This window comes from Desulfogranum mediterraneum DSM 13871 (assembly GCF_000429965.1).
Taxonomy (GTDB): Bacteria; Desulfobacterota; Desulfobulbia; order Desulfobulbales; family Desulfobulbaceae; genus Desulfogranum; species Desulfogranum mediterraneum.
Window position 1 is genome coordinate 114,164 of the sequence record NZ_KE387007.1, and the last position, 44,300, is coordinate 158,463.

General features: G+C 53.7%; 37 protein-coding genes and 1 pseudogene (1 of these 38 cut by a window edge). 34 read left to right on the forward strand and 4 right to left on the reverse strand.

Translation table 11 applies throughout. From position 1 onward, the window contains the following. Positions 1-120, reverse strand: the 5' end (the start) of a protein-coding gene (locus tag G494_RS0119925; RefSeq protein WP_028585924.1) for an amidohydrolase. The gene continues 1,209 nt to the left of window position 1, outside the view; 120 of the gene's 1,329 nt are visible here — the first part of the coding sequence; its start codon is at positions 118-120; its stop codon lies off the left edge, out of view. 321 nt (positions 121-441) lie between these two features. Between G494_RS0119925 and ychF the strand changes: the two genes are divergently transcribed. The 8 genes from ychF (at position 442) to G494_RS0119970 (ending at position 8,265) form a co-directional block, all read left to right on the forward strand. Next, positions 442-1,539 (forward strand): redox-regulated ATPase YchF, encoded by a 1,098-nt coding sequence (ychF, locus tag G494_RS0119935; protein ID WP_028585926.1) that lies wholly within the window; start codon positions 442-444, stop codon positions 1,537-1,539. 9 nt (positions 1,540-1,548) lie between these two features. Beyond that, positions 1,549-2,631 (forward strand): 3'-5' exoribonuclease YhaM family protein, encoded by a 1,083-nt coding sequence (locus G494_RS24675; protein WP_084457131.1) that lies wholly within the window; start codon positions 1,549-1,551, stop codon positions 2,629-2,631. Between the two features lie 78 nt (positions 2,632-2,709). Beyond that, positions 2,710-3,720: a DNA polymerase III subunit delta' gene (holB, locus tag G494_RS0119945; protein WP_028585927.1), complete on the forward strand. Its 1,011-nt coding sequence runs from the start codon at positions 2,710-2,712 to the stop codon at positions 3,718-3,720. 34 nt (positions 3,721-3,754) lie between these two features. Beyond that, positions 3,755-4,696 carry a PSP1 domain-containing protein gene (locus tag G494_RS0119950; RefSeq protein ID WP_028585928.1) on the forward strand — a complete coding sequence of 314 codons (942 nt, stop codon included), beginning with the start codon at positions 3,755-3,757 and terminating at the stop codon, positions 4,694-4,696. A gap of 57 nt (positions 4,697-4,753) precedes the next feature. Beyond that, on the forward strand, positions 4,754-6,712 hold the full coding sequence (gene metG, locus G494_RS0119955; protein ID WP_028585929.1) for a methionine--tRNA ligase: 1,959 nt from the start codon (positions 4,754-4,756) through the stop codon (positions 6,710-6,712). A 44-nt stretch (positions 6,713-6,756) separates the two neighbouring features. Then, the gene (locus G494_RS0119960) at positions 6,757-7,053 is read left to right on the forward strand and encodes a YggT family protein (protein WP_028585930.1); all 297 of its coding nucleotides are present in this window, start codon (positions 6,757-6,759) and stop codon (positions 7,051-7,053) included. A 12-nt stretch (positions 7,054-7,065) separates the two neighbouring features. Further along, the gene (locus tag G494_RS0119965; protein ID WP_035247713.1) at positions 7,066-7,380 is read left to right on the forward strand and encodes a DUF167 domain-containing protein; all 315 of its coding nucleotides are present in this window, start codon (positions 7,066-7,068) and stop codon (positions 7,378-7,380) included. 183 nt (positions 7,381-7,563) lie between these two features. Next, positions 7,564-8,265, forward strand: coding sequence for a triose-phosphate isomerase (locus tag G494_RS0119970; protein WP_153305969.1), 702 nt, complete (start codon positions 7,564-7,566; stop codon positions 8,263-8,265). Between the two features lie 265 nt (positions 8,266-8,530). Here the strand turns inward: G494_RS0119970 and hpt are convergent, their stop codons facing one another. Both hpt and G494_RS0119980 read right to left on the reverse strand, forming a co-directional pair. Continuing rightward, complete coding sequence (gene hpt / locus G494_RS0119975; RefSeq protein ID WP_028585933.1) at positions 8,531-9,049, reverse strand: hypoxanthine phosphoribosyltransferase; 519 nt, start codon at positions 9,047-9,049, stop codon at positions 8,531-8,533. A 60-nt stretch (positions 9,050-9,109) separates the two neighbouring features. After that, a complete protein-coding gene (locus tag G494_RS0119980; RefSeq protein WP_028585934.1) occupies positions 9,110-11,401 on the reverse strand; it encodes a tetratricopeptide repeat protein in 2,292 nt (763 codons plus the stop codon). A 287-nt stretch (positions 11,402-11,688) separates the two neighbouring features. Here G494_RS0119980 and G494_RS0119985 point away from each other — a divergent pair, with 287 nt between their 5' ends. From G494_RS0119985 to G494_RS0120095, 22 genes and pseudogenes are all read left to right on the forward strand, one after another. Then, positions 11,689-12,390 carry a polysaccharide biosynthesis/export family protein gene (locus G494_RS0119985; RefSeq protein WP_208597723.1) on the forward strand — a complete coding sequence of 234 codons (702 nt, stop codon included), beginning with the start codon at positions 11,689-11,691 and terminating at the stop codon, positions 12,388-12,390. 60 nt (positions 12,391-12,450) lie between these two features. Further along, positions 12,451-13,287 (forward strand): XrtA system polysaccharide deacetylase, encoded by an 837-nt coding sequence (locus G494_RS24680; RefSeq protein WP_035247718.1) that lies wholly within the window; start codon positions 12,451-12,453, stop codon positions 13,285-13,287. 48 nt (positions 13,288-13,335) lie between these two features. Then, complete coding sequence (locus G494_RS0119995; RefSeq protein ID WP_051305912.1) at positions 13,336-14,175, forward strand: exosortase/archaeosortase family protein; 840 nt, start codon at positions 13,336-13,338, stop codon at positions 14,173-14,175. Further along, positions 14,163-14,813, forward strand: coding sequence for an exosortase C-terminal domain/associated protein EpsI (locus G494_RS0120000; protein WP_028585937.1), 651 nt, complete (start codon positions 14,163-14,165; stop codon positions 14,811-14,813). The genes G494_RS0119995 and G494_RS0120000 overlap by 13 nt, the downstream gene beginning before the upstream one ends. A gap of 59 nt (positions 14,814-14,872) precedes the next feature. Beyond that, positions 14,873-15,925, forward strand: a complete 1,053-nt coding sequence (locus G494_RS0120005) for a FemAB family XrtA/PEP-CTERM system-associated protein (RefSeq protein WP_035247721.1) — start codon at positions 14,873-14,875, stop codon at positions 15,923-15,925. A gap of 126 nt (positions 15,926-16,051) precedes the next feature. After that, positions 16,052-16,669 (forward strand): annotated as a pseudogene (locus tag G494_RS28195) (DegT/DnrJ/EryC1/StrS family aminotransferase); the annotation flags it as partial. Between the two features lie 57 nt (positions 16,670-16,726). Then, entirely contained in the window at positions 16,727-17,284 is a 558-nt protein-coding gene (locus G494_RS28035) for a DegT/DnrJ/EryC1/StrS family aminotransferase (RefSeq protein ID WP_332307541.1), read from the forward strand. A 199-nt stretch (positions 17,285-17,483) separates the two neighbouring features. Continuing rightward, entirely contained in the window at positions 17,484-18,599 is a 1,116-nt protein-coding gene (locus tag G494_RS26495) for a carboxylate--amine ligase (protein ID WP_161630025.1), read from the forward strand. After that, the gene (locus tag G494_RS0120025; protein ID WP_028585941.1) at positions 18,596-19,834 is read left to right on the forward strand and encodes a glycosyltransferase family 4 protein; all 1,239 of its coding nucleotides are present in this window, start codon (positions 18,596-18,598) and stop codon (positions 19,832-19,834) included. The genes G494_RS26495 and G494_RS0120025 overlap by 4 nt, the downstream gene beginning before the upstream one ends. A 108-nt stretch (positions 19,835-19,942) precedes the next feature. Continuing rightward, entirely contained in the window at positions 19,943-21,085 is a 1,143-nt protein-coding gene (locus G494_RS0120030) for a glycosyltransferase (RefSeq protein ID WP_028585942.1), read from the forward strand. A gap of 170 nt (positions 21,086-21,255) precedes the next feature. Next, positions 21,256-22,545 (forward strand): NAD(P)H-dependent oxidoreductase, encoded by a 1,290-nt coding sequence (locus G494_RS0120035; RefSeq protein ID WP_028585943.1) that lies wholly within the window; start codon positions 21,256-21,258, stop codon positions 22,543-22,545. A 263-nt stretch (positions 22,546-22,808) separates the two neighbouring features. Beyond that, the gene (locus tag G494_RS0120040; protein ID WP_028585944.1) at positions 22,809-23,780 is read left to right on the forward strand and encodes a sulfotransferase family protein; all 972 of its coding nucleotides are present in this window, start codon (positions 22,809-22,811) and stop codon (positions 23,778-23,780) included. Between the two features lie 621 nt (positions 23,781-24,401). Beyond that, entirely contained in the window at positions 24,402-26,291 is a 1,890-nt protein-coding gene (gene asnB / locus G494_RS0120045; protein WP_028585945.1) for an asparagine synthase (glutamine-hydrolyzing), read from the forward strand. A gap of 15 nt (positions 26,292-26,306) precedes the next feature. Then, positions 26,307-27,437: a glycosyltransferase family 2 protein gene (locus G494_RS0120050; protein ID WP_035247724.1), complete on the forward strand. Its 1,131-nt coding sequence runs from the start codon at positions 26,307-26,309 to the stop codon at positions 27,435-27,437. Between the two features lie 505 nt (positions 27,438-27,942). Beyond that, positions 27,943-28,572 carry a YdcF family protein gene (locus G494_RS0120060; RefSeq protein ID WP_153305970.1) on the forward strand — a complete coding sequence of 210 codons (630 nt, stop codon included), beginning with the start codon at positions 27,943-27,945 and terminating at the stop codon, positions 28,570-28,572. An 81-nt stretch (positions 28,573-28,653) separates the two neighbouring features. Next, a complete protein-coding gene (locus G494_RS0120065) occupies positions 28,654-30,189 on the forward strand; it encodes an oligosaccharide flippase family protein (protein ID WP_153305971.1) in 1,536 nt (511 codons plus the stop codon). A 20-nt stretch (positions 30,190-30,209) separates the two neighbouring features. Then, complete coding sequence (gene rfbF / locus G494_RS0120070) at positions 30,210-30,986, forward strand: glucose-1-phosphate cytidylyltransferase (protein WP_028585949.1); 777 nt, start codon at positions 30,210-30,212, stop codon at positions 30,984-30,986. Next, positions 30,983-32,068 carry a CDP-glucose 4,6-dehydratase gene (rfbG, locus tag G494_RS0120075; RefSeq protein WP_208597724.1) on the forward strand — a complete coding sequence of 362 codons (1,086 nt, stop codon included), beginning with the start codon at positions 30,983-30,985 and terminating at the stop codon, positions 32,066-32,068. The genes rfbF and rfbG overlap by 4 nt, the downstream gene beginning before the upstream one ends. A gap of 120 nt (positions 32,069-32,188) precedes the next feature. Continuing rightward, positions 32,189-33,532 (forward strand): glycosyltransferase, encoded by a 1,344-nt coding sequence (locus tag G494_RS0120080; RefSeq protein ID WP_028585951.1) that lies wholly within the window; start codon positions 32,189-32,191, stop codon positions 33,530-33,532. Between the two features lie 114 nt (positions 33,533-33,646). After that, complete coding sequence (locus G494_RS0120085; RefSeq protein ID WP_028585952.1) at positions 33,647-34,597, forward strand: glycosyltransferase family 2 protein; 951 nt, start codon at positions 33,647-33,649, stop codon at positions 34,595-34,597. Between the two features lie 166 nt (positions 34,598-34,763). Continuing rightward, positions 34,764-35,477 (forward strand): acyltransferase, encoded by a 714-nt coding sequence (locus G494_RS28000; RefSeq protein WP_051305915.1) that lies wholly within the window; start codon positions 34,764-34,766, stop codon positions 35,475-35,477. Between the two features lie 187 nt (positions 35,478-35,664). Then, positions 35,665-36,672 carry a glycosyltransferase family 2 protein gene (locus tag G494_RS0120095; RefSeq protein ID WP_028585953.1) on the forward strand — a complete coding sequence of 336 codons (1,008 nt, stop codon included), beginning with the start codon at positions 35,665-35,667 and terminating at the stop codon, positions 36,670-36,672. A 67-nt stretch (positions 36,673-36,739) separates the two neighbouring features. Here the strand turns inward: G494_RS0120095 and rfbC are convergent, their stop codons facing one another. After that, a complete protein-coding gene (gene rfbC / locus G494_RS0120100; RefSeq protein ID WP_028585954.1) occupies positions 36,740-37,273 on the reverse strand; it encodes a dTDP-4-dehydrorhamnose 3,5-epimerase in 534 nt (177 codons plus the stop codon). Between the two features lie 231 nt (positions 37,274-37,504). Here rfbC and G494_RS0120105 point away from each other — a divergent pair, with 231 nt between their 5' ends. The 4 genes from G494_RS0120105 to G494_RS27200 form a co-directional block, all read left to right on the forward strand. After that, positions 37,505-38,755, forward strand: a complete 1,251-nt coding sequence (locus tag G494_RS0120105; RefSeq protein WP_153305972.1) for a glycosyltransferase — start codon at positions 37,505-37,507, stop codon at positions 38,753-38,755. A 97-nt stretch (positions 38,756-38,852) separates the two neighbouring features. After that, positions 38,853-40,358 (forward strand): asparagine synthase-related protein, encoded by a 1,506-nt coding sequence (locus G494_RS0120110; RefSeq protein ID WP_232362609.1) that lies wholly within the window; start codon positions 38,853-38,855, stop codon positions 40,356-40,358. Next, positions 40,352-41,563 carry an O-antigen ligase family protein gene (locus tag G494_RS0120115; RefSeq protein ID WP_028585957.1) on the forward strand — a complete coding sequence of 404 codons (1,212 nt, stop codon included), beginning with the start codon at positions 40,352-40,354 and terminating at the stop codon, positions 41,561-41,563. The genes G494_RS0120110 and G494_RS0120115 overlap by 7 nt, the downstream gene beginning before the upstream one ends. Positions 41,564-42,399: 836 nt before the next feature. Next, the coding region (locus G494_RS27200; protein WP_161630027.1) for a LamG-like jellyroll fold domain-containing protein at positions 42,400-44,300 on the forward strand (1,901 nt) is incomplete at its 3' end.

The window sequence follows — 44,300 nt, forward strand, 5'->3', positions numbered from 1 at the left end:
CATGGGGCCGGAGGCGAGGATCCGGCTGCCGGAGACGGCGATGAATCCCGGCGCGATCAGTTGCTCCCTGCCGGGCTCTGGCAGGAGGCTGCAGTTGGTGATCAGCAAATCAATAGGCATGGTCGGTTACAGGCTTGGCTGGTTCATGGTGACGGGCGGCTGCAGGCTGTGGCTGAGCATTGGTGGAATGCAGCTGTCCAGGAGGCGGAAGCGTGACAGCAGGCCTCTGTTTTGCCACCAGCGGACGGAGGCGGATTTGCCGATAACTGCTTGCAAAACGAGCAAGAGCTGTGTATCACAGGTGGCACGTATCATCGGATAACTAATCACTGACTATACCGAGCAGGAGGCCAGGGGGCAATGGTGGAATGCACCTGTCTGGAGTTTCCTGGCAGCCCGGAGCAGTCTCTCTTCTTATAGACCAATTTTGTTGAGGATTCCATGGGATTTCGTTGTGGAATAGTCGGCCTGCCCAATGTGGGCAAGTCGACCATTTTTAATGCACTGACCGCCGCAGCCATAGATGCGGAAAATTACCCCTTCTGTACCATTGAGCCCAATGTGGGTATCGTGCCGGTGCCGGACGTTCGCCTGGATACCCTGGCTGAGTTGGCCAAGACCCGCAGCAAGGTGGCCACCCAGATGGAGTTTGTGGATATCGCCGGCCTGGTCAAGGGGGCCAGTCAGGGCGAGGGGCTGGGGAATCAGTTTCTCGGCCATATCCGTCAGGTGGATGCCATCCTCCATGTGGTCCGCTGCTTTGAAGACAGCAATATCGTCCATGTGGATGGAGAGGTCAATCCCCTCCGGGACATGGAGGTCATCTCCACGGAGCTGGTCCTGGCCGACATGGAGACCGTGGAGAAGCGGCTGGTCAAGACCCGCAATCAGGCCAAGTCCGGTGATAAGGAGCTGATCGCCGAGGCCGCCTTTTTGGAGCAGTTGCTGGGAGTACTCAACGAGGGCAAGCCGGCACGAACCGTGGTCCCGGAGAACGACCGGGAGCGCAGGGTCCTCCAGGCGCTCTGCCTGCTGACCACAAAGCCGGTGCTCTATGTGGCCAATGTCAGTGATGAGGATCTGGAAGGCGGCAATGCCTATGTCGATCAACTGGTGGCGGCTGCCGAGGTCGAAGGCGCCTCCACGGTGACCATTGCCGGCGGCATTGAGCAGGAGTTGAGCCTGCTGGAACCCGAGGAGCAGGCCGAGTTTCTCCGTGATATGGGGATGGAGGAGCCGGGGCTCAACCGTCTGATCCATGCCGGTTACGCCCTCTTGAACCTGATCACCTACTTTACGGTCGGCGAAAAGGAGACCCGGGCCTGGACCATCACCCGGGGAACCAAGGCGCCCGGGGCCGCTGGGAAGATTCATACCGACTTTGAACGGGGCTTTATCCGGGCAGAGGTGATCGCCTATGACGAGTATGTCAGCTGCGGCTCCGAATCGGCGGCCCGGGATAAGGGGGTGCTCCGTTCCGAAGGCAAGGAATACACGGTCAATGATGGGGACTGCATCCTCTTCCGATTCAATGTTTGAGGCCTGAGTATGGAAGCGATTCCGCACAAGAAGGTGTTTATCAACCAGCTCCGGCAGGGGCAGCAACTGCAGGAGCTGTTTCTCCTCGCCCGCAAGACCCTGGCCGAGACCAAGGCTGGTAAGCCCTATCTGGCCCTTGGCCTGATGGATAGGAGCGGAGAGATCGAGGCGCGTTTATGGGACAATGCCGCCCACTACGATGCCCAGGCCCAGATCGGTGATTTTGTCCTGGTCCAGGCCACGGCAAAGTCCTACCGCGACCAGCTGCAGCTGGGGGTGGTTTCCCTGAAGCGGGTGGACGAGAGCGAGGTGGCCCTGGAGCAGTTCATGCCGGCCAGCCCCAGGCCCCTGGCCGAGATGGAACGTGAGCTCAGCGAGGTTCTGGCGGATATCTGTGATCCCGCCCTGGGACGACTGCTCCGTGAGATCTTCCAGGGGGAGACCCTGGCCAGTTTTGTCCGGGCTCCGGCGGCCAAGAAGATGCACCATGCCTATATCGGCGGTCTGCTGGAGCACACCCTCTCCATGGTGGCCATGGCCAAGAGAACAGCCGACCATTATCCCATGCTGGATCAGGATATGCTGGTGGCCGGCGCCCTGCTCCATGATATTGCCAAGATCGAGGAGTTCCAGTTTGCCCGCCTGCCCTTTGACTACACCGACCAGGGGCGGCTGGTGGGTCACCTGGTCCTGGGGACCGAGTTGGTGCGCAGGGCTGCGGCCCGGGTCAGTGAGCTGGACCCGGAACGTCTGGACCAGCTGCTCCATATGATCCTCAGTCATCACGGTCAGCTGGAGTACGGTTCACCGGTGCTGCCCATGACCCCGGAGGCCATGTTGCTCCACCATCTGGATGACATGGATGCCAAGATGAACTACCTGGAGCGGCTCCGGAATCAGCTGAGCGAGCCTGGCTGGCAGTGGACCGACTACCAGCGGCCCCTGGAGCGGTTCTTGTACCTGCGCGGGGTGGATGAGGAGGAGCTGCAGCGGCAGCATGATCAGCAGCGGCAGGGCCGACAGGCGCCGCGCCGGAAGCGAGCGAGCTGTAAGAAAAGTGAAGCAGAGAAGAAACAACAGTCCCTGTTCTGAACCTTTGACCAGGAGGCTGCACCCTACAGGCAGACCGCTGGCCCTGGGAGTCGCTGAAGGCGCTTCCGGACGGGGGGGATGATGGCATTTTCGGAAATCCAAGGTCAGCGCAAGGCCGTCACCCTGATGGAGCGGGCCCTGGCCGGTGGCCGCCTGAGTCACGCCTATCTCTTTTCCGGTCCCGATGGGGTGGGTAAGACCACCATGGCCAGGGCCGTGGCTGCCCTACTGCTCTGCACCGCCCCCGGCCCTGACCACGGTGGTTCGGGGACAGGCGTCCCCTGCGGCCGCTGTGGAGGCTGCCTCCAGCTGGCATCGGGGAATCACCCCGACCTGGTGGAGATCCGCCCCGATGGGGCGGCCATCAAGATCGGTCAGGTGCGCAAGCTCAAAGAGGCCCTGGCCTTTGCCCCCTTTGCCCAGGGCTACCGGGTGGTGCTCCTGGAAGAGGTGCACACCCTGCGGAGGGAGGCCGGCAACAGCCTGTTGAAGCTTCTGGAAGAACCACCCCACGATAACATCTTCATCCTGATCGGCTCCTCGTCCGAGGCCATGCTGCCGACCATCGTCTCCCGCTGTCAGGTCATCCCCTTCTTTCCCCTGCCCCAGGAGATCGCCGCCGGGATCATCGCGGCCAAACGAGCCGATCTCTCCCCCGGCGATGCCGCCATGCTGGCGGCCCTGGCTGAAGGCTGCCCGGGCCAGGCCCTGGCCATGGACAGCGATGGCCTGCTGGAGGTCTATACCAGCTTTCTCTCGCGCCTGATTCAGGCATCCCCCCGGGAGTCGGGTCAGGTGGAGGCGGCCCTGGCCTTTGCCGCCAGGATGACCACCCTGAAAGAGGGCTTGCCGCTGTTGCTGCAGTTGTTTCGGATCTTTTTCAAAGAGGTCATGGTCAGTCGCTTCCATAGCCGGGTGAGCGCCCTTCCCGGCGAGGAGCTCAAGCGGGCAAGAGAACTGTGGAACTTGGACCAGCTTTCTGCTAAGATAACGGCGATAGATAGCGCTGAACAGGCCCTGGCTCGAAACTGTAACCGGGGGCTGACCTGCGAGGTCCTGCTGCTCGATCTCTTTGACTGTGGATCCTGAGCAGGGATCCCTTTACCCTTTTGATGGCCCTTTTATGTCTGAGTTAGAACCGGAACAGGATGCCGACCATGTTGAGAGCCGGGAGGTGGCCGATGGCCTGACCTGGTATTACCGGCTGCGTTTTCGCCAGCAAGGCCAGGAGTTCACCGCCGAGGCCCATCTCCACGATCTCGGCTATGGCGATACCGTGATCGTCAAGACCGATCACGGTAATGAGCCGGCCATCATTGTCGGCAGGGCCGCCGGACAGGGGGACCCGGATCAGGAACGACCGGTCAGCTATCTGGTGCATCGGCCGGCCTCTGCCGATGAAGAGGAAAAATACCAGCAACTGCCCTTCCAGGAAAAGTCGGCCTACGCCTTCTGTCAGAGGCAGGTGGGGTTGCTCAAGCTGCCCATGCATCTGGTGCGGGTGGAACGTTTCTTTAATGGCTCCAAGATTATCTTTTATTTTACCGCCGAAAATCGGGTGGATTTTCGTGAGCTGGTCAAGGTGCTGGTTCAGGAGTTTCGTACCCGGGTAGAGATGCGTCAGATCGGGGTGCGCCACGAGACCCAGATGATCGGTGGCCTGGGCAGCTGTGGACGGGAGCTCTGCTGTTCCAGTTATTTGAAGAAATTTGAATCGGTCTCCATCAAGATGGCCAAGACCCAGGATCTCCCGCTGAATCCAGCTAAGATTTCAGGTGTCTGTAACCGGCTGCTCTGTTGTCTGACCTATGAGTACGAGACCTACCGCAAGGTCAAGAAAGGGATGCCCCGGGTCGGTCGCTCCCTGCGCTACGAGGGCGAGGTCTATAAGATCATTCGTCAGGTCCCCCTGACCGGGACCTTGCTGGCCCTGAACAGCGACGGCGAAGAGCGGGTCTTTGTCGAGGATGAGTGGCGGGCTGCGGAGATCCTCCAGAAGGCCCCGGCCCGAAAAGGCCAGGGCAGGAAGGGCGCTCCTGGCTCGCCCTCAAAAAAAGGCAAGTAAGCCCGGATATCCATCAGCTTCCATTTCCCCTAACTTTCTACCCCTGAACAAACGATCATGCCTACCTACGTCACCACGCCCATCTACTATGTCAATGCCATGCCCCATCTGGGCCATGCCTATACCACCATCGTTACCGACACCTACAGCCGATTCCGCAGACTCTGCGGGGATGAGGTCCGTTTTCAGACCGGCACCGATGAGCATGGGGAAAAGATCGTGGAGGCTGCGGTCAAGGAGGGGGTCTCGCCCCGGGCATATGTGGACAGGATCTCGGCCGCCTTTCAGGCCACCTGGCCGCAGCTCTCTGTGGCCCAGGACTATACCATCCGGACCACAGACCCGGACCATGTGCAGACGGTCCAGGATATCCTTCAGCAGGTCTATGACAACGGTGACATCTATTTCAGCGAATATTCCGGCCACTACTGTCAGGGCTGTGAGCGCTTCCTCACCGAAAAGGAGTTGGTCGACGGCAAGTGCCCCGATCATCAGGTGGCCCCCAAGGAGATCTCCGAGCAGAACTACTTCTTCCGGATGTCCAAGTATCAGGATTGGTTGATCGATCACATCAAGGCCAACCCGGAGTACATCACCCCGGAGCGTTACCGTAACGAGGTGCTCTCCTTTCTCAGCGAGCCTCTGGAAGACCTCTGTATCTCCCGGCCCACCTCCCGCTTGACCTGGGGGATTCCGCTGCCCTTTGATGAGAACTTTGTCACCTATGTCTGGTTTGATGCCCTGATCAACTACCTCACCGGCATCGGTTATCCCGATGGCTCGGATTTTGAGAAGTACTGGTCAGTGGCCGAGCACGTGATTGCCAAGGATATCCTCAAGCCCCATGCCATCTACTGGCCGACCATGATCAAGGCCATGGGGTTGAGCCCCTACAGGCGGCTTCACGTCCATGGCTACTGGAACGTGGATGAGACCAAGATGTCCAAGTCCATCGGCAATGTGGTGCGGCCCAAGGAGCTGGTGGATACCTATGGGGTGGATGCGGTCCGTTACTTTGTCCTTAGGGAGATGAGTTTTGGCCTGGATTCCTCCTTTTCCAGCGATGCCATCGTTGCCCGCCAGAATTCTGATCTGGCCAATGACCTGGGTAACCTCTTTTCCCGCTCCCTGACCATGGTGGTCAAGTACGCGGCGGGAAAGGTCCCGGCCGCTGATCCGACCAGCGAGGGGCCTGCCGAGGCGGAGTTGAAAAATGCCCTGGCAACCATGGTGAGCGGCTATGAAGAGCATATGAACCGCTTCGAGTTCCATCGGGCCCTGCAGGCGGTCTGGGAGGTGATCGGTCTGTTGAATCGCTATATCGTCACCAATGCCCCCTGGGAACTGGCCAAGGATCCTGCGCAGGAGGGGCGGCTGCAGACCGTGCTCTACTCCCTGAGCGAGGCCCTGCGGATCATCACCCTGGTGTTGGGGCCGGTCATGCCCGAGGCTGCGGCCAAGATGGTCACGGCCCTCGGTCTTGATGGACGGATGGAGAACGTTACCCTGGCTGAAGCCGGAGCCTGGGGCGGCATCCAGGTCGGGACGCAGGTGGCGGCACCCCAGCAGCTCTTTCCCCGGCTGGACAAGAAGGCGCTCGCGGCCGGTAGTACTCAGCAGGCGGCTCCTGTCAAGAAGAAGGCCCGGAAAGAGGAGAAAAAGAAGGAGATCAGTCAGGACGGCCTGGTCAGCTTCGAGCAGTTCGGCAAGTTTGATTTGCGGGTGGCGGAGATCCTCGCAGCCGAGAAGATTGCCAAGTCGGACCGCCTGCTCAAACTGACGGTGCTCCTCCCGGAAGAGCGGACCATCGTCGCCGGCATTGCCGAACATTACAGCCCGGAGGAGCTGGTCGGTAAACTGGTGATCGCGGTGGCCAACCTCAAGCCGGCCAAGCTGATGGGGGTTCCCTCCCAGGGCATGGTGCTGGCCGCCAAGACCACCGGAGAAGACGGCAGGGAACAGCTGATCCTCTCCACCGTGGCCGGCAGCATTGCCCCGGGCAGCAAGGTCGCCTAACGAGTTCAAGAAAGTATAGATTCCTTTTTTACAGGTATGCAGATATGTTTATGCTCAGTAATTTTCTCATGGCCGTGGCCAAACTGGTCAGCTTTGTCCTCAGCGCCTACATCTGGGTGGTGATCGGTAGGGCGGTGATCTCCTGGGTCAACGCCGATCCCTATAACCCCATTGTCCGTTTTCTGATCCAGGTCACCGAGCCGCTGCTGGAGAGGATTCGACGGGTTCTGCCTCCCATGGGGGGGCTGGATCTGAGCCCCATGATCCTGATCATGGGGATCATCTTCCTGCAGAGTTTTCTGGTACCGACCCTGCAGCAGATCGCCATGGCCCTGCAGTAGGGGCGGCAGATCGTGGCCGCTTACCCCTGCTGCTCTGCGCAGGCCGACGGCGCCGTGCTGCTCCGGCTCTATGTCCAGCCCAGGGCCAGTAAGAATGAGTTTGCAGGGCTCCATAATCAGGCCCTTAAGCTGCGCCTGACCAGTCCGCCGGTGGATGGCAAGGCCAACAAGGCGGTGCTGGCCTTTCTGGCCAAGGTCTTGGGGGTGAGCAAGTCGTCCCTGGTTATCAAGAGCGGTCAGCAGAGCCGGACCAAGACCGTGCTGATTGAGGGACGTTCCCTGGAGCAGGTAGAGGCTGCCCTGGCAGCATTACCGGGGCGGCACTGAGGATCGTCCGCGCCGGTTCCGTTTTTTTGCTTGCCACGGTTGGAGAAGGTTCAGAGCAGGGGGCTCTTTCTTTCACCCCAGCACCACAGTGCAGCATCAGAGCGCAGCACTAGAGCACAGTAGCAGAGAGGATGTGCAGAGCTGGTGCTGGCTATCCGCAAGAGCAACCATGAGGAGGGTACCATGGCAGACGAGCAGACAGATTTTCTAGTCCTGGCCAACTGGAAGGCCAACTTCGCACCCCAGAGGGCCTACCAGTGGTGTGATACCTTTGCCGGCAGCTATCGCCCGCTGCCGGGAGTGGAGGTGGTGATCGCGGTGCCGGCGCTCTGCATGCTGGAGGTGGCTGCGCGGCTCGGTTCCCTTCCCGGAGTGGCCCTGGCCGCCCAGGGGGTATCTTCCTATCCCCAGGGGAGTTATACCGGTGCCACCCCCGCAGCCTGGCTCAGGGGGCTTGCGCGCTACAGCCTGCTGGGCCATCGGGAACGGCGTCACTATTTCCATGAGACGGTCCAGGATGTTGCCCGTCAGGTTGCCGAATCCCTGGCAGAGGAAGTGCAGCCCATTGTCTGTGTGGATCAGGAGACGGCCCGGAGTCAGGCGGCGATCTTTGATACGGAAGATCTTTTGAAAATCCATTGGGCCTATACGCCCCAGGATGCGGAACAGCTCGAGCGGAGCCACAGCGCTCGGGCCATAGAGGAGACGGTGGCCTCCCTGGGACGGGCTGTCGGCAATCAGCCCATGCTCTATGGCGGTGGCGTGGGGCCGCAAAATGGGGCCCAGCTGGCGTCCTTAGCCGGTATCTCCGGCTTGTTGGTAGGGCGGGAGTGTTTGGATGCTCAGGCCTTTGTCCAGCTGCTCAACCAGTTGCCTCTGCCCTAATGCAGCTCAAGGTAATCTTGAAAGGTTGAAAGTTTATCCTCGGAGTATGCACTCTATTCACTCTATTCACACTATGGCTGCGGTACATCTTTCCCCATGCCTTGGGCTTGATCGAAAAAACTCATTCTGTAAAGGAGCTGCAAGCCGGCTTACCTCCTTTTTCAGCGGTTTTTAGCGCAGCGATAGAGTGGGTTCGGTTGCCGGCGAGCATTGCTGCCCGCTCGGCAACCGGTGGCGCTGTTCTCCCTTGGGCTCAGCCGCACCCTCAATCAGCCAGGGAATAGACCTGGGGCAGGTTGCGATGGATCTCGGCGCAGTCCAGCCCGTAGCCGACGAGATAGCCCTGATCGATGGAAAAACCGCTATAGTCCACCTGCACCTCCACCTCTCGCCGCTCGTGTTTGTTAATCAGGGCACAGATTTTCACCGATTCGGCCCCCATCTCTGCAAAATGACTGGTCAACCAGGCCAGGGTATGACCGGTATCAATGATATCTTCCACCAAGAGAACATGCTTGCCCTTGAGATCGATTTCAGAGGGTTTGGAGAGCCGGATGGTTCCCGAGGAGTGGGTGGCGTTGCCATAGCTGGCCACCCGGATGAAATCGATTTCCAGCTCCAGGTCAACGGCTCGGCAGAGGTCAGCGGTGAAGATAAAGGCGCCGTTAAGCACCCCCAGCATCACCAGCTTTTTGTCACCATAGTCGCTGGTGATCTCCTGACCAAGCTCGGTGACCCGTGCTTGAATCTGTTCTTTGCTCAGTACGGTTTTTTTTATTTCCATATTTGTTGGTGAAGAATCGTATTCCATCAGAGATTTGGCTGAAGCGTGCAAGGCACGCCCCTACAGTTTCCATTCATGCAGGAGTCGTTGGGCTTCGGCTCGTTCAGGGAAGGACTGTTTCTGGGTCAGGGCCTGTTCGAGCTGCTGGATAGCCTCCTCCTGCTTCCCTTCGCCCTGGAGGGCCAGGGCCAGGTGATAGCGGAGAATGGGGTTGCCCTTGTCCTGTTCAACGGCCTGGCTGAACTCGTTACGGGCCAGGCTGAAAGATTTACGTTTATAATGGACCCAACCCAGGGTGTCAATGATGTGGGCATTGTTGGGCTGCTCCTGCTTGGCGATCATGGCCAGGCGCAGTGCTTCTCCCAGGTCCGGTTCCGGGCTCTCTGCAATCAGCCAGGCAAGGTTGTTGGCAGCCGGGGCAAAGTTGGGGTTGATGGTGAGGATCTTCCGATACGACTCCCGGGCCAGTTCCAGCTGGCCGGTCTGTTCATAGATGGTTCCCAGGCCCATGTGGGCGCTAACGGCGTCAGGTTGACGGCTCAGGAGTTCTTTGTACTCGGCGATGGCCTGCTCGGTTTTCCCCTGCCTGATCAGAATCAGGGCGCTCATGGCATAGGACTGTGGGTTCTCAGGGGCCAGGGCCTGGGCCTTTCTATAGGCTGCCAAGGCCTCTTCTGGCTGGTTGGAGCTGAGCAAGAGGTTGGCGAACAGAATCTGGAGAGCACCGCTTTCCGGCGCCTTGTCCAGTTGTTTGCGGGTCATGGTGATCAGGGCTTGCCGGTCGCTGCCTGCCTGCTGGGCCAGCTTGAGGACAAAGCCGAAGGCCTTGGCATTGCCCGGCTGAACGGCAAGAACCCGTTCAAAGGCATCCCTGGCCTTGTCCGGCTGTTTCAGGCCGAGGTAGGCCAGGCCCAGGCTGCCGAGGATCTCGACATTGTCAGGAACCTTGGTGTCCAGCTCGCTGAACATCTTTTGGGCATTTTCAAAGTCTTTGGAAAAGAGCACGCTCTTGGCCAGAATCATGGCGGCCTGGAAATTTTTTTGATCAAGCTTCAGCGCGGTGGCAGCCTCTTTTTTCGCTTCTTCGAAGTTGCCCTCCTGCAGGAAGAGCAGTGCCAGCATGGAGCGGGCCTTGGCGTGGGTCTGATTGCGACTGATGGTTTCCAGGAGTGCGTTTTTGGCAAGGTCTGTCTGTTTCAGGTTGCTGTGGGCAATGGCCTTTACAAAAAAGGTTTCATCCCATCTGGGATAGTCGTTGCTCAGCTTATCCGCAATTTCCAGAGCCTCTGCCGGCTTGCCCTCTTTGAGCAGGAATTTCGCCTGGACCAGCTTTGCCCCGCCATTTTTGGGGTTGGTGGCAAGAATCTCAGCCATGAGCTTCCTGGCCTGTTCAAATTTTCCGCGACTGAAATAAAAATCAGCCAGTTTGGCCTTGATGTTTTCCGGGCTCTCCGAGGCCGCAATCGCCTCTGTGTACAGCTGTTCTGCCTGGCTGTCTTTTTTCTGTTTGGCGTAGAACTCGGCAACAGATGCCTTTAAGCCGATATCTTTTGGAGCGATTTCCATGGCCTTGAGGAGATCCTGTTCCGCACCTGCAAGGTCGTTGTTACGGAGGGCAAGGTTGGCCATCTGCAGATAGGGCTGGGGTGATTCAGGGAAGGCGGCCGCCATCCGGGTGAGTGTGCTCTTGGCCTTGTCCAGCTGCTTTTGGCTGAGATAGAAGGAGACCAGGGTGATGTAGTTTCCCTGTTTCTGGTCATTGAGGTCCAGGGCCTTGATAAAGGCTGCCTCAGCAGCAGGAGCTTTTTTGGCAACAGCCAGTACCCTGCCTTTAATGGTGTAGAGCCGATCTTCCGTCGGTGCCAGGGCAATAGCCTTGTCTATGTTGCTCAAGGCCTGCTCCGGGCTGTTGTCAAGGAGTTCAAGGTTGGCTGCAAGGGCCAGGCCATCAATGTTTTCCGGGTCCTGGCCAAGGATTTCCTCAATGAGTCTTCTGGAGTCCTCTTTTTGCTGGCTGAGCAGATAGAACTCTGCGGTTTTTACCTTGGCATCAAGGTTGTCGGGATCCAGGGTCGCAGCACGTTGCAGCTCTCCAAAGGCCTGGCGGGGGTCACCGCTCTTGAGGTAGAGCAGGCCGAGCTGGTAGCGCGCATCAGCGAACTTGGGATCGATCTGGATGGCATTTCGCAGCTCGATGATGGCTGCCTCGGGCTTGTCCTCATCCAGGTAGATCATTGCCTTTTTAAAGTGGACCTCCTTGTCCTTGGCCGGATCTGAACAGCCGGCAGTGAGGGCCAGAAAAGCAATGAGCACAGTGGCTACAAGCGAAAAGGCAAGGTTTTTTAAGCGCATGTTCTCCCCATCTCCTTAAGAGTAAAAGAAAAAGTATTGTGATGAATGGTAGCAGACTATGGGTCAAAACAAAAGTATGCTTTTTGACCTGGAGTTAAATGATTGCCTCCCCGTAGGGGGGCTTTTCAGAGAAAAAAGTTGCAATGTGTTTTAGGTTCACTATACATTTAACTTATTATAGGTCAAATATTTTTGGAGCAACTTTACTCGAGAATGGAGTGGTGATGAGCAGACAACCTGTAGCGGTACGCACTTGGCTAGTTGTGGTTTGGGCTATGATAAGCCTGTTGGCTCAACCATGCTTTGCGGCGGAATCCACCGGAGATGTGCCCGTAGACAGGGCGATGAAGGAGCAACTCCGCAAGGAGATCATGGGTGATGCCGTTCCGCTGAAGGTGGACGAGGAGTATGTCATCGGTTATCGAGATATCCTTTTTGTCTCCATCTATGGCGAAGGCTCCATGTCCGTTGGGGTGAGCGGAGGCAAGGCCGATTCCGCATCGCTTGGGGGAACAACTGCCACTGCAGGATCCGTAATCCGCGGTCGAGGTACCGGATCGGAGGTCCGCATGGACGGCAGGGTTTCGCTCAAGCATATTGGCGATGTCTATGTGGTTGGGATGACCCTGACCCAACTTGCCGATTATTTGAAAAAGCTCTACAGCTCCATCTATGAAAGCCCCAGTGTGACCACCACCCTGATCCAGAGCAACAGCAGGCAGTATACGATCATGGGCCAGATTCTCAAGCCCGGACTTTATCACCTGGATTACCCCCTGACCATTGTCAAGGCCGTTGCCCAGGCGGGTGGTTTCAGCGAGTGGGCAAATTCAGAGGTCACGCTTATCCGCCAGGGCAGTGCCTACCGAGGGAAGGGGGATGAGGCCAAAGGCCGCACCTTTGATTTTGACTATGATGACTTTCTCAAGGGTAAAGACTTGCAGAAAAATCTCCAGGTTCAGCCAGCAGATGTGATTATCGTGCATTGAGCATGGCTGCAAGATGAGGTTTTGGCCAAGCCTATATATTTATCCGGATTGAGCTGCGTGATGACCCTATCGATACCCAACTACCTCACCATTGATGTGGAAGACTATTTTCAGGTCGCTGCCTTTGAGCGGGTGATTCGGGAAGATGCCTGGCCTCAGTTTGAATCCAGGGTGGAGGCCAATACCCACAGGGTCCTGGAGTTGCTCGCCGATCACCAGGTGCGGGGAACCTTTTTTGTGGTGGGCTGGACAGCCGAGCGCTACCCTGCCCTGATTAGGCATATTGCCGACCAGGGCCATGAGATCGCCTGTCACAGCTATCGGCACCAGAAGGTCTACACCCTGACTCCGGAGGCGTTTCGTCAGGACACCCAGCGGGCGAAAACGGTCCTGGAAGATATAAGCGGTAAACCGGTTGTCGGCTATCGGGCTCCCACCTACTCCATCACGGCCCGCTCCCTATGGGCCCTGGATATCCTTGAGGAGCTGGGTTTTCAATGGGATTCGTCTATCTTCCCCATTATCCATGACAACTATGGCATACCCGATGCCCCGCGCTTTGAGTATCCCTTGCCTGGTCATAATCTCATGGAATACCCGATATCTACGGCCCTGTTTTTCGGGCGCAAGATTCCGGTTGCCGGTGGTGGCTATTTTCGGATTTTTCCCTATTGGTTCAGCCGGATGGCTTTAGGGCGCATCAATAGCCAGGAAAAGAAACCATTTATTTTTTATCTCCATCCCTGGGAGTTTGACCCCCAGCAGCCGCGGATAGCCAGGGCCGGCTGGAAGTCACGCTTTCGTCATTATCTTAATCTTGACAAGACAGAGGGCAGGTTTGAGCGCCTGTTGAGCACATTCCGGTTTCGGCCCATTTCGGCGCATTATTGCGCCTGAGGTTGCAATAGCATCCAGAATTCTTTAACGTCAGGGTAGAATGCCATCGTGATTACTGCAAACAGGGGTACCAATATTGTCGGCCTGAGTGCTGTCTTCTTCCTGGCCGCATTCGCTTATCATGATACGCTTTTCTGGATGTACGATCGCTACACAGGTGCGGATTCCTATTACTCCCACGGTTTCCTGGTGCCCCTTGTGGCCCTCTTCTTTGTCTATCAGCAAAAAGCTCGACTGCTTCAGATGGAGCAAAGAGGCTGTGTTGCCGGCCTCTATCTCCTCATCTTTGCCCTGCTGCTTCATCTCCTGGGCACGGTTCTCTATATCTTTGCGATCTCCGGTTTTTCTCTCTTTCTGTTGCTGACAGGTCTGTGCCTCTTTCTTTTTGGCCTGCAGGTCTCCAGGTTGCTCTGGTTTCCGCTCGTCTTTCTGATCTTCATGGTTCCTCTGCCCATGGCCATGATCAACCTGGTCTCTTTCCCGCTGAAGGTTTTTGCCGCTAAAGCAGGGGTGTGGGTGGTGGGTGCGCTGGGGGTCCCTGTGTATGGGGAAGGGTTTAATATTTTTATCCCGGCGGGACAGCTCCTGGTCGGCAATCCCTGTTCAGGTCTGCGCTCACTCATTGCCTTCTTAGCTCTTGGGGCGGTCTTTGCTCACCTGGCACCCTTGGGAGTCGGCAGGAAATGGCTGCTCTTTTTTCTGACCATCCCTGTTGCCCTGTTTTCCAATGTGGTCCGGGTGCCCCTGCTTATTCTTGCCTCCCACTACTGGGGTCTGGAGGCTGCCGGACCCGATACCCTGATTCATACCGGGTCCGGCATGTTGGTCTTTATAGTCGGTTTCCTCCTGTTGATGGGCGCTGCCAAGGTCTTGGAATGGAAAACCTGAAACTACGTTACCTGATAGTCGTTCTCCTTATGGCCCTGACCGTTGCCGTGGTGCAGGGGGTGCAGTATGTCCCCTCTCAGGATATGAGTGGAGGTCTCAGTGATCTGGAGGCCATTCCCATGAGCATCGATGACGAGTGGTATGGCCGGGACTTTCCCCTGGAAGAGCAGGTCTATGATATCCTGGAGACCCGCTCTATTATTCATCGCTCCTATAGTCGGCCTGACGGGGAACGTATCTTTCTCTCCATCGTTCACTACTCGGATACCAAGGTGGATTTTCATACGCCGGAGGCCTGCCTGGGGGGCAGAGGACTCAAAACGGAAAAAACCGAGAAAACCATCAGCTTTCCCGCAGGCGGTCGGCAGGTAGTCCTTGGGGTTGCCGAGATCATGACCCGGATGGAGGCCGGGGGAACCCTGACCTACTATTTTTATAAATCAGGGGATTTCATAGGGAGCAGCTACATCTTTATGCGCCTGAGCATTGCAGCCAACAAGCTGTTTCGCAATGATACCAGGGGGTCCCTGATCAGGGTCTCCACCTCTATTACCCCCGCAGGCGGTAAGGCAGAGGCAGAGTTGCTGTTGCGAGGTTTTTTGCGGGATTTTTATCCCTATGTCCTGGGGGTGCTGTAACGAGTCCCTCGGAGAGGATGGGGGCAGATGGTGTTCGCTGATCCTTGGAAAGGAGGACCATGCTTAAACTGAGAGCGGCTGAGAGCAATGATCGTTCAGCTTGGGATGCCTACGTGCTGACCCAGCCAGATGCTGCACCCTATCACCTTTGGGCCTGGCGGAGGACGGTTGAGCTGGCCTACGACCATGCGGCCCACTACCTCTTGGCCGAAGAGGGGGGACAACTCGTCGGTGTCTTGCCCCTGTTTCACCTGCGGGCCCTTTTCTTTCTCAATGAGCTGACAGCCCTTCCCTTCTGTGATGTGGGCAACTGTCTTGCCTCTTCACCCCAGGTTAAGGAGGCCCTTGTCCAGAGGGCGCTGGCTCTCGCCAGGCAGTTGAAATGCCGCAGCTTCTGTCTGCGCGGCAAGCTTGAGGAGTCGGTAAGGCGGAGTGCAGGCCTTCAGCTCGAAGCCTCGCAAAAGCTGAGAATGGTGCTCTCTTTGCCCGACTCTTCAGAGGTGCTGCTGGCTGGTTTTAAGTCCAAACTGAGGAGTCAGATACGTAAGGCGGAAAAGAATGGTCTCGAATTTTCCTGGGCCAGAGGTGGAGGCATCAAAGATTTTTATACCGTCTATGCCCGGAATATGCGCGATTTGGGCTCTCCCCCCCACTCCAGGCAATGGTTTGATTCGGTTGCGACCCAGTTTGGCGAAAGAGCCAGGATCGGCCTGGTCACCTTTGAGGGGAAGTGCATCGGTGCTGGCCTGATCATATGCACCGATCAGCAGGTGGCCATTCCCTGGGCTTCAACCTTGAGGGAGTATAACCGCTTGAGCCCAAACATGTTGCTCTATTGGAACCTGTTGAAATTCAGTGCTGATAAGGGCTACAGGGTCTTTGATTTTGGGCGTTCTACAGAAGGTGAAGGCACCTACAGGTTCAAGCGGCAATGGGGGGCAGAGGACGTACCCCTCTGTTGGTATTCTTTGCCAGGGGATTACAGCCCCGGGACAAGGGTGCAGCGTAATGGCCGTAAGGGACGAGATCTCCTTGCTGCGACCTGGAAGCGCTTCCCTGTGCCTGTGTCCAACTTTATGGGCTCCCTGATGAGGGGGTATATAAGTCTTTGATGTTAAAGGGGGAAACATGCTTGCCCTGATGGTTCTAGAGTCAACCGCTGTGGTTGCTGTCCATGGAGCTTCTGTGCCTCCGGGCCTAGGCTGGTCTTCTGACCCTTGCCGCTTGGCCGTAGGATGATGCGAATAGGACGAACCCTTCCCCCGGCCGCCTCCCCCATCCCCCTTGTTGCTCTCTTTCGTTCTCTTTCCGGGCTTTTTCATGGACAAGGCAGCAGGGGCGAGCAGTTTGCCCGGGAGATACGGCAGGAGTTCAGAATCCGGCACTGTTTTTTCCTTTCCTCAGGAAAGGCTGCTCTTGTCCTGATTCTCCAGGCCTTACATGAAATCCATCCGGAGAGGGACCTGGTCGTTCTCCCGGCCTTTACCTGTTACTCTGTGCCTGCAGCCGTCAAGCGGGCAGGGTTGCAGCTCTGCCTGTGCGACAGCGCCCCTGAATCTTTTGATTTTGACAGGGAAAAGCTTCGAATTCTCCTGGCTGATGAGGCGCTGAAGAGAAGGATTCTCTGCCTCCTGCCCAGCCATCTCTTTGGTTGCAGTGCCGATGTTGCCTATCTCCAAACCATCATCGGCCAGGATATCTTTCTTGTCGAAGACGCTGCCCAGGCCATGGGGGAGAGGTCTGGTCCGCAGAAACTCGGGACCTTGGCAGATATTGGTTTTTTTAGCCTGGGACGGGGAAAAGCTCTCTCGACCATAGAGGGGGGTGTCATTGTAACCAATCGGGATGACCTTGCAGGGCGCATCACCTCCCGAGTGTCTGACATGGCCAGCTGCAGCCAGGCGGGCTCTGTTATGCTGCTCTTCAAGGCGCTGGCGATAACGCTCTTGCAGAGGCCGGCGCTGTTTTGGCTGCCCAAGGCGCTACCCTTTCTTAAACTTGGAGAAACGATCTATGATTCGGAGTTTTCTCTGCGGCAGATATCTGCTGTTCAACTGCAACTGGCAAGGAAATGGCAGCAACGCTTGGAGACACATCGCAGAGCACGATTAAGAAATATCGCCTATTGGCAACAGAACCTACCAGAGGGGCTGGCTCAGCTGCGTCCTCCAACTGGAAACAGTTTGGTACGGCTGCCGATCATCGCCAGGTCCCGGAGGCAACGGGATGATATTGTAAGGCAAAGTGAACTGCAGGGACTGGGGATCATGCCGGTTTATCCTGCACCGATACACAGGATTGCCGATCTCGCCAATGATTTTTTAGGGCAGGAGTATCCACAGGCAGAGGATCTCTGCAATCGTCTCCTGACCGTTCCTGTTCATGAGCAGGTTACAGCCAGGGATAATGAACGCATTCTTAGCCTGTTGACCAACTTGTCAATGGGGAGAGGGCTTGGCGGCCAGCGCTGAGAGCTTAAGTCTGTGTGGTGTGTCTGGTCCTTGCTGTGAACATTGTAAAAAAGGGATAGACCATCCCAGCTCTGGGTGACCCTTGTTCGCTGCATCTTGAGTGGATCTGTGAGGGGAGATAATGACGGTCATCGTAACCTGTGCAAAAAATAGAATAGCCTACAATGTTGTCAGAAGTCTGGGGAGCAAGAGACTTGAAGTGCACAGCGCCGATTTTAAGGCCCAGGCAATGTCCTTTGCATCTCGCTACTCCAGCGGTCATTTTGTCTACCCATCACCTTTTGTAGACCAGAAAAAGTTTATTCGTTGTCTCGTAGAAAATATTCAACGGCTGGGGGCCAGGGTCTTGATACCGGTTCTTGAGGAAACCTTTCTCATCTCCAAATACAGCCACGACCTGTCTCAATATGTTGATATGGTCGTACCTTCGTATAAGCAGATACTTGTAGCGCATAACAAGGATCAGTGGGAAGCTGTTGCCAGGGCCCATGATATTCCGGTGCCGTTGACCGTTACGGCTGCCTCTCTGCAGGAACAGAGAGGCAAGGTCGATGACCTTCCTTTTCCGGTACTGATAAAGCCGAAGCAGGGTGGTGGTGGTTGGGGGGTGGAAAAGATTGACTCTGCCGATGGCCTGCATCGTCTGCTGGACGCGGACGGCTATCTGGGCCTTCCCCTGGAACGGTTTCTGGTTCAAGAGATGATCCAGGGTGAAAGTCACTGTGTTGCCATGCTGTTTAATCGGGGCGCTCTCCGGGCCAAGGTGGTCTATCAACAGCTGCGAAATTTTCCTGTTGGCTTTGGCCAGGCAACCATGCGGGTAAGCGTACGTAATGAACGAGCAGAGCACTCTTTCCACACTTTTCTGAAATCGCTTGAGTGGCATGGGGTCTGTCAGGCTGATTTTGTTGTTGAGAGCAGGACCGGCGTCCCTTACCTGATTGATGTTAATCCGCGTCTGTGGGGAGGCTTGGCCCAGGCTCTTGCCTCAGGGGTTGATTTTCCCTATCTGCTCTATAAAATTGCTGTTGATGGCGACGTGGAGCCGGTGGAGAGCTTTACAACCGGTGTCTACAGCAGGTGGCTTGGTGGTGAGCTCAGATCTTTTCCTGCGCTGTTGAAAAAAGAGGTGTGGAAACTGCAATTTATCCGTGAGTTTTTATCGCCTTCGGGCTGGGATGTCTATAAGGATGATTTTTCCGTCAAGGATCCTGCCCCGTTCTTTGTCTGGATGCTCCACTCGCTCTTCGAGGCCCTCAAGAGAAAGATGGGATCTTCCCCGGCAGAGGACTCTCTTCGGGGGATCTGGCAATGATGGGGGGGAGAGCGGGGGATCGTGCCGCGGTCTTCCCTTCGGGGTGCAGGGTCGCTCACATCCTGGCAGCGGTAGAATTTGGTGGTGCGGAAAAGGTCAGTTTAACCTTCTTTCGCAACGTGGATCGGCAGAAGGTGGAGGTCTATCCGATTCTGCTGGTGCGGCCCTGGGAGGAAGACGGGCTGCTGGTTAAGGAACTGCAGAGGGCGGGCTATGTTTTTGCCCGGGTCCCTGTGGCAAAGAGGCCGTCACGGGAGGGAAGGGATTTCTTTCGTCTGCTCCGATGCGCCAGGCGGATCTATGCGGAGCTGAAAGATGGTTGCTTTGATCTGGTGCATACCCACGGTTATTTTGCGGATATTATAGGGGGGATGGTGGCCAGGTGGCTCAAGATTCCCGTCGTCTCAACCTGCCATGGTTTTATCTCGCTGGATGCCAAGTTGAGCCTCTACAATACCCTGGACATCATGGCTTTGCGCCTTATGCACCAGGTGATAACGGTATCAGAGAGGATAAAGAGTGACCTCGTTGAAAGGGGACTGGCCGGAGACAGAGTCGAGGTGGTGCAAAATGCCGTGGAGTCGGCCTATGGCTCCTCGGAGCGTTCGCGGCGACGAGCCGATTTTCGCAGCAGCTATGGCCTTGGGGAGGATGAGCTTGTCCTGGGCTATGTCGGGCGCTTGAGTGCGGAAAAGGGAGTGCTCTATCTGCTTGAAGCGGTTGCTCAGCTAGGCTCGTCTGGTCACCAGGTTCGCCTGGTTGTGGTTGGCGATGGGCCGCAGAGAAAAGAGGTCGAGTCCTTTGTGCAGGCACGGGATTTGGCAGCCAGGGTGATCCTGGCAGGCTTTCAGGAGGATGTTTCAGCTCTGCTGCCGGGCCTGGACATCTTTGTTTTGCCGTCTTTGACGGAAGGAACCTCCATGGCCCTGTTGGAAGCGATGGCAGCTGGTCTGCCCGTCATTGCTACGGCTGTGGGGGGGACGCCCAGGGTTATAACATCCGGACAAAACGGCATCTTGATTGAGGCACAGTCTGCGGATGCGATTGTTGATGCCGTTTTTCAGTTGGCAGCTGACCCTCAGCTGGTTGAGAGAGTGGGGGAAGCGGCCATGGAGAGGGTCCTCTCCGAGTTTGGTGTTGACTCCTGGTTGCAAGCGATCGAGGACGTGTATGCCAAGGTGCTTGTTGGTGCGAGGGGTTCCGGGCAGGCGCCACTTGAAAGCGGTGGAGGGTGACGCTGTCCGGAGCTGAATGGCGCAGGGATGATACCTTCCGGAGCAAGCTTGAGTTTTGGTCGGGGAGCGGCGGGAAAGGGGGGAGGGTGGAAATAGGGAGGCCTGCAGATGAAGGGTGAGGGAGAAAAAATCAAGGTACTGTTCATCATCGTTCAGATGAAGATGGGTGGTTCTGAGCACCTGGTGCTGGACCTGATCCGTAATCTTGATCGAACGGTTTTCAGCCCATACCTTGCCTGGTTTTATGAACAGGAACCCTTGAAGGAGTTTGCAGATCTGGAGCTGCCCCTCTTTTTTGTCCCCAAGCTACACCGGTTTGATTTCGGCACGATGAGAACCCTGGCCAGGATTATACGGAAGCATGGCATTGATATTGTCAATGCCCATCATTTCCTGTCGCTGGTCTATGCGTTCTACGGTGCAAAAATGATCAACCGTGCCAAGCTGGTCTATACTGAGCATTCAGAGTGGGAGTTGCAGGCCATTCGCGGCAAATGGTTGGCTGTGGGCCGCTCTATTGCTCGATGTATCGATGCCGCGATCGGGATCAGCGATAAGGTCAAGCGTTGTCTGGAGGAGACGCTGAAGCTACCTGCAGAGAAGGTCTTTTCCGTAAAGAATGGCGTCGATTGTACCCTGTTTTTCAGGGCCGGTGACCAGGATAAGGTCAGGGCGAAACAGAGCCTTGGGCTGGATCGAGATGACCTGGTTGTTGCCATGGTGGCCAATCTGAAAAAGAATAAAAATCACCTCTTCCTGCTGGAGGCATTTCGTCGTTTATCGGCAGAGAACGGTACGGTTAAGCTGCTGCTGGTCGGTCAGGGCTTCAGTGGTGACCCGGAGAACTCGGAGCAGGATATTCATGGTTTTGTCAGGCAGTTCGGTCTCGATGCCCAGGTGCTGTTGATGGGCGGGAGGTCAGATGTCCCGGAGTTGCTCAGGGCCGCTGATATCTTTTGTTTAACCTCCTCTAGGGAGGGGTTGCCGATCAGCCTGATTGAGGCCATGGCCAGTGGCTTGCCGGTGGTCGGGACGGATGTTGAGGGGATTCAGGATGTGATCGTGCCCCATGAAAACGGATTTTTGGTCAGGCTTTTTGATGTCGAAGAGCTCCATCTTGCCCTGCGCCGGCTTGCAGAGGATGAATCCATGAGAAGGGAGATGGGGCGTAAATCCGAGGAGTTGGCACGGCGCTGTTACGCGATCGAGCACTGCATCGATCAGCATCAGCATCTTTTTCGTCGTCTCTAGGCTATGTTGTGCAGGGTGTTGCACCCGCTTTTCCGCCCGGTTTGCCGGCAGCTGGAATCCCGGGCGGGTCTGAAGGGGGGGTGAGGAGGCGTTCCGTTCCCCTGGTGAGGGGTGGGGTTGAGCCTGAAGCTAATCTTTTGGCAGGGCAGGAGTTGTTGCAGGAGGTGAGGATGATCATTGTTGATACAGCACTGAGGAAGAGGCAGGAGGAGGCTCGGCCTGTTCAGGTGGGCCTGGTGGGCGCTGGTTTTATGGGGCGAGGAATCGCCCTGCAGATCTTGCTGTCCATGCCGGGGATGCGTCTTGCATGTATCGCTAATCGAACGCTTTCTGAAGCAGAGCGGGCGTACCGGCAAGCCGGGGTGGATGGTCAGCTCCGCTCTGTGGGCAATGCGTCTCAGCTGGAGGATTGTGTTGCCGGTGAGCAATACGCTGTTACCGCTGATGCCTCTGTGCTGTATCAGGCTGAGAGTGTGGATGTTATCATCGAGTCAACAGGTCATGTTGAGTATAGTGCCGGGGTTGTTCTCAGGGCAATAGAGCATAAAAAACATGTTGTCTTGATGAACGCAGAGCTTGATGCGACGGTTGGTCCGCTGCTCAAGCAGTATGCCGATGCGGCAGGTGTGGTCTACACCAATGCGGATGGTGATCAACCCGGTGTTATTATGAATCTTTATCGCTATGTCCAGTCGATAGGGTGTCGGCCCGTTCTGGCAGGCAACATGAAAGGGCTTCAGGATGTCCGGCGTACTCCTGAGACCCAGAAAGGGTATGCTGAGCAGTACCATCAAAAGCCGCAGATGGTGACCTCTTTTGCCGATGGAACGAAAATATCGATGGAGATGGCGGTGGTTGCCAACGCCACAGGCTTTACGGTGGGGCAGCGGGGAATGTATGGGCCGGAGTGTTCCCATGTCACAGAGGCGGTGAATCTGTTTCCTGTGGAGCAGATGATGGAGACCGGACTGGTGGATTATGTGCTTGGTGCAGAACCCGGTGGCGGGGTCTTTGTGCTCGGGCATAATGCACATCCCGTTCAGCAGCAATATCTGAAGTATTATAAGATGGGTGATGGTCCACTGTATACTTTCTATATCCCCTATCACCTCTGTCACCTGGAGGCGCCCCTGACTGCAGCCAGGGCGGTTCTGTTTCATGATGCTGCAGTTGCTCCGTTGGCAGGGCCGGTGGTTGATGTGATAACTGCTGCAAAAAGGGACCTTAAGGCCGGAGAGGTCCTGGACGGGATTGGTGGATTCTGTTGCTATGGAATGGCAGAGCGGTATGAAGAAAGTCTGAACAGTGCCTTTCTGCCCATGGGGCTTGCAGAAGGGTGCAGGTTGCGGCGTGATCTTGTAAAAGATACCCTCATCAGCTATCATGATGTTGAGCTGCCTCCAGGGCGTCTTGTGGATACCTTGCGGCGGGAGCAGGATCTGCAATTCATCCATTCTTGAATGGTGGTTGCTCCCACAGTCGTGTTGTCTGAATAAAGGGCAGCCGGTATCGTCTCGGAATGCAGTTGCTCTCTCCCTGTCCAGGGCTCTGTCTTGTCCCGGGGCAGGGAGAACGGGCTTGCTCTCTGTTTTTTTCGGGTTGCCCCGGAGGTAAGACTGGGGGACTGTCTGCTCACCGGAGATAAAGTTCCCCTGGTTGTGGTTGGAGGTCTCGGGCTGCGATGTATTCGCGTCTTTTATATTCTGACAGAAAAAAGGATGCCATGGAGAAGAGCAAGCGATTGATATTTGTCGGCGGGGCGCCTCGATCAGGGACGACTCTGGTGCAGAACGTCCTGGACTCGCATCCTCTTATCCTTGGAGGGCCTGAGTTCTTGCATCTTCCCGATCTGGTGGAGTTGAGGCGGAAGCTGAAGAGCTCGGTGGCTTGTGGATATATCAATATTCTCTGCGCCGAGCAGGAAGTAGACGCCCACCTTGCCGGTTTTGTCGAGGATATTTTCTTACGCTTGGCAGATAAGAGCTCGTCTAGGCTCTATAGCGAAAAAACGCCTGCCAATATCCTGGTTTTCCAGGACTTGATGGAGCTTTTTCCGGAGGCTCATTTCATCCATGTGATTCGTGATCCCAGGGCCATCGTTTCTTCGATGCAGCAGGTGAAAAATCGTGCCCTGGCCAAGGGCATGGCTCCCCCTGACTTTACTGCCCAGTTGTCGGCAAGTATCTCGTATGTGCAGCGCTGCCTTGATGCTGGATTTGCCGCCCATCGAAAGAGCCGTTCCAGGGTGCTGAATATTGTCTATGAAGAGCTGTTGAAAAATAGTGTGGAGCAGACGGAAAAGATCTGTGCGTTCTTAGGTGTGGAATGGAGCGAGCTGATGCTTTCCCCGGGGGAGAGTACACATCTAGGGGAGCAGGCCATAACGGTTAAGTCTGGTGAGATCTGGTATGATAAAGACAGCTATAATAGAAATATTGATCCCAGCAGTATGGAAAAGTGGCAAACAGAGCTGACCCTCAGGCAGCAGCTCAGGACCATGCTTGCCTTTGAGGGGAACCGTGATTTGGCAGCCTGCGGCTATGACTTCTCTCTGGAGAGCTTGTCCCAGGTTGATACCCGCTGGATGCGATGGTACTGTCAAGGTCTCTGCCTGCTCGAAAAGATCTCTACTGCCTCCCTGGCCAAGCTGCGAAAAATACCTGGTCTCGGTATGATCAAGAGAACCTTCCTCTAGCGAGGCATCAACGCTGTCGTAATCCAGCCCTGGTAGCCCTTTCTCTTCCCCTGGGCCCGACCTGTACGGCCGTATGGCCTGTGCGTTTTTTTGGCGCTGCTCCCTCTTCAGGCTGGAGGCCACCTTGAAAAATTGCCTTCCTTCCAATCTCGGCGTTGTATCCAAGAAATTATCCTCGGAAGATTCAATGTATGGCTGCTGTACAATCTATCGCGCGCCTCTCCCGGCTGAGGCGGAAAGGAGGGTAAAAAAGGTGGTTAGGTTGATTAAATCATCGGGAGGAGATATCATTTGAGAAGACCAGTTGGCATGCATTCGGCCAGTCGCGGTTATCTGTACACTTTTTCTCTGGAAAAGAGATCCTGCCAATCTCGGTTCTGTATTATCTTGGTTTTCTTTTGTTGAAAGAAGGAAAGGCTGACCCGTAGAGGATGCCGCTGTTGTGTTTCGACTGATCCTGTTGTCTCTTCCTTGAGCCGCTGGAGCAGTTGGAGCAGCAGGAGGAACCTTCTGAGGGTCAGATACCTGTGACCATCTGGAAGAGCAGTGCAGTGGGCGTTTTGGTGAGTTGATCGGGTTCCCCTCTCCTCTCAGATAAACCTATCTTTCTGGTGCTGTTAAATGTGTGGTATCTTTGGTGTTGTTTCCGTAGATCCATTGCAGTTTGACATCGAACGCTGTACCCATACGATGTCCCACCGGGGCCCTGATGATTACGGCTTTCATCGAGACGGATATGGTGGTCTGGGCCATCGACGGTTGAGTATTATTGATCTTTCCGGAAGCAGGCAGCCGATATACAATGAAGATCAGACCAAGTGCATCGTCTTTAACGGCGAGATATACAACTTCCAGGAGTTGCGACAGGAGTTGCTTTCCCGGGGGCACCGTTTCTCCACGCTTGGGGATACAGAGACGATCTTGCATGCCTACGAAGAGTGGGGGGGGCAATGTGTCGATCGCCTGCGAGGTATGTTTGCCTTTGCCATCTGGGACCTGAGGGAGAAGAAACTTTTCATCGCCCGCGATCGCCTGGGAATCAAGCCTCTTTTTTACGCTCAACATCAAGGGCGACTCTACTTTGCCTCTGAAATGAAGGCTATCTTGGCCGATCCGTCTTTTCCGAGAACAATCAATGAGTTGGCCCTCAACGCCTATTTCTCCTATTCCTACATCCCGGCTCCCCTTACTATCTACAGCAAAATCAATAAGCTGGAACCAGGTCATACCCTCTGCTGGCAAAATGGGGAGCTTGCTCTCGAGAAATACTGGGACCTCCAGTTTTATTCCGAATCCAGAAAAAGCATAAGCTACTATGCCGAAAACATTGTCTCGCTGCTCCAGGAGTCTGTTGATCTCAGGATGATGAGCGAGGTTCCTCTGGGTGCCTTTTTGAGCGGAGGTATTGATTCGAGCACCATTGTTTCCTTGATGAGCAGGGGAGGGGCGGAAAATATCAATACCTTCTGTATCGGCTTTGGGGGGGAAGTCGGTGGCTATCTCGATGAACGCGGCTATGCCAGGCAGGTAGCAGACAGGTATAAGACCAATCATCTGGACTATGAAGTCGTCATGGATCCGGAGGGCCTGATAGAGAAGATCGTACGCTCCTTTGATGAGCCCTTTGCAGATGATTCAGCCTTGCCCTCCTACTTTGTCTGTAAGGTTGCCAGGAGTAATGTCACGGTTGCCCTTTCCGGGCTGGGTGGCGACGAAATCTTTGGCGGCTATGAACGGTATTTGGGGTTTAAGCTCCGTGGTCTCTACAACAGGGTCCCCTCGTTTGTCCGCAAACATATCATTGCAAATATGGTGGCTCGGCTCCCCGAGCGATCCGATGGCCACTATACCATCAACCACATGAAGCGTTTTGTCCGCTCCAATGAGTTGAGCGCCGACCGCTGTTACCTCAGCTACCTCTCCATTCTCTCCAGTGGGTTACGTCGAGATCTGTTTAGCGATCCTGGTCGATTCGAACAGTATCATGAACCCTGCGATGAGATCTTTCTTCGCCATTTTAATAGCGATAATGTGGAGGGGGACTGTGGTTCTCTGGATCGAGCCCTCTACTGTGACTTTAAGACCTACTTGCCTGAGGATATTTTGGCTGTCACGGACCGCCTGAGTATGCACCATGGCCTGGAGGTGCGGGTTCCCTTTATTGATCATAAGTTTCTCGAATTTTGCGCAACGATTCCAAACGATATCAGAATGAAGGGCCTGGAGAAAAAATATTTGCTGAAAAAGACGGTTCGCCCACTTCTGCCCAGGGATGTGATTGACCACCGTAAACAGGGTTTTGTTGGCCCCATGACCCAGTGGTTGAAGCATGATTTGAGGGAGTACACCTTGACCACCTTAACAAGGGCGAACCTGGAAAAGCATGGCCTGGTGAATGTTGAGACCGTTCATCGGGTGATTGATGAGCATTTTTCAGGAAAAGAGATTCATGACACCCTGATTTGGTCCTTGCTTGTCTTTCAGAAGTGGTTTGATCTTTATCAAAACTGAGAGGGGTGAACTCGTATGGGTTGGCTTGAACTGGTCTTCTTTGCACTGCTTTTCTTCTCGTTTTATTCCTATGTTTTTTTTCCTCTCTCTCTGGCGCTCTTGACCAGGGTGTTTTCCAGGGCATGGAAAAGGGCAGAGGGTGAGCCCCTGGTCACGGTGATCATCTCAGCCTACAACGAGGAGAAGGATATCAAGGGCAAGGTTGAGAACACGCTCGCCTTGGATTACCCGGAAGATAAGTTGTCCATTGTTGTCAGTTCAGATGGGTCAACTGATCGTACCGATGAGATCGTTCAGGGGATGAGCGATAGGCGCCTGCTGCTCCGCTCTTTTTCCGGAAGGATCGGGAAGACGGCATGTCTGAACAGGGTGATCGAGGAGTTTGAAGGAGAACTGGTCGTTTTTACAGATGCGAACTCCATGTTCTCTCCCGGTGTTCTCAGGCAGTTGGTCTCAAATTTTAATGACCCGGAGATCGGGGCGGTCAGCGGCTGGACCAAGTATTGTAATAGCGCCTCAGGTGAGGAGACGACCGGGCTCTATGCAAGGATTGAGCGGCAGGTGAAGGTGGCTGAAAGCAGTGTCGCCTCCTGCGTTGGGGCCGATGGCGCAATCTTTGCCATCCGGAAGGAGCTGTATCGGCCTTTGCGCTCGGATGATATTAATGATTTTGTCGTGCCTTTGAATGTGGTGAAACAGGGGTATCGTGTTGTTCTCGATGAAAAGGTCTTCTGCCTCGAGGAGGCTACAGAGGGGGTCGGGAATATTTATAAGCGGCAGGTCCGGATCACAACTCGAACAGCCTGGGCGCTCTGGCGGCATCTTGGCTTGCTCAATGTTTTCAGGTATGGATTTTTCTCCTATTTTTTAATTTCTCACAAGATCCTCAGGCTGCTGACGCCGTTTTTTCTGCTGGCGGTCTTTGTTGTCAATCTCATGCTGCTGTCCAGGTCTCCCCTTTATCTTGTGCCGCTCTCTGCTCAGCTGCTGTTGCTTGTCACCGCGATGGCAGCGTTTTCCGGGACCCTGGTTGGCACCGCTCCTTCCGTATGTAAATATTTTCTAATAACTTTTCTGGCTCAAGCGGTCGGCTGCCTGCGGATGGTCTTTGGTCAGAGGGACGTGGTCTGGACGCCTAAGAGGTAGCCTGTGGGGGAGGCGGCGGTGACTTGAGGGTACTTTGACGGTTAGATCTTTCGATCAAGATCAAGCAATGGGAAAAAACGGCGGGCTGCCGGTCGAGATGGTCAGTCCCCTGGTCATGGGCAATCCCGTAACCCGTTCTGCAGCAGATGTTCCACCGTGAGCTGAACGTTATTTGTAGCTGGCAGCTCTCCATCCTGGCCTGAAGATCGCCGTTATGATCTTTGATAATCTGGTACCGTTCTCTCGGCAAGGCTCGCCGGTTCTGTTTTTTCCTCCTTCCTGATAGCTCAACCCTGGGATCTTCGGCCGTGCGCCGGGAGTGGCTGCCGGTCAAGAGTCGGCTCTGTCTGGAGCAGGGCCGCTTGAGGCCGCTGCTTTGGAGTGCGCTGATCCGCTGACTGCAGTCTGGCAGCAGTTGACCAGATCTTTCGGGGCTCAGCTCAGGACGGTGTCGGTTGAAGGGGAGGTGCTGGTTGGGAAAGATTTTCTTGAGGTGGGGGATACGATGAATATGGTGTTCGAGCTGCTGGTGAGGGTGCTCTGTGATGCACGTCCAGCTGAGACCGCAGATGCCGCCTATCTGTACTGTCAAACCGAGGATAGTCAAGAGGAGGTCTTGCAGGCAGGCTCGTGGCTGGTGCAACGCGGGCTCGCTGCACGGGTGTTGATTCTTAAGACAGGAGCGAAAAGCGGTTATCCTGGTTTTGGACAATGGAGTGAGCGATTAGAGGAGCTGGGTGTGGCAGGGGGCCAGCTTGAAGGGGTGGATCCGGGTGGAGTCTCTGCTCTTAATACCCTGGTTGAGTCAGTGGCCCTGATGCGCTTTCTCAGGCAGCAGGGGTATGGTTCTCTCTATGTGGTTGCCCCTCCCTTTCACCAGTTACGTGCCTTTATGACAGCGGTTACCGTGGCCCTGGAAGACGCTGGTCAACTGAAAATTTTCAGCCATCCTGCTCTGTCCAGGCCGTGGGGCGAGCAGGTCGTGCATTCACAGGGTGTGCTGAGGGCGATGCGGCGGGAGTTGATACACGCTGAGCTGGAGCGAATTGATACCTATCAGGGCAAGGGTGATCTTGCTGGTTTTGGATCGGTTTTGGGCTACTTGGATCGTAGGGATGGTCAGGGGCTGCCGTAGGCGCTGTTTTTCCCTGTGGCTGCCGTGCCGGCTTTGTCTTCTGGTGTTCATTGATTAACTGTGGGGAGATTAGGTGTCGCTTTGCGAAATAGAATTCTTTTAAATTCAGTTACTAATGTGGGGAATCATTTTTTCCGCCTCTTTGTGGGGATTTTTTTGACGCCGTTTCTCATTAGTCGCCTCGGCAACGATGTCTATGGCCTTATGCCCCTGGTGAATTCAATCACTGCCTATATTGCTCTTATCTCAGTGGGGATTCAGAGCGCTGTGGGGAGGTATGTAACCATGTCCATCGCTCAGGAGGACTATCAGGAGGCTAACAGGTACCTCAATACCGGGTTTTTTATGATCGGTGGCCTGGTCCTGTTGGCCGTTGTTCCTTTTCTGCTCATTGTTTTTTATTTTCCCTCATTATTTAATGTCCCCCCGGGGCTGGAGGTGAAGTCTCAGTGGGTGATGTTCTGTGTTGGCTTGAATTTTATTATAAATATATTGTTCAGCCCCTTTACTGTTGCCTTTTGGGCAAAGCAGCGGTTCGATTTGGAAAATCTGATATCTGTAATCGGTCAAATGGTGCACGTCGTCTTTATCGTCATGCTCTTTTTAGTGTTGACTGAGGATATTCTGGTTGTAGCTGTGGCGGTGTTGTTTTCAGGTGTCTTGTCAACCTTTTTGAGGGTTGTGGTCTCCAAGAGGCTCTATCGTCAGTTGTCCATCTCTTATCGGTTTTTTGATAAAGAAAAGGTGGCACGACTGATGTCGTTTGGGGGCTGGATGTTCATTACCAGTGTCTCTGTGATCGTGTTGATTAATACGGACTATATCATAATCAATAACTTGATAGATTCCACTTCTGTTACTGACTACTCTCTTGCTAAAAGATGGGAGGATATGGTTCGTTCCGTTATAACCTCTGCCTTTGGGGTGCTTGTACCGGTTGCCACCCATTTGGGCGTGGCTGGAGATTACTCCCAACTGGTGAAGATATGCTTGAAGGGAACGAGGATTACCCTGGCCTTGACGCTGTTGCCCACCTTTTTGCTTGCCATCTTTTCCAGGGAGCTGCTTGTTACCTGGGTCGGCCCTGGCTACGAACATCTCGTGCCGCTCTTTTGCATTGCCCTGCTGCCCATGTTTTTTGAGATGGGCTCTCTCCCGGGCGGGGTGATCCTGCGGGGGCTGGGTCAGGTGAAGGTCCCTGCAATGGTATCCCTGGGAGTTGCCGTGACCAATATCTTTTTATCTATATATTTTATCCGGATAGGCTGGGGGATCGCCGGCGTTGCCTTTGCAACGGTCTTGGTGCTCTTTGTGAAAAATACCCTTTTCGTGACCTGGTACACCTCTCATATCCTCTCCTGTTCCGTTGTTACGATCTATGCTGAGTATTTCAGGCCGCTCTGTGCCGCTGTACCAATGGTGGGGCTGGCGCTTTTTTTGAAATATTCCTTTGACTGTACAGGTTGGCCTGGGCTGGTTCTGGCCAATATACCGTGTGTTTTATTGTTTTTGATAGTCGTCTATTATTATGTGTTGGATTCTGATGATCGGCAAGGGGTCTGCGGTATGATGGTTGCTTTGCGGGAAAGGGCCATTGTTCGTGCACTTAGCAAATAATTACGATGGGGACTCGTCACATGAAAGTTGTTATTTTTGCAGGTGGATTCGGTACTCGGATAAGTGAAGAAAGTCAGGTTAGGCCAAAGCCTCTTGTGGAAATAGGCACCTATCCTATCCTCTGGCATATCATGAAGATTTATTCGGCCTATGGCTTGAATGAGTTTGTTATCTGCTGCGGTTATAAGGGTGAGATGTTGAAAGAGTATTTTGCCAACTATTACCTGAATAAATCTGACCTTACTTTTGATATGAAAAATAATGAGATGAAAATTCATAATTCAAAAGCGGAAAATTGGAAGGTTACCTTGGTCGATACCGGGCTTAACACCATGACCGGCGGAAGGCTGAAGCGGGTGAGGGAGTATATCGGTGATGAAACCTTTTGCCTTACCTATGGAGATGGGGTGAGTAATGTTAACATCAGTGAACTGATTCGTTATCATCGGGAAAACAGGACCCTGGCTACCTTGACTGCCGTCCAGCCGCCGGGACGGTTCGGGACCATTGTTCTTCGTGAAGGGCAGAATGTCATAGAGCTTTTTAAGGAGAAGGAAAAGGGTGATGGGGCCTGGATCAATGGGGGCTTTTTTGTGCTGGAGCCTGCTGTGATCGATTACATCAAGGGGGATGATATCAGTTGGGAAAAAGAGCCATTGTCAGCCATTGCCTCTGAGCGGCAACTGACCGCCTACCGGCATGAAGGCTTCTGGCAGCCCATGGATACCCTGCGGGATAAGATGTACCTGGAGGAACTGTGGGAATCGAGTAATCCTCCTTGGAAGGTATGGAAATGAATAGGGCGTTTTGGAAGGGCAAGACGGTTCTGGTCACCGGTCATACCGGTATCAAGGGGAGTTGGCTCTCTCTCTGGCTTCACGCGCTGGGGGCAAAGGTCATCGGCTTTGCCCTCCAGTCCCCTTCGAGCCCAAGTCTGTTTGAGGTGGCCGCTGTTGGTGAAAAGATAGTCTCCATTCATGGCGATGTTTGCGATCTGGCTCATCTGGTGCGGGTCTGCGAACAGTATCGGCCAGAGCTGGTCATCCATATGGCAGCCCAGGCCCTGGTGCGTGAGTCGTACCGATCTCCGGTCGAGACCTACGAGACCAACGTGATGGGGACGGTAAAGGTGTTGGATGCCGCCCGCCAGGTGGACAGCGTACGGGTGGTCGTTTCGGTCACCTCTGATAAGTGCTACGAGAATCAGGAGTGGGACTGGGGGTATAGAGAGAATGAGCCCATGGGCGGGCATGATCCCTACTCGAGCAGCAAGGGGTGTGCAGAGTTGGTTGCAGCAGCCTACCGTCGATCGTTTTTTGCTGCAGGCGTTGACGCTGTTGAGCGACCGCCTGTGCATCTGGCCACCGTACGGGCTGGCAATGTGATCTGTGGGGGAGATTGGGCGGCAGACCGCCTGGTGCCCGATGTGATGCAGGCCTTTTTGGAAAAACGCAGGGTCGTTATCCGTTATCCCGGGGCAATCAGGCCATGGCAGCATGTCTTGGAGCCCCTGGCCGGTTATCTGTTGCTGGCAGAAGAGATGTGGAAGCATGGCAGCACCTTTGAGGGCGGATGGAATTTTGGTGCCGAGGATCGCGACGCCCGGCCGGTTTCCTGGATTGTTGAACGGTTGGCGAACCTGCTGGACGGGCAGCTGCAGTGGGAGGTGAGTGGTGCTGTTCAGCCCCATGAGGCCAGATATTTGAAACTCGACTGCTCCAAGGCAAAAAATCAGCTTGGCTGGTCTCCGCTGTTGAACCTTTCAACCGCCTTGGAGTGGGTTGTCCGCTGGTATCAGGCATACCAGGAAGGGCAGGATATGTTCCGGGTAACGAGGGAGCAGATTGAACGATATGAGGGGCTGCTCAGACAGGCCTGAAACGGCTGCCGTCAAGCTGCGGCGTTTCAGCCTCGGTAGGGTGTCGTCAGCGCTTGATGGAGGATGTTGAGGGTTCTTCGTCAGTCTGGCTGACCAAATTTAACCCTTTGGGATCGTGCGATGACAGAGCGTGAATCGAAAAAGATATTGCTGATTTCCTATCACTTCCCTCCCAGCGCGGCGGTCGGTGGGGTGCGAGTGGCGAGTTTTGCAAAATACCTTCGTGATCTTGGCTGGTGTCCCTATGTCTTGACTGTGAAGGACCGGTATCTCGCCCGGAAAGACCCGGCTCGTCTTGAGTCCCTGGAGGGGATCCCGATCGTTAAGGCTGGAAAGTTGGTTACCCCGAGGGACCTCTATATCAGCGCCAAGACGGTTCTCGGTCGTTGGAGGGGCGGCGAGTCGGAGGAGAGCGACTCCGCCGGAGGTGGTGATCAGGGATCGTCGTCCGGGCAAGTCGCTGTGCAGAGGCTAAAGCACATTCTGGCCTCCATGATCTATGTGCCTGATGAAGAGCGGAACTGGATTATCCCTGCGGCCTTGAAGGCGATTCGTCTCCTGCGGAGTGAAGAGATCGACTATGTCCTGAGCTCCTGTCCTCCCTATTCCGCCCACCTGGTCGGTCTGCTCGCCTCCTTGGCCCGGCCGAGGGTTAAGTGGATTGCTGATTTTCGTGATCCTTGGATGACGCCTACAGAAAAAAAAGGCTACCCTACAACCCCCCTTTCCAATTTTCTCGATTATTCCCTGGAGAAAACAGTGATTCAGCGGGCAGCCCTGGTGCTCGCAACGACCAAAAAATTAACTGAAAAGTATGCCGAGCACTATCGGCAGAGCGCAGCTGAGAAGTTTCGTTTTGTTCCCAATGGCTTTGACGGGGACCTCTCTGCGCGCACCAGGGAACCATACCCTGTGTTCACCATAAGCTATGCCGGAACCCTGTACTTTGGGCGGACACCAGAGCCGCTTTTTGCGGCGGTTTCCTCTCTGATTCATGATAAGGCGGTCTCTGAAGAAGACCTTTGCATCAAGCTGGCAGGGCACTGCAGGGAAATCGGCGATCGATTAACCGTTGATGTCGCAGAGAGCTATGGCCTGAGCAATGTCGTCGAGGTGATCGACCACCTGCCCCTGGCTGCGTCCAGGGAGATGGTGCAGCGAAGTCATCTGGCACTGTTGCTGGCGCCTGATCAACCGTACCAGGTGCCAGCCAAAACCTATGAGTATATAGGTCTGGGGGTACCGATTCTCGCCATAACCGGAGAGGGGGCAACCGCAGACCTGGTGAACGAACTGCCCGATGGCAAGGCTGTTTCTCCTGAAGATGTGGCGGCGCTGAAGGCGCATCTCCTTGACGCCATACAGGGCGTTGCCTGTCCTTTGCCTGGAGGTGAGCACTGGAGAGAGCAGTACGCGCGGAGAAATGCGGTACAGGGCTTGGAGCAATTTCTTCATCGCCTCTGACCGCAGGTGATGCTGCGGGACCGTTTGGGGTATGGCGGCATAGGTGGCTGAGCCCGGGAGCGGTAGAGCTATTGTACACGGTCTCCTGATAAACTTTAGAGCAAGCTGGATCCAATGAATATTAGCTTAGTTGTTCTCACCTGCAACAGAAAGGATAGTGTCATTCCATTGCTGAAAAGCCTTGAGGAACAGACGAGGTACCCTGAGGAGGTTATTGTCGTTGACAATAACTCAACAGATGGAACGTCTGATTGTATTAAACAGCAATTCAAGTTTGTTCGTCTGGTCAGATTGGAAGAAAATAGGGGGGCATCTGGCAGGAATGAAGGCATAAAGAGGGCTGGAGGTGATTTGGTTATCACCCTTGATGATGATGTTTTTTTTGCAGAAAGATGCGGGATAGAGAAAATAGAACAAATATTTGAGACGAACAGGGATGTTTCGGTTTTAAATTTTCAGATTCTTGACGGTGAACATCAAAAAATAATACCTTTCAACTGGTTTCACCCTTATGAGATGGAACGGTATGCTGATCAACATCTGCTGACCGATTATATTTCTGAGGGTGCCGTCTGCTTTAGAAGGGAGGTGTTTGCTGTCGTTGGTTTCTATCCAGAGGAATTTTTTATCAGTCACGAGGGCCCTGATCTGTCCTATCGCCTTTTAGATAATGATTTCAGTATCGAGTATTCGCCTGAAATAAAAGTGATACACAGATGCTCCACTGAGCACAGGGTCACATGGCGTAACACCTATTATGACACCAGGAATCAAATCTGGTTAGCCATACGTAATCTTCCCTTTTTTAGAGCCCTTGCTCATATTTTCTATCGTCTTTTTACTACGTTTTTGTTTGCCTTGATGAGACGGCAGTTGAGGTGGTATCTCAAGGCGGTGTATGATGGTTTTAGGGGGATAGGATCAGAACTCAAATATCGAAAGCCGATCTCAAAAAATACAGTAAGCAAAATAAGAAACATAAGGAAGCACAAGCCTGGTGTCGGTTATAAAATAATGAGTTTCGTAAAGCGGGTTAACCTGATTAACAAAACCTTTGAAGTGTAGGCGGCGATGGAATCCGGAGCCGGAGGTTGATAGGAGCTCTGGGGTGAGGCCATGGAGCTTTGAGCGAAGGTTGAGAGCGTGCTCCTGTGCCGTGGACAGCAGGGGCCCAAGGTGAAGGGGTGCGGTTTACCCTCTGGCGAGGGCAATATTGAACCATGGTGGTGAAATGATTCAAGGTTTCCTGTTAAATATTAGGTTGCGGAAAAGATGGTACCATAAGCTTATCTATAAGACGGTGTTTGCCTTTAGGGCGCTGCGTTTGCCTTTTCCCGGTCTGTTTGGTGCTGTTTTTTTTAATCTGCACAATGTCATGCTGATGTGCTGGCGGCGACTGAAACAGTTCTTTTTTTATGAGCCCATGTTGAGGTATCGCTGCAGCAGGGTAGGCAGGTCTGTTTTTTTTGAAGTGAATTTCCCGCTGATCATTGGTTATGGCTCCTTGTCGGTTGGTGACAAGGTAACGATTGGTGGAAATGTCACGGTAATCGTCTCCTACAAGATCAATCCTGACCCGGTTGTCTCTGTGGGGGATAACGTGTATTTGGGGTATGCAACAGTGCTCTCCTGTGCTGAGCGTATTGCAATAGGTGACAATGTTCTTATTGCCGAACGGTGCTCAATATTTGACAACAATAATCACCCGGTTGATCCGGTAGCCAGGAAAAATAATGAACCTATAGGGAGAGCTGACGTCGCTCCTGTAGTGGTGGAAGATGGTGCCTGGATAGGTGCAAGGTCTATTATCATGAAAGGGGTCACGGTGGGTAGGGATTCCGTGGTTGCCGCCGGTTCTGTGGTGACCCGGGACGTTCCCCCTGGGATGATTGTAGCTGGCAATCCAGCAGTCGTTGTTAAGCAGATAAAGAGTGCCTCGGGCTAGCTCTCTGGGCTGGAGCCTTGGCTGCGGCACTGTCCAGCGGAACCCGCTGGGCGCTTTGATGTCTGTTTCGGCTTTCCCGAGGCCATGGTCGTAGCCATGGGCATCGGACCTGGGTGGCCTCCTTGTCTTGGTTGACTGTTTTCCTGTGTATCTTGTGCTCGCTGGTACGTATCCTGGAGGAAGGCTTATGGGGTTGGATAAACACGAACCGCTTGTAAGTGTGGTGACGCCCGTCTATAACGGCGAAAAGTATCTGGAAGCGTGTGTCAAGAGTGTTCTCTCGCAGTCCTATGGTAATTTTGAGTATATCATCGTCAACAACTGCAGTACCGATAATACCCTGGAGGTGGCACAGAGGTGCGCTCTGCTTGACAGGAGGATTTCTGTTCACAGTAACGAACAGTTTTTTTCAGTTATCGAAAATTGGAATAATGCACTGGGCTACATCTCTCCTGAAAGCAGATACTGCAAGCAGGTGCATGCCGATGATCTCCTGTTTCCTGAGTGTCTTTCCAGGATGGTCGCTGTGGCAGAGAGAGATGCTGCGGTGGTCATGGTCGGTTCTTATCGTATTGCCGGTACCAGGACAGAGTGCGGAGGCTTGGCCTACCCTCAAGAAATATTTGATGGCAACGAGATCTGCAGGAGAGTTCTGCTTGAAGATAACTTTCGTGTCTTTGGATCGCCCTCGACCATCCTGATCAGGGCTGATGCTATTAGAGATGCTGATGGATTCTATAGGGTGAACTCGGTCTTGGCTGCCGATCACGAGTCAGGGTTCCAGTATTTAAAAGATAAAAAGTGGGGATATGTTCACCAGATCTTATCGCTTACCAGGGTTCATCCTGAACAGGTTTCCAGTTTTGTCAGGAAGTTTCGGGTGTGGGAGCTCGACTATCTCATGCTGCTCAAGAGATACGGGCCCGTTTACCTGTCCGGAGAGGAGTTGGCGAAAAGAATGAAAGAGGTGGAGTCCCATTATTACTTTAACTCAGCAAGGGCCATTTTTTTCAGCGATGAAAAAAAACGGTACCTCAACTATCATCAGGAGACCATGCAGCGCTTCGGCGCCCAATTCAGCTACAGTAAGCTCTTCTTGGTTGTGCTGAAGAGTCTGCTGAATAATCTTTTGAATCCGGTTGGCCTCTTAAAAAGGGTTGTCAGTAAGGTGAAGAGCCTCCTGGTCAAGGCTTGAATATGCTGCGGTCAAATTGTCACCATGCCTTGATCTCGGTCGGAAGCTCTCATTTTTCAAGCTAGCCTTAAGGTTTCCAGTCTGGCCAGGAGTTATCCTTTGCTGAAATAATCAAATCTTCACTGACGGGCCAGTCGATACGGAACAGGGGATCGTTCCAGCGGATGCCATGTTCAACTTCAGGGGTATAGAACTCCGATACCTGGTAAAAGATCTCTGCGCCGTCAACCAGGGTGAGATAGCCGTGTGCAAACCCTTGGGGGACGTAGAGCATGGCCCGGTTTTCCGCACTCAACTCGATGCCGAGCCATTGCCTGTAGGTGGGTGACTCCGGCCGTATATCAATAATCAGGTCGAGAATTGCCCCGGCTGTACAGCGGACTATTTTTACCTCTTGGTGCGGTTTTTTTTGGTAATGCATCCCGCGTAGGGTGCCCTGCTTTGCGTTGTATGCAATGTTGCACTGAGCCAGGTCAGCGCAAAGCCCATGTTGTTTGAACTCCTTCCTGCACCATGCCCTGGCAAAAAAACCGCGGCTATCCTCTAGCCTTTCCGGGCGGATAAGGTAGGCATCGTTGAGTTTCGTTTCTTCAAAAATCATTTTGTTCGCTCCTGTTCTTTGCTGGTGATAGCCTCTACATCTTCCGTCCGTTGCAGCAAAGGGTGAAAGCCGCAGCTCGGCTTGGTCTCTCCAGGGCAGGTTGTTTCTTTGCCGATAGCGGCCCGAAGAGCACCTTGTTTTAGGATAGTATCCGCTGGGGCTTTGATTTGTCCAGGCCAGGGGGATAAAATTTCCGCTCCCGACGAATTGGGATGGTAAAATAAAGGAAAAGTGGATTGCCGGCTGCTCCTGTTGCCCTGGAAAAACAGAAAACAGGCTGCAGTATTTTTTACCTCAACGCCTCCCTTTGCCATGAAAGAGTTATTTGTCGTAGAGCCGGTCTGTCATCGCATGGAGCATGTTCCGTTTAATGCAGCTCTTTTGCAGACGCTCACTTGCGCCTACCCGGGAAGAAAGATTTCCTTTTTCGGCGAATGTTCCCATGTCGATAACTTGGTGGAGTTTCTCCCTGTGGAGATCTCCAGGATTATCAGGTGGCATAAGGTGGTTATCCCCGGGCGCCGCCTCTGTCCATATGATCGATTTCGTCAGGAAAGGGTTCTCGTCTCGAGACTGGAGCAGGCTGGGCTGGGAGGGAAGTGTTCTCAACTCATTGTGTCCTGTGGAACATCCACGATTATTTGGGCCATTAAGCTTTCAGGGGGCTACTGGCGGAGGAGCTTTGCCTGTCAGGTTGTGTTGCATGGGCTGTTGAGTAGCCTTGCAGGGTGGCGTTCAAAAAATCCCCTGAGACGTCTTGTTGATCTCAGGGGGGCGTTGACTCGCTTTAACAGGAAAAATATCCAGTTTGTAGTCCTTGAGGAGCATATTGAGGACGCCTTGCTTGCTCTCTTGCCGCAATTAAGACCCTATGTGGAAGAGATTGATCATCCTGTCGTCTCTTTGACTGGAAACAGTGGTTCGGAGGCCTTGCCTGGGGGGAGGGTCTGTTTCGGTTTTTTGGGGCTGGCAACAAAAAGTAAAGGGTTCCATGCCTTTGTGGAGATAGCCTCTTCGATAAAAGAGGAGTTCGGCGACAAGGCGGAGTTTCGGGCAATAGGAAAAATTCCCCAGTATGAGCCCTGTTCCGTTGATCTGTCGTGTCTGGATATGCCGCCTGCTCTCGAGCAACTGCCTCGGAGAGAATATGAAAAAAGACTGGAGGGGGTTCATTATCTCGTTTTTCCCTACAGTGAGGAGCACTATCTGCTGACAGCAAGTGGGGCCTTGCTGGATGCGGTTGCCTTCAGCAAACCCATTGTAGCGTCCAGAATTAATCTCTTTACTCAGTTAAAACAAGCAGGTGGCTCTGTGATTTTTGCTGACGATAAAAAATCCTTTCTTGCCGTCATCCGTCAGCTCATATATCATTTTAACAGGGAGCAGTACCTGCAACAGTCACAGGGGATGGAGACCGTCTCCCGTCAAAGGGCTCCTGAAAATCTGGCACTTGATGTGCAACAAAGGTGGAAAACATCGTGAGAGGGGCGAAGGAAGAGGGGGGTAAATATGTTTTTTTCGGATGAGGGAGTTGCGACGGTCAGGGGTGAATAGCCAGCAGGGGGAGAGTCAAGTGATTATGCTCGGTAGAACCAACTCGGAAAAATGTGTTGTCCGGTTAGCTGATAACAGGATCAGGGTAGATGGGGACCACGAGGTTTTCTTGGGCTATAAGGTCGGCCATCCCGTAGAAGGGAATGGGATATTTACAGAATGGTCTGTGAAGGACGATATCTTTAGCCTGGAAAATGATCAGTTTGGGATGTTTCCTGTCTTTTATCGGAAAGGTCAAGATAGTCTCTCTGTGGCAACCTCGCTCTCGGACTTGATTGATCCGGATGATCTCAATGAGTTGGATGATCCCGCAATAGCTGTGTTTTTGAGAATGGGGTCGTTCCTTGGAGATAGCACGCCTTTTAAAAAGATCAAGTCCCTGCCACCCGGGGCAAAGCTACAGTTTTCCAAGGAAGGGTTTTCCTTGGAAAAGAGAAGGATCTCCACCCCTGAAAAGAGTGCCCTCTCCTTCTCCAGGGCCCAGGAGGTCTACTGCGATTTATTTCAGGCTGCAGTTGAAAAGTTTGATGTGGCGTCTCTGAAAGTAGGGCTTCCCTTGTCTGGCGGACGCGATTCCCGCCACATTTTATTTGCGATGATATCTGCGGGGATGGAACCACATTCTTGCATGACCTTGAGGCATCAGGCTCCAAAGAACGATGAAGACGTAGAGATCGCCAGGAAAATTTGTGACTTTGCGCAGATCAATCATGAAATAATACATCAGCCTCTTTCTTTCCTGCATTCCGAGATCGAAAAAAATCAACGCACCAACTTCTGTTCACTGGAACATTCATGGATCCTTCCCCTCTCACAGTACTTACAGGATAATGAATATGATGCCATCTTCGACGGCATTGCCGGGGGGATGCTTTCAGATGGTTCTTTTTTGACAAGGGTGAAGCTGGAACTCTACAGGAAGGGAAGATTCAGGGCCTTGGCTGAAGAGGTTCTGGGGGACGAGGGGTATCTGCCGAAAATGCTTGAGGGGCGGGCCTATCAGAGATTTGAGAGGGCGCTTGCTCTCGACTTGGTCGCCAGGGAACTTGAAGTGCATGCCGATGCACCCAATCCGGTGTCCCAGTTCTACTTTTGGAATAGAACGAGACGGCATATTTCTATGAGTACCTGGAGTGTCTTGTCGCAAAAGTGCCAGGTGTTCGCCCCCTACCTGGACCAGGATGTTTACACCTTTCTCTCCTCCTTGCCGGGCGAATTCTTTTTTGACAAAAGGTTTCATGGAGAAGCGATACAGAACTATTATCCGCGTTATGCACACTTGCCCTATGAGGCTGAAGATGGTCCTCCCCAAAAAAAAAGTAGGGTTGTCTCTTGGTATCAACTGTTTGATTTCCTTTGTTACTTTGTGCGTATGCGTCAAGATGATTCCCTCTGTAATCCACTCTTTGTCTATCCCAGAATCGCTAAGGGGTTTATCTCGTCCGATTACTACAATAGGTCAAAGACAATGTATAAGATACCTGTATATCTTAATGAGTTGTTAAGGCTAGCCAAGGCTGAGACATGGTAAAAGGCCTGTTTTTTTTATGGACATTTGTATTGATTGCGCGACCCCAAGATTTTTTTTATTTTATCGCGCCATTCAGGCCGGCCCTGGTTCTGACTCTCATCGTTTTCTTTGCTGCAGCATTGAGCGTCGGGTTAAAAGATGCAAGTTCTTTTAAAAACAGTGCACAGCTGAAAAGGTATCTTTTTTTGTATGCTGTTATGGCCCTTGGAGTTCCCTTCTCTATCCACAGGGGGGTGTCTTTTGATTTTATACTGTTCCAGGTCTTTCCTAATTTATTGTTTTTTTATGTGTCTGTTTTGTTGATTTCAAGCAGGAGAGATCTGGAGAATTTTATTTTTTGCGTTTGCTGTGCGAATTTTTTTTATGTCGGCTTAGGTTTACTCACCAGTAGTGGAGCGCAGGGACGGTTCCAGTTTGGTTCAATGTATGACGCCAACGATTTGGCCTATTTCCTGATCTCAACTTTTCCGTTGAGTTTCTATTATTTAAGCAAAAACGAGGCGTTGTTCAAGAGGGCTGTTGCCTTTGTGTCTGTGGTCTTTTCCATAGCTGTGTCCGTTATGACTGGTTCAAGGGGAGGCTTGCTTGGTTTAGGCACTGTGCTGCTCCTTGTCCTCTTTAGCCGGTGGAGTCCGCTGAAATTAATCCACCGGATCTTGTTTGTTATAATCTTAATTGTCGGGGTAACGGTCAATCTCGACAAGATAGATGTCGATAGATTCGGTACTCTTCTGAATGCGGAAACCGACTATAATATAACGAGTGAATCCGGAAGACTGTCAATATGGAAAACGGCCTTGAAGCTGACCATGACCCATCCTTTTACAGGGGTGGGGGTGGGGTGCTTTGCCAACGCAATCGGGTCCTACCGGCAGGAGATCGGGGAAATTCCAAGGTGGCAGGCGCCGCACAACTCTTTTGTTCAACTGCTCACCGAGGTGGGGCTGGTTGGTTTTTGTATTTTTCTTTCCATGGTATCAAGTGCGATGATGGTCTTCTTGAGATGTGCGCGGGGGGATAGTCCGATATTGAATGTTTCGTGCCTGGCCCCTGTGGGAAGGGTTATCTTCATCGCCTTCCTTGGTAATCTCGTGACTTCTTTCTTTCTGTCTATGGCCTACTCTATCCTTCTCACCCTGTTCTTTGCATTTTCATTTATCTTGCAAAACTTAATGGAGCGTGAAGCCGGGGGCGTGGCAGGGTGATCTCTCCGGCTTTTCAAGGAGGCCTTAAGGTTGAAGCTGTCCTCCGGATGGGCTGTAGGCAACCATGGTAAGGGGGAGGTGTGTTTTCTGCCGGGCTGATCTGCAGCTCGATGCTGTTCGCCAGACGACCTTGTCTCCGGCCCCAGGCTTGAGCTTACCTTGAGCCTTCCACTTTTGTTTCTCTTTGTGCGTATCGCTTTACACCTGTCTTTTGGTCATTTTTAGGCCTTCCTGGGGAGTGTTCTCTGCTTCCTGTTCACCTCTTGTCTTCTCCCTATGACGGAAGTCTTGTTCCGGGAATTGTAGTATCCCCTGCTGCCTCGTTTCAAGGTTGGGTGCAGGATCCCCCTGTGCAAGGGGTGTTTGCATTGTGATCTATCTGTTCTCTTTTTTTCTGAAAAACGAATTGTTTTTCCGATTTTTCGGCATATGCGGCCTCTGCTTCCGGAGCCACGGGTGACTATGGTCTGGAGGTTAAGAGGCTGTCTTTCTGGGTTTACCTGGTGATGATGCCTTGGGTGGTTTGGGCCGGGGGAGTCTTTGCAGCTGTTGGCCATCCGGCCTGATGGCGCTTTCCTTCTGTAAGCGATGATTGTAGGATGTGCCCTTCGTCGCGTAACTCTTTGACTGTAGAGGGTGTTTTGCGGGGGGCTCTAAAGCACTGTCCCTTTCAGGGGCGGGCTGGGTTCTGAGGGGGGGCGGGGAAGGGGCGGTATCTCTTGACCAGTGAAACTGTTCTTCCTGGTAAGCTGCTCTCTGGAAAAATCGGGGGGCGCGTTCTTTGCATGATTTTTTCCAGGGAAGTCGTGGCTCGCGGGCAGTTCTCCGGGAGACCGTTGCCTGAAGAAGACGTGTTCTTGAGGATACAGGTGTCTTCTTTTGTAATAGAAAAGAAGGTGTATCGCATGAATTTTAAAAAATATTTTTATTGGAACACTTTGGTTGTCCCATCTTTTGTGCTCTTGTTTCTATTCGTCGCATGGGGGATGGCTTTGGCCTTGCCTTCCGTCAAGTTGATGGCTGTTGGCGACTCAATAACCCTTGGTATTGGCAGCGAGTTTGAGGATGGTTACAGGAAAAGATTATTTTTATCCCTGGTGAATGCCGGATACAGAGTTGATCTTGTCGGGAGTCAGCAGGATGGGCAGTTTTCCTCCCCGTTTTTTGACGACGATCACGAGGGACATCCAAACTGGACATCCTCTGATGTTCGAATACATATGTATGATTGGTTGGTGGATTATGACCCTGATATAGTTCTTCTTCATATCGGTACCAACGGTGTTAGTCCTGATGTGAGCGAAGTCGCAGCTATCCTCGACGAAGTGGATAGGTATAGTGAGACTGTTTCTGTACTCCTGGCAAGGATAATTAATCGTAGTTCATATCACAATCTCACTGCCCAGTTTAATGATAACCTTGAGCTGATGGCTGTGCAGCGACAGCTAGAGGGGGACCTGATTGTCGTCGTTGACATGGAAAGTGCCTTGGATTATCCGCAGGATATGTCCGGTTTTTTGCATCCCAATGACAGCGGCTATGCCAAGATGGCGGACCGGTGGTACCAGGCGATTGAAACCGTGCTCGGTGCTGCACCGTTGCATCCTCCGGAAATTTTAGATAGTAAAAACGAGGAGATGTTCCTTGGCGAATCCTACCAGTTCGATGTCGATGCCTTTGGTAATCCCGCTCCAGCCTACACCTTGGAGAGTGGACCTCCGGGTATGAGCATTGACGCCATTACAGGCTTGTTGAGCTGGACACCGGACTCGGTCGGTACTTTTCCGGTGACTGTAGAGGCTCAAAACTCAGAAGGCGAAGACAGTCGCTCCTTTGTCATAGAGGTGACGGTTCCCCCTCCTTTGCCGGGAGGCCTTGTCTCCTATTGGAAGTTGAACCAGGCAGGAGGCGTCGTTTTCTTTGATGCAACGGGTTTGAATGATGGTCTTTGTGCCGCGAGTTGTCCCCAAGCTGTGGCAGGACGGGTCAATGGTGGACAACTTTTCGATGGAACAAATGGCGTAAACGTCGCAGCAGACAGCTCCTTTGACCTGGGAGTGTCTGATAGCTTTTCTGTTGAATTTTGGATGCGAAAGGAGAGCAGTACCTTCCAGAATGAACCTGCCATGGCCCGTGATGACAGGTCGAGCCAGATGCATTGGTGGGTTGGCGTGGGCCATGTCGCCGGCCCGGGTAAGGCTCGGTTTTTTGCCAGAGACAGTGCGGGGAATGGTTTTGGGGTGTCTGGAACCACCATGCTGACGGACGGGGGGTGGCACCATGTGGTAGCTGTGCGTGATGCCGAGGCTGCGGTCTTGAATATTTTTGTCGATGGGGTCTTGGAGGGAACAGAACCTGCAACCTACAGTGCCGGTTTTACAGCTGCATCTGCGAAGCTGACGATGGGCATGATGGCTGGCCCTACTGGATATTGGAATTACAGAGGAGTTCTGGATGAGGTTGTCTTTTACCGTCGAGTCCTGACCTCTACTGAAATTGTTGACCATTATGAGAGCGGTGTGGTCGGTCGTGGCTACTTTGAGGAAGGTGATTTTGCCCCGACGATCAGCTCCTTGCCAGTAACCGGAGGCACCGTGGGGCAGCTCTACCGGTATGACGTCGAGGCGAGCGGCTCGCCGGTTCCCGGCTACCTTTTGGAGAGCGGTCCCGTGGGGATGGTGATCGACCCTGTGAGCGGTCTTCTGGAGTGGACCCCAGTCGCGGCGGGTAGTTTTGC

What these genes read in the sequence shown, in the direction of transcription:
- ychF (WP_028585926.1), top strand. Translation starts at nt 442, where the DNA reads ATGGGATTTCGTTGTGGAATAGTCGGCCTGCCCAATGTGGGCAAGTCG.
- G494_RS24675 (WP_084457131.1), top strand. Translation starts at nt 1,549, where the DNA reads ATGGAAGCGATTCCGCACAAGAAGGTGTTTATCAACCAGCTCCGGCAG.
- holB (WP_028585927.1), top strand. Translation starts at nt 2,710, where the DNA reads ATGATGGCATTTTCGGAAATCCAAGGTCAGCGCAAGGCCGTCACCCTG.
- G494_RS0119950 (WP_028585928.1), top strand. Translation starts at nt 3,755, where the DNA reads ATGTCTGAGTTAGAACCGGAACAGGATGCCGACCATGTTGAGAGCCGG.
- metG (WP_028585929.1), top strand. Translation starts at nt 4,754, where the DNA reads ATGCCTACCTACGTCACCACGCCCATCTACTATGTCAATGCCATGCCC.
- G494_RS0119960 (WP_028585930.1), top strand. Translation starts at nt 6,757, where the DNA reads ATGTTTATGCTCAGTAATTTTCTCATGGCCGTGGCCAAACTGGTCAGC.
- G494_RS0119970 (WP_153305969.1), top strand. Translation starts at nt 7,564, where the DNA reads ATGGCAGACGAGCAGACAGATTTTCTAGTCCTGGCCAACTGGAAGGCC.
- hpt (WP_028585933.1), bottom strand. Translation starts at nt 9,049, where the DNA reads ATGGAAATAAAAAAAACCGTACTGAGCAAAGAACAGATTCAAGCACGG.
- G494_RS0119980 (WP_028585934.1), bottom strand. Translation starts at nt 11,401, where the DNA reads ATGCGCTTAAAAAACCTTGCCTTTTCGCTTGTAGCCACTGTGCTCATT.
- G494_RS24680 (WP_035247718.1), top strand. Translation starts at nt 12,451, where the DNA reads ATGACCCTATCGATACCCAACTACCTCACCATTGATGTGGAAGACTAT.
- G494_RS0120000 (WP_028585937.1), top strand. Translation starts at nt 14,163, where the DNA reads ATGGAAAACCTGAAACTACGTTACCTGATAGTCGTTCTCCTTATGGCC.
- G494_RS0120005 (WP_035247721.1), top strand. Translation starts at nt 14,873, where the DNA reads ATGCTTAAACTGAGAGCGGCTGAGAGCAATGATCGTTCAGCTTGGGAT.
- G494_RS28035 (WP_332307541.1), top strand. Translation starts at nt 16,727, where the DNA reads ATGCTGCTCTTCAAGGCGCTGGCGATAACGCTCTTGCAGAGGCCGGCG.
- G494_RS0120025 (WP_028585941.1), top strand. Translation starts at nt 18,596, where the DNA reads ATGATGGGGGGGAGAGCGGGGGATCGTGCCGCGGTCTTCCCTTCGGGG.
- G494_RS0120030 (WP_028585942.1), top strand. Translation starts at nt 19,943, where the DNA reads ATGAAGGGTGAGGGAGAAAAAATCAAGGTACTGTTCATCATCGTTCAG.
- G494_RS0120035 (WP_028585943.1), top strand. Translation starts at nt 21,256, where the DNA reads ATGATCATTGTTGATACAGCACTGAGGAAGAGGCAGGAGGAGGCTCGG.
- G494_RS0120040 (WP_028585944.1), top strand. Translation starts at nt 22,809, where the DNA reads ATGGAGAAGAGCAAGCGATTGATATTTGTCGGCGGGGCGCCTCGATCA.
- asnB (WP_028585945.1), top strand. Translation starts at nt 24,402, where the DNA reads ATGTGTGGTATCTTTGGTGTTGTTTCCGTAGATCCATTGCAGTTTGAC.
- G494_RS0120050 (WP_035247724.1), top strand. Translation starts at nt 26,307, where the DNA reads ATGGGTTGGCTTGAACTGGTCTTCTTTGCACTGCTTTTCTTCTCGTTT.
- G494_RS0120060 (WP_153305970.1), top strand. Translation starts at nt 27,943, where the DNA reads ATGAATATGGTGTTCGAGCTGCTGGTGAGGGTGCTCTGTGATGCACGT.
- rfbF (WP_028585949.1), top strand. Translation starts at nt 30,210, where the DNA reads ATGAAAGTTGTTATTTTTGCAGGTGGATTCGGTACTCGGATAAGTGAA.
- rfbG (WP_208597724.1), top strand. Translation starts at nt 30,983, where the DNA reads ATGAATAGGGCGTTTTGGAAGGGCAAGACGGTTCTGGTCACCGGTCAT.
- G494_RS0120080 (WP_028585951.1), top strand. Translation starts at nt 32,189, where the DNA reads ATGACAGAGCGTGAATCGAAAAAGATATTGCTGATTTCCTATCACTTC.
- G494_RS0120085 (WP_028585952.1), top strand. Translation starts at nt 33,647, where the DNA reads ATGAATATTAGCTTAGTTGTTCTCACCTGCAACAGAAAGGATAGTGTC.
- G494_RS28000 (WP_051305915.1), top strand. Translation starts at nt 34,764, where the DNA reads ATGATTCAAGGTTTCCTGTTAAATATTAGGTTGCGGAAAAGATGGTAC.
- G494_RS0120095 (WP_028585953.1), top strand. Translation starts at nt 35,665, where the DNA reads ATGGGGTTGGATAAACACGAACCGCTTGTAAGTGTGGTGACGCCCGTC.
- rfbC (WP_028585954.1), bottom strand. Translation starts at nt 37,273, where the DNA reads ATGATTTTTGAAGAAACGAAACTCAACGATGCCTACCTTATCCGCCCG.
- G494_RS0120110 (WP_232362609.1), top strand. Translation starts at nt 38,853, where the DNA reads ATGCTCGGTAGAACCAACTCGGAAAAATGTGTTGTCCGGTTAGCTGAT.
- G494_RS0120115 (WP_028585957.1), top strand. Translation starts at nt 40,352, where the DNA reads ATGGTAAAAGGCCTGTTTTTTTTATGGACATTTGTATTGATTGCGCGA.